This window comes from Oryzifoliimicrobium ureilyticum, assembly GCF_037199735.1.
Lineage (GTDB): Bacteria > Pseudomonadota > Alphaproteobacteria > Rhizobiales > Rhizobiaceae > Rhizobium > Rhizobium ureilyticus.
Map to the genome: position 1 here is coordinate 57672 of NZ_JBBBVQ010000015.1, position 57671 is coordinate 115342.

The 57671-nt window shown below is 55.7% G+C and carries 47 protein-coding genes and 1 pseudogene (2 of these 48 cut by a window edge); 17 read left to right on the forward strand and 31 right to left on the reverse strand.

Translation table 11 applies throughout. The features are described 5' to 3' along the window. The 11 genes from lpxD to VQ830_RS19305 form a co-directional block, all read right to left on the reverse strand. Positions 1–953, reverse strand: the 5' portion of a protein-coding gene (lpxD, locus tag VQ830_RS19255) for a UDP-3-O-(3-hydroxymyristoyl)glucosamine N-acyltransferase (RefSeq protein ID WP_337269769.1). It extends 100 nt beyond the left edge of the window; only the first 953 of its 1053 coding nucleotides appear in the window; the start codon lies at positions 951–953; its stop codon lies beyond the left edge, outside the window. Between the two features lie 46 nt (positions 954–999). After that, positions 1000–3342 carry an outer membrane protein assembly factor BamA gene (gene bamA / locus VQ830_RS19260; RefSeq protein ID WP_337269864.1) on the reverse strand — a complete coding sequence of 781 codons (2343 nt, stop codon included), beginning with the start codon at positions 3340–3342 and terminating at the stop codon, positions 1000–1002. 174 nt (positions 3343–3516) lie between these two features. Then, positions 3517–4614, reverse strand: a complete 1098-nt coding sequence (gene rseP, locus VQ830_RS19265; RefSeq protein WP_337269770.1) for an RIP metalloprotease RseP — start codon at positions 4612–4614, stop codon at positions 3517–3519. A 20-nt stretch (positions 4615–4634) separates the two neighbouring features. Beyond that, a complete protein-coding gene (locus tag VQ830_RS19270; protein ID WP_337269771.1) occupies positions 4635–5465 on the reverse strand; it encodes a phosphatidate cytidylyltransferase in 831 nt (276 codons plus the stop codon). After that, positions 5465–6217 (reverse strand): isoprenyl transferase, encoded by a 753-nt coding sequence (locus VQ830_RS19275; RefSeq protein WP_337269772.1) that lies wholly within the window; start codon positions 6215–6217, stop codon positions 5465–5467. The genes VQ830_RS19270 and VQ830_RS19275 overlap by 1 nt, the downstream gene beginning before the upstream one ends. A gap of 45 nt (positions 6218–6262) precedes the next feature. Further along, positions 6263–6823, reverse strand: a complete 561-nt coding sequence (gene frr / locus VQ830_RS19280) for a ribosome recycling factor (protein ID WP_337269773.1) — start codon at positions 6821–6823, stop codon at positions 6263–6265. A 45-nt stretch (positions 6824–6868) separates the two neighbouring features. Then, entirely contained in the window at positions 6869–7594 is a 726-nt protein-coding gene (pyrH, locus tag VQ830_RS19285) for a UMP kinase (protein ID WP_337269774.1), read from the reverse strand. A 96-nt stretch (positions 7595–7690) separates the two neighbouring features. Next, positions 7691–8617, reverse strand: a complete 927-nt coding sequence (gene tsf, locus VQ830_RS19290) for a translation elongation factor Ts (RefSeq protein WP_337269775.1) — start codon at positions 8615–8617, stop codon at positions 7691–7693. Between the two features lie 233 nt (positions 8618–8850). Further along, on the reverse strand, positions 8851–9618 hold the full coding sequence (rpsB, locus tag VQ830_RS19295; RefSeq protein WP_337269776.1) for a 30S ribosomal protein S2: 768 nt from the start codon (positions 9616–9618) through the stop codon (positions 8851–8853). Positions 9619–9883: 265 nt separating this feature from the next. Further along, positions 9884–10582, reverse strand: coding sequence for a pentapeptide repeat-containing protein (locus tag VQ830_RS19300; RefSeq protein ID WP_337269777.1), 699 nt, complete (start codon positions 10580–10582; stop codon positions 9884–9886). A 47-nt stretch (positions 10583–10629) separates the two neighbouring features. Further along, positions 10630–11472, reverse strand: coding sequence for a cell envelope integrity EipB family protein (locus VQ830_RS19305; protein ID WP_337269778.1), 843 nt, complete (start codon positions 11470–11472; stop codon positions 10630–10632). Positions 11473–11604: 132 nt separating this feature from the next. On the opposite strand from VQ830_RS19305, the gene VQ830_RS19310 reads away from it, so the two are divergent. From VQ830_RS19310 to VQ830_RS19325, 4 genes are all read left to right on the forward strand, one after another. After that, positions 11605–12075, forward strand: coding sequence for a RidA family protein (locus VQ830_RS19310; protein ID WP_337269779.1), 471 nt, complete (start codon positions 11605–11607; stop codon positions 12073–12075). After that, positions 12072–12785, forward strand: a complete 714-nt coding sequence (locus VQ830_RS19315) for a glycerophosphodiester phosphodiesterase (RefSeq protein ID WP_337269780.1) — start codon at positions 12072–12074, stop codon at positions 12783–12785. Before VQ830_RS19310 ends, VQ830_RS19315 begins: the two co-directional genes overlap by 4 nt. A gap of 92 nt (positions 12786–12877) precedes the next feature. After that, on the forward strand, positions 12878–14068 hold the full coding sequence (locus tag VQ830_RS19320; protein ID WP_337269781.1) for a GNAT family N-acetyltransferase: 1191 nt from the start codon (positions 12878–12880) through the stop codon (positions 14066–14068). Positions 14069–14133: 65 nt separating this feature from the next. Further along, positions 14134–14565, forward strand: coding sequence for an HIT family protein (locus tag VQ830_RS19325; RefSeq protein WP_337269782.1), 432 nt, complete (start codon positions 14134–14136; stop codon positions 14563–14565). A 122-nt stretch (positions 14566–14687) separates the two neighbouring features. On the opposite strand, the gene alaS is transcribed toward VQ830_RS19325, so the two are convergent. Together alaS and recA are read right to left on the reverse strand one after the other, a co-directional pair. After that, the gene (gene alaS / locus VQ830_RS19330; protein WP_337269783.1) at positions 14688–17348 is read right to left on the reverse strand and encodes an alanine--tRNA ligase; all 2661 of its coding nucleotides are present in this window, start codon (positions 17346–17348) and stop codon (positions 14688–14690) included. Between the two features lie 154 nt (positions 17349–17502). Then, positions 17503–18591 (reverse strand): recombinase RecA, encoded by a 1089-nt coding sequence (recA, locus tag VQ830_RS19335; RefSeq protein ID WP_337269784.1) that lies wholly within the window; start codon positions 18589–18591, stop codon positions 17503–17505. Positions 18592–18829: 238 nt separating this feature from the next. On the opposite strand from recA, the gene VQ830_RS19340 reads away from it, so the two are divergent. Both VQ830_RS19340 and VQ830_RS19345 read left to right on the forward strand, forming a co-directional pair. Beyond that, the gene (locus VQ830_RS19340; RefSeq protein WP_337269865.1) at positions 18830–19774 is read left to right on the forward strand and encodes a carbohydrate kinase family protein; all 945 of its coding nucleotides are present in this window, start codon (positions 18830–18832) and stop codon (positions 19772–19774) included. A 27-nt stretch (positions 19775–19801) separates the two neighbouring features. Continuing rightward, positions 19802–20725: a pseudouridine-5'-phosphate glycosidase gene (locus tag VQ830_RS19345; RefSeq protein WP_337269785.1), complete on the forward strand. Its 924-nt coding sequence runs from the start codon at positions 19802–19804 to the stop codon at positions 20723–20725. Between the two features lie 131 nt (positions 20726–20856). Here the strand turns inward: VQ830_RS19345 and cckA are convergent, their stop codons facing one another. Further along, positions 20857–23445: a cell cycle histidine kinase CckA gene (gene cckA / locus VQ830_RS19350; RefSeq protein WP_337269786.1), complete on the reverse strand. Its 2589-nt coding sequence runs from the start codon at positions 23443–23445 to the stop codon at positions 20857–20859. Positions 23446–23953: 508 nt separating this feature from the next. Between cckA and VQ830_RS19355 the strand changes: the two genes are divergently transcribed. After that, positions 23954–24865 (forward strand): flagellar biosynthesis protein FliO, encoded by a 912-nt coding sequence (locus tag VQ830_RS19355; protein WP_337269787.1) that lies wholly within the window; start codon positions 23954–23956, stop codon positions 24863–24865. Positions 24866–25013: 148 nt separating this feature from the next. Here VQ830_RS19355 and dksA read toward each other — a convergent pair whose 3' ends face one another. Continuing rightward, on the reverse strand, positions 25014–25433 hold the full coding sequence (dksA, locus tag VQ830_RS19360) for an RNA polymerase-binding protein DksA (protein WP_337269788.1): 420 nt from the start codon (positions 25431–25433) through the stop codon (positions 25014–25016). Positions 25434–25747: 314 nt separating this feature from the next. Here dksA and VQ830_RS19365 point away from each other — a divergent pair, with 314 nt between their 5' ends. The 4 genes from VQ830_RS19365 to VQ830_RS19380 all read left to right on the forward strand — a co-directional run bounded on the left by VQ830_RS19365 (position 25748) and on the right by VQ830_RS19380 (position 29518). Then, entirely contained in the window at positions 25748–26206 is a 459-nt protein-coding gene (locus VQ830_RS19365; protein WP_337269789.1) for a SixA phosphatase family protein, read from the forward strand. Positions 26207–26277: 71 nt separating this feature from the next. Beyond that, complete coding sequence (locus tag VQ830_RS19370; protein WP_337269790.1) at positions 26278–27753, forward strand: YcjX family GTP-binding protein; 1476 nt, start codon at positions 26278–26280, stop codon at positions 27751–27753. Continuing rightward, complete coding sequence (locus VQ830_RS19375; RefSeq protein WP_337269791.1) at positions 27750–28835, forward strand: YcjF family protein; 1086 nt, start codon at positions 27750–27752, stop codon at positions 28833–28835. Before VQ830_RS19370 ends, VQ830_RS19375 begins: the two co-directional genes overlap by 4 nt. Before the next feature lie 131 nt (positions 28836–28966). After that, positions 28967–29518, forward strand: a complete 552-nt coding sequence (locus tag VQ830_RS19380; protein ID WP_337269792.1) for a hypothetical protein — start codon at positions 28967–28969, stop codon at positions 29516–29518. A 72-nt stretch (positions 29519–29590) separates the two neighbouring features. Here VQ830_RS19380 and folK read toward each other — a convergent pair whose 3' ends face one another. The 3 genes from folK to folP are packed head-to-tail and all read right to left on the reverse strand — an operon-like array spanning position 29591 to position 31342. Further along, positions 29591–30112 carry a 2-amino-4-hydroxy-6-hydroxymethyldihydropteridine diphosphokinase gene (folK, locus tag VQ830_RS19385; protein WP_337269793.1) on the reverse strand — a complete coding sequence of 174 codons (522 nt, stop codon included), beginning with the start codon at positions 30110–30112 and terminating at the stop codon, positions 29591–29593. Between the two features lies 1 nt (position 30113). Continuing rightward, positions 30114–30482: a dihydroneopterin aldolase gene (folB, locus tag VQ830_RS19390; protein WP_337269866.1), complete on the reverse strand. Its 369-nt coding sequence runs from the start codon at positions 30480–30482 to the stop codon at positions 30114–30116. Further along, entirely contained in the window at positions 30482–31342 is an 861-nt protein-coding gene (folP, locus tag VQ830_RS19395) for a dihydropteroate synthase (RefSeq protein ID WP_438618263.1), read from the reverse strand. The genes folB and folP overlap by 1 nt, the downstream gene beginning before the upstream one ends. Before the next feature lie 177 nt (positions 31343–31519). Here folP and VQ830_RS19400 point away from each other — a divergent pair, with 177 nt between their 5' ends. Then, positions 31520–32143 carry a DUF922 domain-containing Zn-dependent protease gene (locus VQ830_RS19400; protein WP_438618265.1) on the forward strand — a complete coding sequence of 208 codons (624 nt, stop codon included), beginning with the start codon at positions 31520–31522 and terminating at the stop codon, positions 32141–32143. A 49-nt stretch (positions 32144–32192) separates the two neighbouring features. Here the strand turns inward: VQ830_RS19400 and VQ830_RS19405 are convergent, their stop codons facing one another. Together VQ830_RS19405 and VQ830_RS19410 are read right to left on the reverse strand one after the other, a co-directional pair. Next, positions 32193–32513, reverse strand: a complete 321-nt coding sequence (locus tag VQ830_RS19405) for a 2Fe-2S iron-sulfur cluster-binding protein (RefSeq protein ID WP_337269794.1) — start codon at positions 32511–32513, stop codon at positions 32193–32195. Between the two features lie 186 nt (positions 32514–32699). After that, a complete protein-coding gene (locus VQ830_RS19410) occupies positions 32700–33068 on the reverse strand; it encodes an Hpt domain-containing protein (RefSeq protein ID WP_337269795.1) in 369 nt (122 codons plus the stop codon). Positions 33069–33530: 462 nt separating this feature from the next. Here VQ830_RS19410 and VQ830_RS19415 point away from each other — a divergent pair, with 462 nt between their 5' ends. Further along, positions 33531–40259 (forward strand): apolipoprotein A-IV repeat region-like domain-containing protein, encoded by a 6729-nt coding sequence (locus tag VQ830_RS19415; RefSeq protein ID WP_337269796.1) that lies wholly within the window; start codon positions 33531–33533, stop codon positions 40257–40259. A gap of 312 nt (positions 40260–40571) precedes the next feature. Further along, positions 40572–41117, forward strand: coding sequence for an AAA family ATPase (locus VQ830_RS19420; RefSeq protein ID WP_337269797.1), 546 nt, complete (start codon positions 40572–40574; stop codon positions 41115–41117). A 158-nt stretch (positions 41118–41275) separates the two neighbouring features. On the opposite strand, the gene VQ830_RS19425 is transcribed toward VQ830_RS19420, so the two are convergent. Genes VQ830_RS19425 through VQ830_RS19440 form a run of 4 tightly spaced genes read right to left on the reverse strand, consistent with a single transcriptional unit; the run spans position 41276 to position 45330 of the window. Next, positions 41276–41887, reverse strand: a complete 612-nt coding sequence (locus VQ830_RS19425) for an ABC-type transport auxiliary lipoprotein family protein (RefSeq protein WP_337269798.1) — start codon at positions 41885–41887, stop codon at positions 41276–41278. Between the two features lie 24 nt (positions 41888–41911). Beyond that, positions 41912–43282 carry an MlaD family protein gene (locus tag VQ830_RS19430; RefSeq protein ID WP_337269799.1) on the reverse strand — a complete coding sequence of 457 codons (1371 nt, stop codon included), beginning with the start codon at positions 43280–43282 and terminating at the stop codon, positions 41912–41914. Positions 43283–43290: 8 nt separating this feature from the next. Continuing rightward, positions 43291–44136, reverse strand: coding sequence for an ABC transporter ATP-binding protein (locus tag VQ830_RS19435; RefSeq protein WP_337269800.1), 846 nt, complete (start codon positions 44134–44136; stop codon positions 43291–43293). Positions 44137–44145: 9 nt separating this feature from the next. Beyond that, entirely contained in the window at positions 44146–45330 is a 1185-nt protein-coding gene (locus tag VQ830_RS19440; RefSeq protein ID WP_337269869.1) for an ABC transporter permease, read from the reverse strand. Between the two features lie 86 nt (positions 45331–45416). On the opposite strand from VQ830_RS19440, the pseudogene dgcA reads away from it, so the two are divergent. Further along, positions 45417–46399 (forward strand): annotated as a pseudogene (gene dgcA / locus VQ830_RS19445) (N-acetyl-D-Glu racemase DgcA). Between the two features lie 53 nt (positions 46400–46452). Here dgcA and VQ830_RS19450 read toward each other — a convergent pair. Beyond that, entirely contained in the window at positions 46453–47274 is an 822-nt protein-coding gene (locus tag VQ830_RS19450) for a UDP-2,3-diacylglucosamine diphosphatase (RefSeq protein ID WP_337269870.1), read from the reverse strand. A gap of 212 nt (positions 47275–47486) precedes the next feature. On the opposite strand from VQ830_RS19450, the gene VQ830_RS19455 reads away from it, so the two are divergent. Beyond that, entirely contained in the window at positions 47487–49802 is a 2316-nt protein-coding gene (locus VQ830_RS19455; protein ID WP_337269801.1) for an NADP-dependent malic enzyme, read from the forward strand. A gap of 90 nt (positions 49803–49892) precedes the next feature. Continuing rightward, on the forward strand, positions 49893–50987 hold the full coding sequence (locus VQ830_RS19460; RefSeq protein WP_337269802.1) for a DUF2865 domain-containing protein: 1095 nt from the start codon (positions 49893–49895) through the stop codon (positions 50985–50987). On the opposite strand, the gene bluB is transcribed toward VQ830_RS19460, so the two are convergent. The 6 genes from bluB to VQ830_RS19490 all read right to left on the reverse strand — a co-directional run. Beyond that, a complete protein-coding gene (bluB, locus tag VQ830_RS19465; RefSeq protein ID WP_337269803.1) occupies positions 50947–51684 on the reverse strand; it encodes a 5,6-dimethylbenzimidazole synthase in 738 nt (245 codons plus the stop codon). The two genes, VQ830_RS19460 and bluB, sit on opposite strands and share 41 nt — an antisense overlap. Beyond that, on the reverse strand, positions 51681–52514 hold the full coding sequence (locus VQ830_RS19470; RefSeq protein ID WP_337269871.1) for a TolB family protein: 834 nt from the start codon (positions 52512–52514) through the stop codon (positions 51681–51683). Before VQ830_RS19470 ends, bluB begins: the two co-directional genes overlap by 4 nt. A gap of 5 nt (positions 52515–52519) precedes the next feature. Next, positions 52520–54205 carry an NAD+ synthase gene (locus VQ830_RS19475; RefSeq protein ID WP_337269804.1) on the reverse strand — a complete coding sequence of 562 codons (1686 nt, stop codon included), beginning with the start codon at positions 54203–54205 and terminating at the stop codon, positions 52520–52522. 238 nt (positions 54206–54443) lie between these two features. Then, a complete protein-coding gene (locus VQ830_RS19480) occupies positions 54444–55820 on the reverse strand; it encodes a class II 3-deoxy-7-phosphoheptulonate synthase (RefSeq protein ID WP_337269805.1) in 1377 nt (458 codons plus the stop codon). Positions 55821–55972: 152 nt separating this feature from the next. Beyond that, positions 55973–57358, reverse strand: coding sequence for a glutathione-disulfide reductase (gene gor / locus VQ830_RS19485; protein ID WP_337269806.1), 1386 nt, complete (start codon positions 57356–57358; stop codon positions 55973–55975). A 101-nt stretch (positions 57359–57459) separates the two neighbouring features. Further along, on the reverse strand, positions 57460–57671 hold the 3' end of the coding sequence (locus VQ830_RS19490) for a DUF2059 domain-containing protein (protein WP_337269807.1). Its footprint extends 358 nt past the window's final position; only the last 212 of its 570 coding nucleotides appear in the window; the start codon falls outside the window, past its right edge — the gene reads right to left on this strand; the stop codon is at positions 57460–57462.

A 57671-nucleotide genomic window follows, 5' to 3' on the forward strand; every position in this document is an offset into this window, starting at 1 on the left:
CGAGCGCCGGCCGGAATATCCGTCAAAACGCCCGATTTTGCGCCCACTTGTGCGCCATGTCCGACGGTGATGTGCCCCTTCAAGCCCGCTTGCCCTCCGATCTGGACGCCGTCGCCAATGATCGTGCTACCTGCAAGGCCTGCCTGCGAGGCAATTGCGCAATGCCGTCCAATACGGCAGTTGTGGCCAATTTGAACAAGATTATCGATCTTCGTTCCCTCGCCAATGACAGTATCATCCATCATACCGCGATCAATGGTCGTGTTCGCTCCGATCTCGACATTGTCTTGAAGAATGACACGGCCGATCTGCACGATCTTGACCATGCCCCGAGGGCCTGGCGCGAACCCAAATCCATCTTTGCCAATCCGTGCACCGTCGTGAACGATGACATTGTCGCCGACTAGCGAGCACAGAATCGTTGCCCCGGATGCAATGGAACAATTCCTGCCGATTTTCACGCCTGGACCAATGACCGTCCCAGCACCAATCACGGTGCCCTCGCCTATCTCGGCGCCGGCGCCAACGACCGCGAAAGGTTCTACAATGACATTTGATTGCAACTTTGCCTCTGGATCAACAGAGGCCTGAGGAGAGACGGCCTTTTCCGCAGAAACCACTGCCGGACGCAGCGCTTCAGGATGCAAAATGCCGGCAATCAGAGCAAATGCGGTATGAGCATTTTCAGAGACAAGAACCGGTATATGCTTCGGAACGAGCGGTTTTACCGAGCTGTCGCAGAGAACGACGGAAGCTTTGCTGTTCTTCAGCTCGCCTGCATTCCTGCGCGAAAGAACATAGCACAGGTCGCCTTCTTCCGCTCTCGCTACCGGAGATACGGAGCGAACAACGACCTCGCCGTCCGCTTCGCTTCCGAGTTCCGCCCCAACCTTTTGCGCCAGATCGGCTAACCTGACGCCCTTATGGGGCGGAAAAAACATATCATGCTGCATCAGCAAAGCTCCAGAACGGATTCTACACTATTCTGGACTGCCGATATCAGAATTGATTGTTGATGCCAAATCTGAAGTTCTGGACCTTGTCGTAGTCTTCCTTGGCGACCGGAACGGCATAGTCCACGCGCAGAGCGCCGAACGGAGAATTCCAGACAAGTCCGAGACCGACAGATGCGCGCAACGCAGCATCGGAACCATCCACCTGCTGCCCGAAGGTGTTCACCTTGTTGCCGAACAACGTACCGGCGTCCGCAAACACTGCACCACGCAGACCGAAGTCACGCGGGAAAAGTGGAAGCGGGAATGACGCTTCAGCCGAGACGGTGAAATAGGTCGTGCCGCCCAGCGGATCATCGGGGCTACCGCCGCCAATACGCGGACCAATACCACGGTTTTCAAAGCCGCGAATATCAGCATTTGTCAGTGTAAATTGGTCGAAGACATTCAGATGGCTTCCGAACCCAGCGACATAACCCGCAGATCCAGCAACCGATCCGATGATGTCAGCATCGTCGGCCAGCAAGTGGAAGTAACGCGCCTTACCGTAGAGTTTGTAGTACTTGGAGTCGCCCCCAAGACCTGCAATTTCCTGCGTCAAGCTCGCATAGATACCCTCACGCGGCAAGGTCATATCGTCAAGCGTGTTATAGGTCAGCGTCTGTGAGATCGACGAACGAATCCATGGGCTGTTGTTCACGAGATTCTGATACGGCGCCGAAAGGTCAGCAAAGCTGCTGCCGCTGGAGTCGTACTTCATCTGCTTGAAGTTGTATCGGAACGTTGCAGCCAAATCTTCGGTGATAGGAGCCGTTGCACGAAGGATGAGGTTATTTTCCTCATAATCGTAGTTATCGTTGCTCGAGGTCTCGCTGTGGTTCGCATCAAAGCCGACTGCCAGGCGATAGCCGAGGAAGTAAGGCTCTGTGAAGCTGAGGCCGTAGGAACGCGAACCGTCCTGACCGCCACCGGCTGTAACCTTGATGTACTGGCCTCTTCCGAGGAAGTTCTTCTCTTCAATCGACGCCTCAAGCAAGAGCCCGTCGCCACCGGCTGCATAACCAGCACCAATGCCGAAGGAGCCCGTCGGTTGATCGGTTACGTCGACAACGACAACAATACGGTCTGGCGCGCTGCCGGGCTGCGTCGTGATATTGACCGAAGAGAAGTAACCGAGAGCTTCCAAGCGACGCTTTGCGCGAGAAATCATCTGCTGATTGAATGCATCGCCTTCGCTGAGATCGAACTCGCGACGTATGACGTAATCACGCGTGCGGCTGTTACCGCGGATTTCGATGCGCTCGATGTAGGCGCGCTCGCCCTGATCGACGAGATATTCGACGCCAATCGTGTTGTTACCAAGGTTTCTATTGCCACGCGGCGTTACGCGCGCGAATGGATAACCGGCAGAAGCGACCTTATCAGAGATCGCCTCCATCGACTTTTGGACCTGCTTGGCGCTGTAGACGTCACCCTGGTGCGTAGCGACTAGACCCTTCAACTCATCAGCGTTGATGCCGGGTACGGTCGACTGAACCGTAACGTCGCCGAAATCGTAGCGAGGACCCTCATCGATATTGAATGTCAGTGTATAGGCGTTCTTCGATTCATCGAAGGAGGCGTCCGATGACACAATCTTGAAATCAGCATAGCCACGGTTGAAATAGAATTGGCGCAGCGCCTCTTCGTCAGCGCGCAGCTTGTCTTCGTTGTAAACGTCTTTGCGCGTCAGGAACGACAAGAAGTTGGAACGCTTGGTGCTGATAACAGCAGACAGACGGCCCGAGCTATAGGCCTTGTTACCGCTGAAAGTAATGGAGGAGATCTTCGTCCGATCCCCTTCATCGACAACAAAAGCAAGGTTTACGCGGCCCTCGCCCAAAGGCACGACCTGCGTCTTAACCGAGACTTCGTTGCGGCCGATTGCAGCATAAGCGTCTTTGATAGATTGAATATCAGCCTGGATCTGGGCATCGCTGTAAGGACCCGCAGCATGCGTTTTGACAACGGCAGCCAGCTTATCGTCCTTGATCTTGCGATTTCCGTTGAAGACGACCTGGTTGATAAGCTTTGCTTCCTGAACCGTCACCACGAGCGCGCGACCGGAAACAGAGATCTTCACATCGGAGAAATAACCGGTGTCATACAGCTGCTTTACCGAGTCATCGATATCCGCGTTTGAAAAATTCTTACCAGGCTGAATGGTCAAGTTCGAGCGAACTGCCTCATCACCAACGCGAGAAGCACCGCGAACGTCAATTTTCTGAATTACAGCAGCCTCAGCCGAGGTAACAGAAACGAGAAATGCAGCGCTCGCGCCAGTAGCCACCAAACCTGCAGACAGCGCAACCGCCGATACTGCGTTCAAAAATCTTGAACCAGCCTTCATGTCACCCATTACCTTTTTTGCTCGTCCCCATCCCCGGCCAATCCCGATTCCGGTGACGTGTGTCGTTTTACCCGCTTTTGGCATACAAGCAAGGGAGCAGGTTAAATTCCGTTTACTTCATTTAAAACAGTGACGGTTTCGCCACGTTCATTTTGAAACAGAGTAAACAAAGAGTTACCCCCGCGTAATATCATTCCAAGTCACGAATACCATTAACGTCAGCACCATCGCCAAACCGATCCGAAAAGCGATGTCCTGAGACCGCGCCCCGACCGGTTTTCCGCGTACTGCCTCGATCGCATAAAACATCAAGTGGCCGCCATCAAGTACAGGAACAGGCATCAGGTTCAGCAAACCAATGGAAACTGACATGACAGCGATGAAGTGAAGCACTGCTGCAACACCTAAGGTCGCAACCTGACCGGACATTTGTGCTATCCGGATCGGCCCGCCCAGTTGATCTGCATTCATCGTGCCAGCGAAAAGGTTGGAAATCGACTTGAATGTGCCGGTCACGATCTGCCAGGACTCGACCGCACCGGCCTTTATGGCACCAATGGGACCGAAAGTTTCCACACGAAAATGCCCAGCCTGTTCGTCAGTCTTGATCCCGATCTGGCCGACCTCCATCTTGTTGCCGAACTGGTCGGTCATCGTCACAAGCTTGGGAACAAGTGAGAGGTCGATCTTCCCGCCGCCACGCTCGACGGTGATGACCATCTTCTGCTCGGGTCGGATGCTGACGTAGCGGCGCACGTCGTCGAAGGTTTTGATTTTCGACCCGTCGATCGTCAGCAGCCGGTCGCCTGGCTGAATACCTGCAGCGGCTGCGGCGCCATCTGGCAAAACTTCTGCAACGACCGGATCAGAAATACCGCGTCCGTAGATCATGAAAAGGACGGCAAAAATCGCGATCGCAAGAATGAAGTTGGCGATAGGTCCTGCAGCAACCGTCGCAGCGCGCTTGTAGAGCTTGGCACCTCCCAGCGTCTGCGCCCTTTCCTCTTCTGTCATTTCGGACAGGCTTTTGTCATCCGGCTTGCTTGCAGCGTCTTCATCGCCAAAAAACCGGACATAGCCACCAAGAGGGATTGCAGAAATTTTCCAGCGCGTACCGTGCTTGTCTGTAAACCCCACAATCTCGGGCCCAAAGCCGAGGGAGAACGCCAACACTCGGATGCCGCTCCATCGCCCGACAAGATAATGGCCCATCTCATGGACAAAAACGACCAGAGACAAAACCACTATGAACGCCAGGATCGTTCCAATCATCGGCAATTCCGTTTCCTGCTTTAAAGACCTAAGAGAACAGCACCAAGGGCTGATGTCGTACCGCCACTTATCAGCGAAATTAAGCCGGCAAGCAAGAAGGCGCCGCAACAAGCAAAAATGAGACCATCGACCCGGTCCATCACGCCCCCGTGCCCTGGGATCAAGTGGCTGGAATCCTTCACACCGTAACGCCGTTTGATAAAGGATTCGAAGAGATCGCCGGCTTGGCTGAAGATAGACAGCACAAGAGCAATCAGAGCCCCCGTTGCGACAGAGCCTGCCGAAAGCCAGACCACGATGCTCGCCACGACAACTGCACTAAATGCGCCACCGATGGCTCCAGACCAGGTTTTCCCGGGGGAGATTTTGGGAGCAAGCTTGGGGCCGCCAATGGCTCTGCCAATGAAGTAAGCCATGATATCCGTCGCCCAGACAACGGCGAACAGAAACAACATGGCGCGCAGACCCTCTGCGTCCGAACCGCGGATAGCGGCCAGTGCGATGACAGTTAGCCCGGCATATACCATTCCGCCCGGCAGCCACCAATTTGTCTCACCGCTGCGGGTGACAAAAATCGCAAACAAGACAAGCAGGATGAGCAATATGAAGGCAACCGTCGGCGAACCGACAATCACCGCCACTGCAACGAGTATCTGACCTGCCCACCCCGCCATCCGCATCATCGGCGAATGATCGTCGGCACCTGTTATTGACGTCCACTCATAATAGATCAGAAGGGCGATTAGCGCGGAGAGCAGCCGAAACGGTATGCCACCAAGCCACGTCGCCGAAAGCACCACCACCGCCAAAACAATGCCGGAAATAATACGAAGCTTTAGCTCTTCTTGCATCAGACGACCACTGCGGCCGGAGCCGCTTTCGCGGCTGACAGGCCGCCAAAACGCCGATCGCGCGCCGCATAAGTTTCGAGCGCCGTGTAGAACGTCTCTCTGCTAAAGTCGGGCCAATACTGAGGAAGGAAAATGAACTCGGAATACGCGGCTTGCCAAAGCAGGAAATTCGAAAGTCGCTCTTCGCCGCTGGTTCGGATAATAAGATCAGGATCTGGAATCCCAGCCGTATCGAGCCGCGCTTCGATCAACGATGGCGTGATATCCTGAGCCCGCAATCGGCCGGCCTCGACATCGCGTGCCAGACTCGCGGCAGCGCGCGCAATCTCGTCGCGGGCACCATAATTGAACGCAATAACGAGCGTGAGGGCTGTGTTCCCGCGTGTTGTGTGTTCGGCCTCCTCAAGGAGCTTGAGAATGTCCGGCCGCAGATTGGCACGGTCACCAATAATGCGCACGCGCACATTGTCTTCGTGAAGCTCAGCAAGATCGCGACGGATGAAGGCCTTCAGGAGACCGAGAAGATCGGAAACCTCCGCCTCCGGACGACGCCAGTTTTCAGATGAGAAGGCGAAAAGAGTGAGATATTTGACCCCAACATCGGCGGCCGTCCTGACAGCCTCGCGAACGGCATCGATCCCCTTGCGATGACCCATGGCGCGCGGCAAGCCGCGCTTCTTGGCCCATCGTCCATTGCCGTCCATAATGATCGCAACATGGTCCGGTATAGTCACAAATCGTGGTGTGGACATTTCCCATCCGGTTTAATTTGGCGCAAGTCGCAGTAACTTGCGCGACTATACCTGCATGATTTCCTTTTCTTTGTCTGCAAGCAAGCGATCAACTTCGGAAATCGTTTCATCGGTCATTTTCTGAACGCGTTCTGATTGAGCGCGGCTTTCATCCTGACCGATAATTCCGTCTTTCTCAGCCTTTTTAAGGCCATCCATACCATCGCGGCGAACGTGGCGGATCGCGACCTTGCTCTTTTCCGCATAGTCGTGAGCAACTTTCACAAGCGAACGACGGCGCTCTTCATTGAGTTCCGGCAAGGGAATACGCAGATTTTGCCCGTCGACAATGGGATTGAGACCGAGGTTCGACTCGCGGATTGCACGCTCTACGGCGGAAACCATGGACTTGTCCCAAACGGAAACAGCCAGCATGCGGGGCTCGGGAACCGTGATGTTCGACACCTGATTGAGCGGCATGCGTGATCCGTAAGCCTCGACTGTTACCGGATCGAGAATGTTGGCCGATGCGCGTCCCGTACGCAAAGAAGCGATATCGCTTTTGAAAGCTGAAATGGCACCGTCCATACGACGCTTCAGTTCCTTAAGGTCAGTTCCTTCACTCATAAGCTATACTCCGTCTCGGTCTGTGACAGTTTGATCCCCATCACGTTATTCGGTGTCGGACACGATGGTCTTGCGACCACCACCCGTCAAGATTTGTGCAAAGCCGCCTTTTTCGTGGATCGAGAAAACGACGATTGGAATAGAATTTTCTCGCGCCAGAGCAACTGCCGCGACATCCATAACAGCAAGGCCCTTGTCAAGGACTTCCTTGTGCGTCAGGCGATCAAAACGCACCGCATCCGGAACCTTCTTGGGATCAGCAGAATAGATACCGTCAACTTGCGTCCCCTTGAAGAGAGCTTCAGCGCCAATTTCCGCGGCGCGCAGGGCAGCTGCCGAGTCGGTCGTGAAGAACGGATTTCCCGTTCCGCCTGCAAAAATGACCACCCGGCCCTGGGAAAGATGATAGAGCGTCGCCCGTTGAGAGAAACTTTCACAAAGCTCCGGCATGGAAATGGCCGAAAGGACCACCGTGTCAACATTGAGCTTCCGCAACGACGTTGCCAGTGCCAGTGCGTTGATCACTGTACCCAACATGCCCATGTGATCGCCCGTTACGCGATCTCCACCCTTTGAGGCAACGGCGACGCCGCGGAAGATATTTCCCCCACCGACGACGACGCCTACTTCAACGCCCATTGCACGCGCATCGGCAATGTCGGATGCAATCCGGTCCGCAACCGTGACGTCGATGCCAAATCCTTGGCTTCCCATTAGCGCTTCGCCCGAAGCCTTCAGCAGAACACGTTTGTAGACTGGCTCGTTTGACATCCCCGGCTCCTGGTTTGTGACGTTGAACTGCGGATACACGAAGGGCATCGCGTTGTCACGCGATGCCCTGAGCGTTTTCACAATTGTAACCGTAGATTAGCCCTTAGCGGCGGCTGCAACTTCTGCCGCAAAATCCGTCTCTTCTTTTTCGACGCCTTCGCCGAGCAGAAGACGAACCATGCCAGTGACTTCGATCGGTGCACCAACCGTCTTTTCAGCTTCCTTCAACGCAGCGCCGACCGTCAGGTCAGGATTGATGACGAAAGCCTGCGACAGGAGCGCGACTTCTTCAAAGAACTTGCGCATGCGGCCATCGACCATCTTCTCGATAATGTTGTCCGGCTTGCCGGAAGCGCGGGACTGCTCGATAAAGACGTTCCGCTCGCGTTCTGCAACGGTCGCATCGACTTCTTCGGCACGGATAGCCAGTGGAGCGGTGGCAGCAACGTGCATGGCAACCTGACGGCCAATGGCGCTCAAAGCCTGCTTGTCGCCGGTTGACTTCAGCGCAACGAGAACGCCGAGCTTACCGAGGCCATCGGAAACTGCATTGTGGATATAGGTCGCAACGACACCGTCTTCGACCGACAAAGCAGCAGCGCGGCGAAGGTTCATGTTCTCGCCGATGGTCGCAATTGCGTCCTTGATCGTGTCGGCAACCGACTTGCCGGATGCAGGATATGTCGCCGCAGCGACCGCATCGACAGAGCCATCAGTCTTCACGGCAACGGCAGCAACGCCGCGAACGAGATCCTGGAACGCATCGTTACGAGCAACGAAGTCTGTCTCGGAGTTGATTTCGACGACGACCGCCTTGGTGCCTTCGCTGGCGACGCCGACGAGGCCTTCTGCGGCGGTGCGGCCAGACTTCTTGTCGGCCTTTGCAATACCCTTGGCGCGAAGCCAGTCGACCGCAGCTTCCATATCGCCGTTGGTTTCAGCCAAAGCCTTTTTGCAATCCATCATGCCTGCGCCCGTCTTTTCGCGCAGTTCCTTCACCATTGCAGCCGTAATCTCGGTCATAGTTTCCTCTTGTCGGTTCATGTGGGCGGGCCGAAATAGGGCGCGGCACCGGTTCGAGGCACAAAGTGCACCTCATATCCATGACAGCGTGATGAAGACGCGCCATGGCGCTATTCTCGGGACGAAAATTCGCTTTCGCCTAAATAGGCAAGGCCGCCGAACTTGTTAAGTCGCGGGCGGCCTTTCCCAATCTTTTGCTAGACGTCACGAAGCTGAAGCTTCGTACGCTTGACTCAGCCTTCGGCCGCTTCTTCCAAAGCCGGCTCGATTGGAGCTTCTGCGGAAGCGCCAAGATCGCGGCCGGAAGCGCTCTGCTGACGCGCGATACCGTCGATAGCAGCACGGGAAATCAGATCGCAATAAAGAGCAATTGCACGCGAAGCGTCGTCATTGCCTGGGATCGCATAATCGATCAGATCCGGATCGGAGTTCGAATCGATAATGGCAACAACCGGAATGCCAAGACGCTTGGCTTCGTCGATTGCGATCTTTTCCTTGTTCGTGTCGATGATGAACATCAGGTCAGGCGTGCCGCCCATATCGCGGATACCGCCGAGAGCCTTTTCAAGCTTCTCACGCTCACGCTCAAGGTTCAGACGCTCTTTCTTGGTAAAGCCCTGGGCTTCGCCGGAAAGAATTTCGTCCAGCTTGCGAAGACGCTGAATCGAGTTGGAGATCGTCTTCCAGTTCGTCATCATGCCGCCGAGCCAGCGCGAGTTGACATAATACTGGGCAGAACGCTTTGCAGCATCTGCAATCTGCTCCGAAGCCTGACGCTTGGTTCCAACGAACAGAACGCGCCCACCACGAGCAACGGTGTCGCTTACAAGCTGCAGGGCGCGCGACAGCATCGGCACGGTCTGAGCAAGGTCAATGATGTGGATGTTGTTACGATCGCCGAAGATGTACGGCTTCATTTTCGGGTTCCAGCGATGCGTCTGGTGGCCGAAGTGTACACCAGCTTCCAGAAGCTGACGCATAGAAAAGTCTGGCAATGCCATGCCTAGTTTACTCCCTTTCCGGTTGAACCTCCGCAAGGCGAACAGCACTTCGTCGAGAAATGCCACCGGCGGAAAAGCTCGGATTTCTCCCGAACAATCCCATGCCTTACGTGTGGAATGCGCGAGCCCATACCGCTAGCTAGAGAAAAACGCAAGGATTAAAACGGAAAACTACTAGAGTTTTGACGCGACAGCGAGCCGCAGGCCACACGTTTTTCCTAAACACGGGTCGAATACGAGCCATCGGAGGAATTCCGCCAACAGGTCAATTCAAGTCACAGGGCCAGTTTTTAGACGCAGACAGACCAGGGGGAAGCTTCGTCGCTTTGTCTCCGCAGGCGAGATCGATCTGGCCCTGTTCGATGCCAATTGCGCTGGAGAGATCCATTCCCTCAATATGGGTCAGATACATGAAGGCTTTTGAAAAAGTGAGCTTACCTGAGACGACCGCAGCAGCGAGGTTGGCACGCGATAAATTCGTGAGCGAGAAGTCGACATCGGTTAAAGTCGCGCCGGTAAAATCCACGCGGCTAAGTTCCGCCTTTGCGAAATTCGCATGCTCAAGATCGGCATTTTTAAAATTCGCGCGCTGGAGTTCTGCCCCAACGAAGGATGCGCCTTTTGCGGAAATATGCTCAAAGCCGGCTCGGTAGGCTTCGATCTTCGAAAAATTGGCGCCGTCAGCAACGGCATTGGTTAGCCACGCTCTGATCAAGGTCGCCTTCTCAAGATTAGCGCCCTTCAAGTCCGTGCGACTCAGGTTGGTGAGGGTAAGATCCGTGCTCTGAAGCTGAGCCTTGCTGAAATCATTATCCTCAAGCATCAAGTTCTTCTTGCTGCAATCGGTCCAATCCACGCCCGCCGTCGGTGTTTCGCTGCAATCAGCCGCAAAGACTTCCGCAGCCGGAACAGCGAGGAGGCATGCGGTGACCGCGAGCCTCACCCAAGCTAAAACCTCTACCAAAACATTCTCCTTCCCACGGTGCCCTCTCCTCTGGCGCTAGCGAAGCGTCAGCGACAGGATGCAGACGAGGCGTTCTTGTCCAAAAGTTCAAGTTTGGCGAGCCGTCCCGTTAAGACGAAATCTCCATAATCCATCGTCAGGTCACGGGTGATACCATTTTCGTAGAGCTTGAAAGACATACGGTAAACAGGAGAGGCATCTGACTTGGTATTTTCGTTGAAGTAAGAGATTGTCACAGGCCAGAAAGCCGTGTTTGCAAACTGACCGACGTTCTTGACATCATCTTCGCCCGTCTTTGGCATTTCCTGACGGCCAACGACAGTGGTTGTCGCCATCGCTTTATCGCCATCGTCGGATCCGTCAAACACCCTGGCTTCGAAGAAGCGTTTGCCCTCTTTGGCGTTTCGAATCACATCGAGCATGTGCTCTGTCGGAAACCGAGTTTGGCCGATTTGAAGCTCTTTGTTCGCCGGTTGCTGCAAATCGACCCTCACCCCATCAGGGCGATCTTCGGCAGCACCTGTCACCTCTTTATCAAGCTGCTCGTCGGTGAAGGACTTTGTGTCGAATGAGAACTTGCCGTCTTTCAAGTTCTCAAATGTAACCGTCTGCTGATCACTGAGACGGGTCGCATCTCCCGTCTCGATCTTGGTAACAAACCGAAAATTTGTACGAAATCCATCGCAGTAGTTCCCGTCGAACTCATAGACCATACGTCCGGACATGCCGGAGATTCCCGAACGCTCCGATGCGTCTTTCAACTCCAGATCATAAACGGCACGATGTGCAATCAGCCCGGTGGCTATTGCCGCGCCGCCGGCTGGCGCCGCAGCCATCGCACTGGCTGACACACCTGCGAAAAGAAGGGCGACAAGACAAGCTCGGAACATTCAATCACTCCTGTTGGACTCGGCTGCAATGCTATAAGAAACGCACTCGGCCGGAATAGGCTTCATTTCGCATGTTGCAAAACAAGCCATCACCTAATTCTAGCGGAAGTAAACTTAAAAGCGGAGAGGAAAATGTCCGATCAGATCGAAGCCAAGCTCAAGGAAATGGGGATAAACCTACCAACTGCCGCGGCGCCGGTCGCCAATTACGTGGCTTATGTTCTCACGGGCAACCAACTGCACATCTCCGGGCAACTGCCGCTTCAAGACGGTAAGGTTGCCGTGACGGGCCATCTTGGGCGGGATGTCGACGTGCCGGCCGGACAGCGTGCCGCAGAGCTTTGTGCCATTAACATTCTAGCCCAGGCTAAGGCTGCTCTTGGTGGAAACCTTGGACGGATACGCCGCGTTATAAAACTGAACGGCTTCATTGCTTCCACGCCTGATTTTGTCGAGCAGCATCTGGTGATGAACGGGGCCTCGAATTTGATCGCGAATATCCTAGGTGAGGCCGGAAAGCACGGACGTGCAGCTGTCGGTATGGCGGCCTTGCCGATGAATGCAGCCGTCGAAATCGACGCTATTTTCGAGGTTGGGGAATGACATCTGCAGATTGGATCAAGGCAACTCCCATTGCTCACCGCGGCTATCATGACCTTAACAAGGAGATATGGGAGAATACGCTGAGCGCATTCTCTCGCGCCGTTGAAGCAGGTTTCGCAATCGAGTGCGACCTCCAATACGCATCTGACGGCGTACCAGTCGTTTTTCATGACGATGATCTGGAGCGTCTGTGCAACTTAAAAGGGGACGTTCGCGGTAAAACATCCAGCGAGCTGTCTCTCCTTTCCATTGGTGGGACAAAGGACAAAGTCCCAACACTCAAGCAGTTGCTTCAACACGTTAACGGGCGTGTGCCGCTCGTGATTGAGCTCAAGGGCAGAGAGGGCGATGACGAAGGCTTTGCCGAAACGGTGTTGGAAATCCTCGCCGATTACCAGGGTAAAGTTGCTCTCATGAGCTTCGACCATTGGCTGCTTGCCGATCTCAAAGCCGCCAATTGCCCCTATCCCGTCGGACTGACGGCTTACGGAAAGGAGCCCGAGGCTCTGGCACTGCATGAAAATGCTATGGCGCTCGGTCTCGACTTCATTTCCTATTTCTTTGCCGATCTGCCGAACCCCTTCATCAGTGCGCAACGACAGCACGGTACACCGGTCATCACCTGGACGGTTCGCAATGAGGAAGCGCGCAAGATCACATTTGAACAGGCCGATCAAATGACATTTGAAGGCTTTGACCCACGGATGTAGAACGAACTCGCGTTTTCGACATTATCCTGAGCAAACTGGCAGGGGCCTTGCCCCTCCAGGGCCTTTCTCCTCAACAGAGACTTACCGGCCGTATGACAGACGAACTGACGATCCGAATCGAACGATCTTTTCCGGCCATTGCCGCTGGAGACTGGGCAAATCTTGCGGGAACGACGCGCGACAGCAACCGCATTCCTTATAATCCCTTCGTATCCCACGCATTTCTTTCATCGCTTGAAGAATCCGGCTCCGCGATCGATAAAATGGGGTGGCTCGGCAATCATATTCTTCTTGAAACCGAAGACGGCAAATTGATCGGTGCGCTCTTTGGTTATCTCAAGAACCATAGCCAGGGCGAGTATGTTTTCGACCACGGCTGGGCAGATGCCTTTGAACGAGCCGGCGGACGCTATTATCCGAAACTGCAATGCTCCGTACCATTCACGCCCGCAACTGGGCCTCGCTTGCTGGTGGCGGATGGTGTCGAGCCTCTTCCAATCCAGGCGGCGCTTTGCGACGGCGTGAAAGAAGTCATCCGTCAACTTGGCATTTCGTCGGCCCATATGACCTTTGTCCCCGACAATGAGATCGGCATTTTGGAGGATCGGCAATATCTGCACCGAACCGATCAGCAATTTCATTTCATCAACGAGGGCTACGCCAACCATGAAGCCTTCTTAGAAACGCTTGCTTCTCGTAAACGTAAGGCTCTGCGAAAAGAACGGCGTGCCGCGCTGGAAAACGGGATCACGGTCGATTGGTTGACCGGCCGTGACCTGACGGAAGACATCTGGGACCAGTTCTTCGCCTTCTACATGGATACAGGAAGCCGCAAATGGGGGAGGCCGTATCTAACGCGCAAGTTCTATTCACTGATCGGGGAGCGCATGTCTGACGACATTCTTCTCGTCATGGCGAAGAGGAATGGACGATATATTGCCGGTGCCATCAATTTCATCGGGGGTGATGCCCTATATGGCCGACACTGGGGCTGCATCGAAGATCATCCCTATTTACATTTCGAAGTCTGCTACCATCAAGCCATAGACTTCGCGCTCGCGAAAGGCTTGAAGCGGGTGGAGGCTGGGGCGCAAGGAGAGCATAAGCTTGCTCGCGGTTACCTGCCTGTCACGACGCATTCGGCTCATTACATTGCACATGCAGGCTTGCGGCGTGCGGTCTCCGACTATCTTGAGCGCGAGCGGCAAGATGTCGAACGGATGAACGACATCTTGAGCGAGCATGGACCTTTTCGTCGCGGCCCGAAACTTGAAGAAGATTGATTCTTATCAAGTCTTGAAGTTCTTGACGTTACCGAACACGAAGATTTTCATCTGAGGAGTGTATCATGGCGGGCGCGCCTTACGACAACAACAATGTCTTCGCAAAAATTCTGCGTGGAGAAATTCCTTCGCACCGCGTCTATGAAGACGATGACGTCGTCGCGCTCATGGATGTCATGCCGCAAGCTCCAGGGCATGTTCTCATTATTCCAAGAGCCCCTTCCCGCAATCTTATGGACGCAGATCCCGATGTTCTTTCCAGGACGATACAAATCGTCCAGAAGGTCGCGTTAGCGGTGCAGGAAGCCTTCGATGCAGATGGCGTGTTTGTTGCTCAGTTCAACGAGCCCGCCGCGGGGCAAACCGTCTTTCATCTTCATTTCCATGTGATACCGAGACATGAAGGCGCGGGCTTAAAGCCGCATTCGGGACAAATGGAAGATGGCGCCGTGCTCGCGGCCAATGCCGAGAAAATCAGGTTGGCTCTCAAGGCTTGAGGCGGTCATCTCGAACTGAAAGAGGCCGTAGCACGAAATGCCGCGGCCTCTTTCAATTGTATGTTGTTACCTGCAGCAAAGACCAGGATCGTTCAACCGAACGCCCCGCTCTCTCCGCTGATTCAGCCGGAAATTGCCGCTGCAACAGCCTCAAGCGCTTCGCTCGCCTTCGACCCATCGGGTCCACCGGCCTGCGCCATATCGGGACGGCCACCGCCGCCCTTGCCGCCTAAAGCCGAAGAGGCAATACGAACAAGATCAACAGCGCTGAAACGGGCTGTCAGATCGTCTGTCACTGCGACGACTGCACTCGCCTTGCCGTCTTCAGCAACACCAATCAACGCGACAACGCCAGATCCAAGGCTGCTTTTGCCCTCATCGGCAAGACCTTTCAGATCTTTTGGATCAACTCCCGTAATGGCACGCCCCATAAACTTAACCCCGGCAATCTCGCGGACGGAGTCTGCAGATCCGCCTGCACCGCCGCCCATCGCCAGCTTACGCTTGGCATCCGACAGTTCGCGCTCGAGCTTGCGACGCTCTTCAACGAGTGCCTCAACGCGCTGGGTCACCTCGCCTGGCTGTACTTTAAGCATCGCCGCAATCGCCTTGACGCGCTCATCCTGCTCCGAGAGATAATCGCGAGCAGCTTCCCCGGTGACGGCTTCGATACGGCGGACACCAGCGCCGACGGCGCTTTCACCCAACACCCGGATGAGCCCGATATCACCGGTGGCATTGACGTGCGTGCCGCCGCACAATTCGATCGAATAGGCTTTTCCGGCCTTGGGACCATGGACGCCCTGCCCCATGGATACGACACGTACCTCGTCACCATACTTTTCGCCGAAAAGCGCCATCGCGCCTTCTGCTATCGCGTCGTCGACACTCATCAGGCGCGTCGTGACAGGCGCGTTTTGCAGGACGATCTCATTCGCCATATCTTCAACCGTTTTCAACTCTTCAGCTGTCATCGGCTTCGGGTGTGATACGTCAAAACGAAGACGTTCCGGAGCGACAAGCGAGCCCTTCTGGGCCACGTGCGTGCCGAGAACCTCTCGCAGCGCCTCATGAAGAAGATGTGTTGCGGAGTGATTGGACCGCAGCCTGGAACGACGGGCATGATCGACGATGAGCGTGACCGGCTCGCCAATTTTAAAGGCACCCTCGACCACCTTGCCAATATGAACGAAAAGCCCCTCGCCCTTTTTCTGAGTGTCGGAAACGACGATCTTTCCGCCTTCAGCAACGATGGTACCAGTGTCGCCCATCTGGCCACCGGATTCGCCATAAAAAGGCGTCTGGTTCACGACAACCTGCACCTCGTCGCCCGACTTCGCTTCGGGGACGGAAGCGCCATCCCTCACGAGAGCCTGGACAACACCTTCTGCGCTTTCGGTATCGTAACCGAGGAATTCTGTGGCGCCATGTTTTTCCTTGAGCTCGAACCATACAGTCTCGGTGGCTTTGTCGCCAGAACCGGTCCAATGGGCACGCGCCTCAGCCTTTTGCCGTTCCATAGCGTCGGTGAAGCCGGCGAGATCAACGCTGATTTCGCGTGCGCGCAACGCGTCCTGCGTCAAGTCGAGCGGGAAACCATAGGTGTCATAGAGTTTAAAGGCCGTTTCGCCATCCAACATATCTCCTTTGTGAAGCGAGGATGTCGCATCCGACAGAAGAGAAAGTCCGCGCTCCAGCGTCTTGCGAAAACGGGTTTCTTCGAGTTTGAGAGTCTCGCTGATCAGAGCCTCAGCACGAACCAGTTCCGGATAAGCCCGGCCCATCTGGTTTACGAGCGAGGGCAACAGCTTATAAATCAGCGGCTCTTTCGCCCCGAGAAGTTCGGCGTGGCGCATAGCGCGGCGCATGATACGACGCAGAACATAGCCGCGGCCTTCGTTCGACGGTAGGACGCCGTCGGCAATCAGAAACGCGGAAGAACGCAGATGGTCTGCAATAACGCGGTGGCTTGCGCGCCGGTCACCTTCAGCCTTGATACCCGTCGCTTCTTCGGAGGCGGCAATCAAAGCCTTGAAGAGGTCGATATCATAGTTGTCGTGCTGACCTTGAAGAAGCGCGGCAATACGCTCCAGGCCCATGCCGGTATCGATCGAGGGACGTGGCAGGTCGATGCGCTCTTCTTTCGTGACCTGTTCGTACTGCATGAAAACGAGATTCCAGATCTCGATGAAGCGGTCTCCGTCTTCTTCAGGTGATCCCGGAGGGCCGCCCCAGATATGGTCGCCATGATCGTAGAAGATTTCAGAGCAAGGGCCGCAAGGACCCGTATCGCCCATCGCCCAGAAGTTATCGCTGGTCGGAATACGAATGATGCGCTGGTCGGGCAGGCCGGCAATCTTCTTCCACAGATTAAAGGCTTCGTCGTCCGTATGATACACCGTCACCAGAAGCCGGCTCGCATCAATGCCGAATTCCTTGGTAATTAGGTTCCAGGCCAGCTCGATGGCGCGATCCTTGAAATAGTCGCCAAACGAGAAATTGCCGAGCATTTCGAAGAAGGTATGGTGACGCGCGGTGTAACCGACATTGTCCAGGTCGTTATGTTTACCGCCGGCCCGGACACATTTCTGTGCGGTGGTCGCGGTTTTGTACGGCCGCTGCTCAAGTCCAGTAAAAACATTCTTGAACTGGACCATACCGGCATTGGTAAACATCAGTGTCGGATCATTTCGTGGCACGAGCGGGCTCGACGGTACAATCTCGTGACCGTTTTTCTTGAAGTAGTCGAGGAATGTCGACCGGATTTCATTTACACCGCTCATGCTATGCCCTTCACTGCAGCCAAGGCCGTCAAAATACAAAATCCCTTGGCTTTTATCTTTCGCTCTTGCCCCTGTCCAGCAGGCAAAAAGAAACCGGCCGCCCTTGCACTTGCAAAGACGGCCGGCTGGTAAAACAGATCATCAATAGTCGAAATCAGGCTTCGTCGTCACCATCGCCATCATTGGCATCTGGACCACCGTTTTGCAGGAAGCGATCAGCAATCAGGCCTGCATTCTGGCGCAAGGCCAACTCGATCTCGCGGCCTAACTCAGGATTGTCCCGTAAAAAGACCTTGGCGTTTTCGCGCCCCTGGCCGAGTCGCTGACTGTTATACGAGAACCAAGCGCCGGACTTTTCAACGATGCCAGCCTTGACGCCAAGATCGATCAACTCGCCAGTCTTGGAGACGCCTTCGCCATACATGATATCGAATTCGACCTGCTTGAAGGGCGGAGCCATCTTGTTTTTGACGACCTTGACGCGCGTCTGATTGCCAACAACTTCTTCGCGTTCCTTGACCGAACCGATACGACGAATATCGAGACGAACAGACGCATAGAACTTCAAGGCATTTCCGCCCGTGGTCGTTTCAGGCGATCCGAACATCACACCAATCTTCATGCGAATCTGGTTGATGAAAATCACCATAGTGTTCGACTTGGAGATCGACGCCGTCAGCTTGCGCAACGCCTGGCTCATCAAACGCGCCTGAAGACCAGGCAGGCTTTCACCCATCTCGCCTTCGATTTCAGCGCGCGGCGTCAAGGCTGCGACCGAATCGACGACCAGAACATCCACAGCCCCGGAGCGCACCAGCGTATCGGTAATCTCCAGCGCCTGCTCGCCTGTATCCGGCTGCGAAATCAGAAGGTTTTGCAAATCGACGCCAAGCTTACGCGCATAGACAGGGTCAAGTGCGTGTTCAGCGTCTACAAAGGCGCAAACCCCGCCCTTCTTTTGTGCTTCGGCAATCGTTTGAAGCGCCAAGGTCGTCTTGCCCGAGCTTTCAGGTCCGTAAATTTCAACGATACGCCCTTTTGGCAAACCGCCAATGCCAAGCGCAATATCCAAGCTGAGGGATCCGGTCGAAACGGTTTCGACTTCGATCGCCTTCTCGCTGGATCCGAGTTTCATAATCGAGCCCTTGCCGAAGGCACGCTCAATCTGAGAGAGTGCCGCCTCGAGCGCCTTGCTTTTATCCACCGCTTTGTCCTCTACGAGCCGCAAACTGTTTTGTGACATTCGATCCACCTTTAGGTTATTGAGGCCGCTCAAGCAATGACGTGCCCGACAACGATTTTGTACCCTTTTTGTTCTCATCATGCAAGCATGCACTAAGCATATAAGGATAAATGGTTTTCATCACTTTGTTCTCTTTATGTTTTTATTGCTTCGTAGGTATGTGAGGACAGAGCTAAGGTTAGTAGGCGAAGACCCGGATGGCATCGAATCGGGCCGTCTCTGAAAGAAAGAAATTATGATGCAGAAGCGAATTTTGGTTCTTGGCGGCGCTCACATCGATAGACGTGGCCGGATCAGCGGCGCTACGGTGCAAGGTGCGAGCAACCCCGGACATTGGATCGAGGAAGCGGGCGGCGGCGGATTTAATGCAGCACGCAATCTTGCCCGTCTCGGCCATCATGTGACGATGATTTCGCCGCGCGGCGGTGATGCAGCGGGCGAAATGGTAAGCGAGGCCGCAGACTTTGCCGGTGTCATCGACAAGCCTTTCGTTTTTCTTGATCGGCGGACGCCGAGTTACACGGCGATCTTGGAGCAGGACGGCAATTTGGTCATCGCCCTTGCCGACATGGACCTCTACCAGCTCTTCAGCCCTCGAAGGCTGTCAATTCGCGCGGTGCGGGACGCCTTTTCAGATCATGATATCGTCCTTATGGATGCCAACCTGCCGCCAGAAACGCTTAACATTATTGCAACACGATGCGCTGCGCTGCAAAAGCCGGTTGCGGCAATCGCAATCTCGCCGGCAAAGGTGGTACGACTGCGACAATCCGCAGACCGCATCGACTATCTCCTTATGAACGAAGCCGAAGCGGCGGCCTTTGTGGGGGAGAGCGCCGTCGATCCGCAGGACTGGCCGGTTCTTCTTCGTAAAACCGGGCTTAAAGGCGGCGTCGTCACCCGCGGTATGAATGATCTCATCGCCTATCTTGGCTCAGAGGTGGTGACGTTGCGTCCACCACGGCTGGATGCGGTTTCCGACGTCACTGGCGCTGGCGACTCTCTAGCAGCAGGCTTTCTGGCAGCGATCTGCCGAGGCGAGTCGCTTGCCCAAGCGGTGCGCGAAGGCGCGGCCGCCGCGGTCATCACAGTTCAGTCGCCGAACGCCGTTTCGGAGGATTTGACACTGGATTTGCTCCAGAAGACAAGTGATCTTGTTTCTGAAGCCAGAATTGTCCATTGAGGCGAAAACAGTACAGGAAATGAAATCATGACAGCACCGCATTCCGCCTCCCTGCCCATCGTCTACTCCAGAGATGTGGCAGCCGCCAAGGAACGTGGCGCGCCCATCGTCGCGCTCGAGTCCACCATCATTACCCATGGCATGCCCTACCCAGGCAACATCCAGATGGCGAACAGTGTCGAGGCGATTATTCGCGAACAGGGTGCCGTTCCGGCCACCATCGCTGTCATGCATGGAACCCTGCATATCGGGCTTGAAGCTGCTGAATTGGAACAGCTTGCGCAGGCTCGTGATGTCATGAAGGTTTCACGGGCGGACTTTGCATTTGCGATTTCCGAAAGGCGTCATGGCGCTACGACTGTCGCTGCGACAATGATCGCAGCAGCCCTCGGCGGTATTCGTGTCTTCGCGACGGGCGGCATCGGCGGTGTTCATCGTGGTGCTGAAACCAGCTTCGATATTTCCGCTGACCTGACCGAACTCGCCAGAACTCCAGTTATTGTGGTTTGCGCGGGCGCAAAAGCTATTCTCGATGTTCCCAAGACGCTGGAAGTCCTCGAAACAAATGGCGTGCCGGTTGTGACGTACGAGAGCGACGAGTTCCCCGCTTTTTGGTCAAGATCGTCAGGGCTACCGAGCCCGCTCACGTTGAACAGCCCCGCTGCGATCGCGGCATTCCAAAAAACCCGCGACCAGTTTGGGATCGACGGAGGTATGCTTATCGCCAATCCTGTGCCGGAGGCTGATGAAATCCCCAGTGACGAGATGGAAGTCTACATTCGTCGTGCGCTGGATAGTGCCGAGCAAGATGGCGTAACGGGCAAGGCCGTCACCCCTTACCTCCTAAGCACGATTTTCGATCTGACGGAAGGTCAGAGCCTGAAAACGAATATCGCCCTCGTCGAGAACAATGCACGCCTTGCGGCTGAGATTGCAGTCGCGCTTGCCTGAAAATCAAAGGCCGGCGGGAACACTTCCTGCCGGCTGCAACCGAAACGTCCGCAAAGACGTAACCTTGCACGTAGTGGATTGATGGTCCCATCGCCCGGCGCAGGTAAAAAGCAGCGCGGGCCTTTGCAAGATCAGCTTTCTAGCGTTTCCTTGACGACCACGGCGAGTTGCTTCAGCGAGAACGGCTTGGGTAGGAAACCAAACTTGGCTTCTGGAGGCAGATTTCGCGCAAAGGCATCTTCTGCGTAACCGGAGACAAAAATGAAGCGAAGATCCGGATATTTCTTCCTAAGCTCTCGAAGCAGCGAAGGACCATCCATCTCCGGCATGACGACATCCGATACCACGATATCCACTTTGCCATCGAGTTCGTCCATGATGTCCAAAGCCTCGATGCCGGAGCCGGCTTCGTGGACCGTATAGCCGCGAGTCTCCAGCATGCGTTTGCCGCCGCGCCGCACGGCCTCCTCATCTTCCACAAGAAGAATAACTGCTGATCCAGTGAGGTCTTGAGGCTCTTTGGTTGGAGCCGGTTCTACGGTCTCGGGTTGCGCCGGCGTCACGTCCTCACCGGTTTGCTCCGAAGCCTTCTCGACGTAACGAGGTAGGAAAATGCGGAATATCGTGCCGCGGCCGACCTCGGAAACGGGTTGAATATACCCGCCAGACTGCTTGACGATGCCGTAGACCATGGCAAGCCCGAGTCCTGTTCCCTTGCCGACTTCCTTTGTGGTGAAGAACGGCTCGAAGATCTTGTCCATGATCTCAGGTGCAATGCCTGTCCCGGTATCCTCGACCTCGACCAAAACCATGTCTTCGGACGGAATATAGGGATAATTAAACGCTGCTATGCGAGACGCGTCGATGTTCGAGGTACGCAAGGTCAGCTTGCCGCCTTCCGGCATGGCATCGCGCGCATTGACGCAAAGGTTGATCAGGACCTGCTCGAACTGCGAAAGGTCGGTTTTGACCGGCCATAGATCCCGCCCATATTCAACGTCGAGCTTCACGTGTGTGCCGGACAGAAGACGATCGACCAGCATACGCAGATCGCCGATGACATCCGTCAGATTGAGGATGCTTGGGCGGAGCGTCTGCTTACGCGAGAAGGCAAGCAACTGACGAACAAGAACGGCAGCGCGATTGGCGTTGCGTTTGATTTCCATCAAATCTGCAAAGCTTGCATCCGAGGGACGAGCCTGCAGAAGCAAATGATCGGACGACAAGAGGATTGCGGTCAGCACATTGTTGAAATCATGCGCGATGCCGCCGGCCAATGTTCCCACCGCGTTCATCTTTTGTGTCTGCGCCATTTGAGCTTCGAGCGCTTTCTGCTCGGTGACTTCCACGGCGTAGATGATCGCAGTTTCCTCGGGTGCCTCATCGCTCTGTTCAACGACGGCGTTCACGTAAAACCGAAAATGCCGGCTGTCGTCAGTCGGCGCACGCGAATCGATAGGAGCAATATCTCCCTGCATGTCCTGCGCGGCTTCAAGGGCACGACGGAGTTCCGCCCTGTTGGGCTCATTGACCACGCTTTCGAACAACGCGCCCTTTTCGATATCATCGCGCGAAAGTATTCCTGCAAAAAGTCGCAAGAAGGACGCGTTGGTTTTCAGAATTCGCCCGTCACGACCAACAGACGCGATCGCCATTGGCGTATTGTTGAAAAAGCGTGTGAAGCGCATGGCCGCAGATGTGGAATGCTCATTCGATATCCCAGACTGGCGGGTCATAACGATTGTGCGGCTCTCGCCGGGCGCACCATCTCTCATCGAGGTCACGCTATGGACGATCTCCGCCGGGAGACTTTGGCCGTTTGACTTCTTGAGATCGAGGTCGAGGCGCACCGTTTTTTTCAACCCGGGCTCCGCCTGAACCGACTGAATGAGAGCAAGGCCCTCACCGGCCACAAGATCACCGATGGTAAGCGATCCCGGAATGAATTTCGTGAGATCGATTCCCAACCATTCGGCGAGGGTTGCATTCAAGTAGAAGATTTCGCCTTTACGTCCCGCCGAGAAGAAGCCTGCCGGCGCGTGATCAAGATAATCAATCGCGTTCTGCAACTCTTTGAAGAAGCGTTCCTGGTCGTCGCGTTCCAACGTAATGTCGCTGATCTGCCATATATTGAGCGGCTTCGCGAGCCGCTCTTCGGTCGGCAGGGCTCGCGCCTTCAAGCGGTACCAATGCGGTCCGGAACCGCTGCCGGATGGGCCCAATGCACGCATCAATCGGAATTCTTCACTGCCCTCGCGGCCTTCGCGCAAGGCGTTCGTCAGCCGGTAGAGGGCTTCGTTGGATTCGCGGTAGCGCGAAAGCAGGGAATCCAGTGTTTGAACGTCGGTCGCTTTTCTGGCGCCCGTTAGTTTTCCGTAGGCCGCATTTGCGTAAATGATGCGTCCTTTGTCGTCAGTAATTAGCGATCCATCCGGATGACTATCCAGAAATGCACGGGCCAGGTGATCTGATGGCCGCTGCGGCATAACTTCGACAAAGCCGATCATCGACGAGACGAGAAAGAATATCCCCACCATCGCGAGGACACCCAGCACACCGAGGACAAACTCGTTTTCAAGCGATACCTTGAAGAAGACCAGAGCAGCCGCCATTGCCGCTAGAACCATCGCAATCAGAATAATGCGGATAACGGTTCCGGATCGCCCGTTGCGATCGACAAGAGGCGCATTGTAATCACCTGTCTGACGCGTCCCTGTCATCGAGTTCCCCAAATATGTCCGTCTACCGACGGTGCATGAACCTGCAATCGCCCAGCTTTACCGATCTGCCACTCGCGTCGCAAACAAAACACGTCAGATGTTTTCCGTGTCTATGGTTTCGCAGTAGTTACCGAAAAGAGCTTCGCTGATTTTTCTTAACCTTCTATGGTTAGCAAATCGTATGTGGACGCGCGCAACGCTTGTATTGTCCTACTACAGATACAAAGTCACCGTTTTGCACGAGCACAACGAGCAGGTTCGGCATGTAGCCAAAGCACATTGTGAATCGCATTCCATTCTTTCTATCAAGTTGACGTGTCTGCAAAAACAAGGATTGCGGCGTCGGACGCTTGAATTCACAAGCAACAGCGCCAGCTTGTTGAAAAAGGCCAGGGTTGTCGCCTCCAATCGGATGTTTCTTGGCGGAAGCGGCTGGACAGTCACCTGAGGCTTTGCCTATGGCTCGAAGTTCAAGAAAATTGTTACAGTCGTAAAGGGAGCGCGGAGAATGTTCAGTGACGTTATGGGAGCATACGGCGGCCGCTTCTTCGTTGCTGCCGGCGGTGTGGGGATAGCGCTCCTCGTTCTGATCGCAGTCTTATGGGTCATCCGAAGCAGAGCGCCCTCTCCGTTTGTCCGCGGTGGAAAAAACCGGCAACCTCGGCTTCAGGTTCTCGATGCTGCTGCGGTCGACGCGCGTCGGCGGCTCGTCCTCGTGAGAAGAGACAACATCGAACATCTGATCATGATTGGTGGACCGACCGACATCGTGATCGAGAGCGGCATCGGCGCGAACGCTGGTCAGCTGCCTAGAGGCGAAGACCTTACCGCTCCTGTGACGGACAGGGCTTTACCAGGCTCGCGCCAGGCGATTTCGGCGCCCTCACGTGCTGAGCCAGTAGCGGAGCAGCGAGAGCCGATATCTGACCAGCGCCCCCAGACACGCAGACCCCTCGTTGGCGTTTCGGAAACTGAGAGCGCATTAGCAACCGCGCCCCAGCGTCCCGCCGCACCACCTGTTGTAGAGACGGCACGTGATCAGGAACAGCAGGTAAGACAATCTGCACCACAAAGACCTGCAATCAACCCCAGGACAGACGAGGCGTCTGATGCACTTGAGGCTGCCCGCCAGCGCGTCCTTCCACAGCAGCAGAGGATTGAGCCTCAAGTTACGGTACCTGTTGCAGCAAACCGTCAGCCCGAAATACAACGATCTCCGGCGACTGAATTCAAACGCGTCCTTGAGGAGGAACTGAACTCCGATGCAGATCGCGCGCTCCCACTAGCAAAACCAGTTACGCCGAACCCAGTGGCTCGCCGCGAGCCCGATAGAGCGCCAACAGCAAATTCTGATGCCGATCTGCAAAACGAAGTGGCACGCATATTCGGGGAAATCAGCGTCAACCGAGACAACAAATAAGGCGCAACCTCACGGCCGCACCCTATTTTTTTATCTCAAAAGAAAAGGCGCGAAGGCTTTGGCCGGTCGCGCCCTGACTGAATATGGTGCAAAACAAAAGCTATTAATGCTTTGTATCAGCCGCCTCAACGAGAGGAAGCGGATCAACTCATTCGTCGCGATAAACCTTTTCACGACGCTCGTGGCGTTCCTGGGCTTCGATCGAGAGTGTCGCGATAGGCCGTGCATCAAGACGCTTGAGACCGATAGGCTCGCCCGTCTCTTCGCAATAGCCATAGGTGCCGTCTTCAATTCGTTGAAGTGCAGCATCGATTTTCGAGATCAGTTTCCTCTGACGATCCCGCGCACGAAGTTCAATCGCACGATCGGTTTCCGAGGACGCACGGTCAGCCAAATCAGGATGATTTGCACTTTCCTCTGCAAGATGGTCCAACGTTTCACGCGCCTCGCGGAGAATGTCGTTTTTCCATGCAACCAGCTTAGCTCTAAAGTAAGCCCGCTGGTTCGTATTCATGAACTCCTCCTCTTCGGAGGGTACATAACTGCTAAGATCGATCTTCTCACTCAACGCGATTCTCCCGAAGAACATCTCATATCGGCGGCTGTATATCCCAATGCAGAGATGTGATTCAAGCCAAATGCGACAGGTCAAGCGTTTTTTAAATTTGTCATAATTTTGAGCTAAGAGACTATTTTATAAGCATTATTGAGCTTTCGCCATTTTTGGCGCGAGAACGACGGTTGTCGTTACTGCCGCAATTCTTGCACAGAATTCCAATCTCGTTGACGCTGGGTTGGAACACGCGCTACTCAAAGATCAATATTTCGTTGCGGAAGAAATCGATGATAACCCTCCCCCGCGCTGCCAAAAGAATCTGCCTCATGAGGCATGCGGAAGCAGCGCCTGCAAATCCGCGCGACCGAGATTTCGATCGCACTTTGACACCAAGAGGCTACGCCGCTGCGGAGTTCATCGCCGAACGCGCTGCCGATCGGACCTATGTCCCCCAACTCATTCTCAGTTCGACCGCACGGCGATGTCGGGATACCGCAGAGGCATTTCAACGGATCGTGAGCGCGCTTCTCGATATTCGCTATCTTGATACGCTTTATGCTGCAGACAGCGATGTGTTTATGACCTTGATCAACTCGGAAGAAGATGTGGACACACTGATGATCGTTGGCCACAACCCGACCATCGAGCAGACACTTGACAGAATGATCGGACACGACAGCCTTCAATTGGCGCTGCCAAATGGTTTCCCGCCGGGTACGATGGCCGTTATCGATCGCCTCGACACGTCAAGCGCTTGGCAGCTCGTGGATGTGCTTGTGCCATAATAGAGCCCGACCTTTTGAAACGGCGCTTGGGTTCCTATATCGCCTGAAGCCTTTCGATGCGGGAACCTAGCTTGTCACCCAGATTGACATCCATAACAGATGACGCAAAGCTTGCCTTCGAGACCCTGACGGATCGCGCCTTGGGCCTTGTGAATCCAACTTTGCGCCTTGGCGTCACCGGCCTTTCCCGCTCGGGTAAGACGGTGTTCATTTCCTCGCTGGTGCACAATCTTTTGCATGGCGGACGCCTGCCGCTGTTCGAACCTGTTCAATCGGGCCGGGTATCGTCTGTGAGGCTGGAAGAGCAGCCGGACGATGCCGTACCGCGCTTTCAGTACGAAGATCATGTGAAGGCGCTTGTGCGCGAACGGATCTGGCCGGACTCAACACGCGCAATCTCAGAACTGAGGCTTACGATCGACTACAAAAGCGCAAGTGGCTGGAACCGGCTGTTTTCGCCGGGCCGTCTTTCGATCGATATTGTCGACTATCCCGGCGAATGGCTTCTGGACTTACCGCTGCTCACCAAAGACTACCGGAGTTTTTGCGAAGATACCTTCGCGCTCGCCATCGGTGGGGTGCGTGCCGAGCTTTCCCGCAAGTGGCGCGATATGACAACTCTTGTCGACATTAACGGCCCTGCCGATGAAATGACGGCAAGAGAGCTTGCTTCAGCCTTCGCCGATTATCTTAAGGCCTGCAAATCCGACGAGCGCTCTTTGTCGACCCTTCCACCCGGTCGCTTTCTGCTGCCTGGCGATCTCGACGGTTCCCCGGCGCTAACCTTTGCGCCGCTCGTCCTGCCCTTCGAAGGGCGTGCCGAAAAGGGTTCGCTCTGGGCCATGATGGAGCGCCGCTATGAGGCTTATAAGTCCGTGGTGGTAAAGCCATTTTTCAGAGAACATTTCGCCCGTCTCGACCGCCAGATCGTTCTTGTCGATGCGCTTCAGGCAGTCAACAGGGGTACGGAGGCTGTGCAGGACCTGGAGCGGGCACTGGCCGAAGTCTTGGCATGCTTCCGGCCCGGGACCAATTCGTGGCTGTCGTCGCTGCTCGGCCGACGGATCGACCGCGTACTGGTCGCCGCGACTAAGGCCGATCATCTCCATCATGAAAGTCATGATCGATTGGAAGAGCTGACACGGCGACTGGTCGATCGCGCAGTGCGAAGGATCGGCATGGCTGGCGCAGGAATAGACATTATCGCCCTCGCCTCTGTTCGTGCGACTCGGGAAGCAACCGTTCGTCGCGATGGCCAGGATCTTCCCGTGATTGTCGGCACGCCAATGTCAGGCGAACGTATCGGACAAGAGATATTTGACGGAGAGCGCAAGACAGCGATTTTCCCAGGAGATCTGCCTACCGATCCAGAAGCTTTTTTTGCGCATTTAGATGGCAGCCGTGCAGCGCCAGTGCTGCCCGATGTCAACGTTGTTCGATTTAGACCGCCGCACATAGAAGAGACGGGAGGTGGCATCAAGTTATCGGTGCCGCATATTCGTCTCGACCGCGCGATGCAGTTTCTGTTCGGAGACCGGCTGGCATGACGCAATCCCAGGACAAGGACGACAAGATTGAAAATCGTAAGCCTGCAGCTTTTGCGGTCGAGCCTGAAGCGGTCCATCTCAACGGCCCGGCGCAAATGTCGCGAAAGCCAGCCAGCTTTTCCGAACACATCGTCTTGACTGCAGATGAGGACGATCCTTTCCTCAATCCCGAAAAGGATACGGCTGTCGCCCCTGTGACCGTCCCGCGCAAGCGGCGATTTTTCTTTGGAAAGATCGCGCTCGCCGCCTTCGGCTTCCTCTTCTCCCTCGCCTTTGGCCTATGGACCGACAGCCTTATTAGAAATCTTTTCGCACGAGCTGATTGGCTGGGATACACCGCGCTTGCAGCCTTGGCGGTCGGCATACTCGCCGTGCTCGCTTTGGTTCTGCGGGAATTGGCTAGCATGTCTCGACTGACAGCCGTTCACGCCATAAGGGCGGAAGCAGACCTTGCCCTTGCGGAAACGAAACCGGCTAAAGCACGTGCGCTTGTTCAGCGCGTCAGCCAACTTCTGTCGCAGAAGCCTGAAACTGCACGTGGACAGGCCACACTGACGGCGGCGAAAGACGACGTCATTGATCCGCCACAGTTAATCGAACTTGCCGAACGGGAATTACTAGGCCCACTGGACCGAAGAGCACGCGGGCTCATTCTTCAGGCTTCCAAGCGCGTTTCGGTCGTGACGGCTATCAGTCCACGCGCCTTGGTGGATCTCCTCTACGTTCTCTACGAGTCGGCAAAGCTGGTCAGAGCCATTGCGGACCTTTACGGCGGGCGCCCCGGGACCCTCGGGATGATCCGCCTCTTCAAAGACGTCGTTGCGCATCTTGCGGTTACCGGATCGATTGCCGTGGGCGACGGGATTGTCCAGCAGGTGGTCGGTCATGGACTGGCATCGCGCTTGTCTGCTCGGCTTGGGGAAGGTGTCGTCAACGGTCTGATGACGGCTCGTATCGGTATTGCTGCGATGGATCTTTGCCGGCCTCTGCCGTTTCGAGCGCTGCGGCGGCCTGGCATCTCAGACTATATCGCAGATCTGAGCCCGACCTCGCAAAGCAGCAAGGACGAAGGTCGACGATAATTGCTCAGCTCGACTGCTCCTGCGCGGAATGAACAGTCCGGGCAGTATTTCCAAGACGACGAAACGAAGCGTTAACCATTCCACGGCAAAATTCGCGGCTAGATAAGCGTGCCCTCGGCAAGGAAACAATCATGGCTTCGCGCAAGTTCCGTCTTCTTTTTACTCTGGCCGCCGTGGCACTTTCCCCGGTCCTGGCGACGTCGCCATCCGCAACTGCAGCCACCCGTGACAAAGCATTCTTCGAATCCGTCGCTGGAACTTGGAGAGGTCCAGGAGAGATTGTTGCCGGTAAATATCGCGGCACAAAATTCACTTGCAGTCTCGTCGGCGAACCTTCGGCTGACGGAAATGCGGGCTTGAAACTCGACGGAACCTGCCGCGTTGGCGTTTTCAAACAACCTATGACAGCCGTTATCACGCAGTCCGGCAGCAGCTACAAAGGTCAGTTCCTAGACGGCGCAGCGGGCAAAGGACTTGACGTCATTTCCGGCGCCGTCTCTCAGGATACCGTCGTCATCGGCCTTAACCGTGCCAAGCTGAACGGAGCCATGATAGCGCGTATTCGCGACGATAAGGTTATGAATGTCACGGTTTCGGTCAAGGTGGAGGACAAGATGGTGCCCGTTATAGGGTTGACCTTGACGCGCCAGATGGACGAAATGACTGTAGGTTCGGTGCAGTAGGATTGTACGGAACGAGCGGCAAAGCTCGTTTTGAGAAAGCTCGAAAGAGCCAGTTACATTTTTTGAGCATACTTAGCCATCGGCGTTTCCCGCTCTTTCCCCACGCCACCAATCTTCGTTATCGACAACCTCGATACCGGCTTTGTCGGCTTGTGAGAGCCACGCGTTGACGGAGCGGCCACCGATCTCCAGGTCGGCAGCAAAATCCGCAAGCGGCAGTAAAACGAAAGCGCGATCTGTCATCCGCGGATGTGGCAAGGTCAGCCGCGTGGTTTCGAGGACATCCTCGCCATAAGTCAGGATATCGATATCCAAGGTGCGCGGTCCCCATCTCTCGGTCCGCTCACGCTTCATTGCGCGCTCAATATGAAGACAGAAGTCAAGCAGGGCTTCCGGTTCAAGACTGGTGAGAACCGCTACGCATGCATTGAAGAAATACGATTGATCCGTCTTCCCCCAAGGTGGCGTTCGATAGAGTCTCGAGACCGCGCTGATAGCACAGGCAGGGTGATCCGCGATTATGCGCAGGGCATTCGACATTGCCCGAATAGGGTCGCCGATATTCCCGCCTAAACCAAGACAAGCGGTTTTCATGTTAAGCGATGTGCTCAACGCTCACCTGAACAAAGTCGAGCACGCCCGCGACCGGAGCATTTGGCTTACGAATACTGATTTTGGCGCGTCGTATCACCGGAAAACGCGTGCAAAGCTCCTTGGCTATATCAAGAGCCAGTGCTTCGATCAGGTAACGCCGGCGGCCTGTGACGATCTCCTCGATGACTTTAAAAGCCACTCCGTAGTTGACCGTATCATCAATGGAGTCTTGTTCGAGAGCCTGGCCAGCCGCCACATCGAGCTCGGCGTCGACAAAGAACCGCTGCCCCAAAAATTCTTCCTCGTCATGGACGCCGTGACGAGCGAAGAAAGCGCAGTTTGAAAGCGTAATGGTGTAGGTGTTGTTCATCAATTCATCTCCGGCGTCTGCGCTGCCAGCATAGCATCGGCGACTGCCAGGGCATCTTTGTTCATGGCAACATTATGGACGCGAAAAACGGCTGCCCCCTGCATCCGCAGGAGCGCACTCGTCGCAGCAGTCGCAGCATCCCGGGCAGAGGGCTCCTGGCGTCCGGAAGCGACACCAAGAAACCGCTTGCGAGAAGTACCGACGAGAAGCGGAAAACCAAACTGATGCAATTTCGCGAAGCGCGCCATGAGGGCAAAGTTCTCTTCGCTGGTCTCTTTGTTGAAGCCGAAGCCTGGATCAAGCACGATACTCTCATCGCGAACACTCACAAGGCGAGCAATTTGCAGCGACCTTTCGAGAAAGGTACGCTGATCTGCAATTACATCTTCAAGCTTCTGCCTGCCGCGTCCGGTATGCATCACACAAATGCCCGCGCCCGTCTTCGCAACCACGTCAGCTATTTCAGGTTCGCGCTGCAGTCCAAAAACATCATTCACAATGTGCGCGCCAGCCTCGATAGCCAGCTGCGCCGTCTTCGCACGATATGTATCGATTGAAATCAAAGCATCGGTCTTGCCGCTCAGAGCCTCTATGACCGGCAGCACCCTATCCTGTTCCTCACTGGCACCGACCGGCTGTGCATTTGGGCGCGTCGATTCTCCGCCGATATCGATGATTGCGGCCCCCTCCTCCACGGCCTTAAGCGAGTGGTCGATTGCAGATTGGACGGTGTTGTAGGATCCGCCATCGGAAAAAGAGTCGGGTGTGACATTTACGATGGCCATGATCGCGGCTCGCTCGGCGAGCTCGATCTGACGTCCATGTGCCAGTTTCCAGATCCTTTTCCGGATATCGGTCAATTTTTACCCTTCTCGTCCGCAAGGTCGTGCGGAAAGTGGCCACATACTCAATGCAGCTGACCATCCTGACTGCGGCCAGTCTTTGGAGCTTGGCTCACGAAAAGCCGGATCTCGATATTGCGCTCCGCAAGCCTATGACGCAAGCTTCCCAAAAGTTCAACACGAGTCACCATCTTAATGCATCGCTCCGCCTGTCTATTCCTCATCTTGTCAGTCTTCGGATCGATGCCCTATGCGAGCCATGCAAACGCAACTGTCGTTGCGACAAAGAGCTACAGCTATTTCGACATCAGGGGCAAAACCGCGGAGGATCTCGATGCTGAATTAAGCCGGCGCGGTCCTACTGCTGATGGCTCTTCTTCCAGGCATCCGGGCGCGACCCGCATTCAATTCGGAGGCGATGCCACCTACATCCAAGAAGGCGGTCGCTGCCGCGTTTTGAACGCTCGTGTGACGGTCCACACCCGCATTATCCTGCCTCGCTGGCGAAACCGTCAGGGTGCGAGCAAAGAGCTTTCGCTGATCTGGGACACCTTGTCGGGAGACATCCGCCGACACGAGGACCGCCACGCCGAGATTGCGCGCGTTCAAGCACGCAAGATGGAGCAGCAGATCCTGCAGCTTGCGCCTCAAAAGGATTGCAATTTGATGCAGGAAGTTGTCGCTCGCGTCTCAACGGAGGGCATAGAAAAGCATGACGCTTTACAGGCCCAGTTCGATCGGGTCGAGGCGATCAACTTTCAAAACAGACTAATGCGACTTCTCAAGAACAAGATAGATGCGCAATCTGTTAAACGATGAAGCGTCCGGCGCGGCCAGTCGCCGAAACGCCTTCGGCCTCGGCTGGCTATTAGGCCTGTTTCTCAGGCACATGGACAACAAGCCCATCAAGTGCCGCCTTCATCCGGATCTGACAGGAGAGACGCGAATTGGGCCGCACGTCATAGGCAAAATCCAGCATGTCCTCTTCCATAGCCTCTGGCGGACCGACGCGCTCAATCCAAGCCTCGTCGACATAGACATGACAGGTCGCACAGGCGCAGGCGCCGCCGCACTCGGCATCGATTCCCGGTACAGAATTGCGAACAGCATTTTCCATGACGGTCGAGCCTTGATCTACATCCAGATCAAAGCGCGCGCCGTCGAAAGCCACAATAGTCAGTTTCGGCATAATATGTCCCGGTCATCATTGCTTAGGATTATCGGTGTCTTCCAATAAAATCGGAAGGCAGTCAACAATGGTTAGCATGATTGCAGAACGCTGAAAGAAGACTTTCCTAAATGCGGCAATAGCACTTGCAGAAAGAGACCTGCTTTCAGCGCGAAACCAGCGGATCGCTCTGCACGCCGCGATCGATCAGCGGCTTAGCTTCAAAATGAAATTTTCCGCCTCGATGACGGCTGCGCCAACTGCCGCGATCGCCGCAGCGTCTGAACAACGGCTTTCGAGATCGGCAGCAGCTTGGCTCACCTTAAAAGCACCTACCGCGCTCGCGGCACCCTTTAGCCGATGGGCTGCTTCGACTGTGCGCTTATTGTCCTCGCAAGATATTTCGTGGAGGCAGCTCCTGGCTTGACGCGCGAACATGTTCAGCACCTCAGCCTCGAGCGCTTTATCGCCCATGGTCTGGCGTGCCAAATGCACCAGATCGATGGGACGATCCCGCGATGGCGTGTTGCCTGTCCCGTTATCTGGCGTGTTGAACGCGATATTCACTGCTGCCATGTGCCACAAACTCCCGTACTTTATTATTTCGCTCTCTGAATGGTGCGAAACCATCGTCGCAATCCCGTTAAATTCCGGCACATTGAAGGCAAGCATTTTAGCGTTATGGTTAATATCCGTTAAATACCCTTAAGCAATTGGCTTTTCGGCTCAAACAGCCGACAATCATGGTTAACCGAACGTTAACAAACGTTGGAATCTCCCGGCCTGTTAATTGTGTCAGGACAATAGTTGTGTCACTACGGTACTGATACGGCAGGTTTGGGACGCGTGCCTTTGCGATACCGTTGGATAGTGATAAGTTTTAAAACTTCCGTCGTTAAGACGACTATCTATGATGAATGACAAGCATATCCATTCGCAGGTGCCGGATGGGAGGGGTCGCGAAGGAAACAAGCATCGGGCACGCGGACAGCCCGATGAAGCGGCTAAACCGGCTGGAGTGTAACGAGGCGTAACCGAATGGCAAACAACAACTACAACGAGTCGATTGAAGATAAAGCGTTCAAAGCATTGGACGAAGCGCTTCAGATCGACTTCGGCGAAGAAGACGCGGATCATTCGAACGCGCGCAAGCCGAACGCCTCGGAGGGAAAGGTGTCCGACAAGCCTTTATCACGCGCATCGCAACAACCCGCAGACGACAAGCAGCGTCGTCGCGGGCGCCCCGCAGGTCAGCGCACCGCAGATAGCTCGCCGCGTTCCCCAGCATTGGCACCTGCAAATGACGCTACGCGCAACTCGTCCTCCCTTCTTCGTTCGTTCGAAGGTGCGAGCGGCAAATCCGCTATTCGCAATGCGACAATTCTGTCGGTTCTGTGGTGTGTCGCCGGGCTTGGGATCATGGCGGGACTTTACTCTCCGCAGATCTGGCAAATCCGCTCCGTCGCAGATCTACTTGCTCTGCCAGGCGCCATCGTTGGCTTGATTGGCATCGTCGTACCGATCATCCTATTCTATGGCTTCGGCGTCATGATGATGCGCGCGCAGGAAATGCGCAACGCTGCACGTTCGATGGCCGAAGTCGCACTGCGGCTTTCCGAGCCTGAGACCATCGCCTCCGAGCGGATTATGACAGTCGGGCAAGCTGTCCGTCGTGAAGTGTCGGCCATGAACGAAGGCATCGAGCGGACGATTGCCCGCGCTGCCGAACTCGAAAGCCTTGTCCACTCCGAGGTCAATGCCCTTGAAAGAAGCTATGCGGACAACGAATTGCGCGTGCGCAGCCTTGTTCAGGAGCTGGGTTCTGAACGCGATGCAATCGTCAACCATGCAGAACGCATCAGGACCTCGATCTCTGGCGTTCACGATCAGCTCAAGGAAGATCTTTCTCTAGCCACTGAGGAAATTGCCGTTCGCTTGGCAACATCAGGTGAGGCATTTGCCTCGCTGATTGATACCCGCGCAGCAACGCTGACGGAAAAATCCGAGACCGCTATTCAGTCGCTTGGAAGCCTTTTGTCCGCAAAGACGGATACGCTGCTGCAGACGCTGACAAGTTCCGGAATTGCGCTTGCGAGCGAATTCGACGTACGGCTTGAAACGCTGACGACGAGCCTTGCCGAAAGCGGCGATGCCATTCTGACGCAGTTCGAAACACGCGCGTCAACGATGGACGGCAATGCGGAAAAGCTAAATGCCGCCTTGAACGAGCGCGCGCGCCAGCTCAACGACATCCTGATTAGCCGTACCCGCGAAATCAACGAAAGCCTCACTGGCGGCGAAAAGACGATCCGATCAACGCTCGATGGCGTTCTGTCGCAATTGAACCGCACTCTCGACGAGCGCAGCTCTAGCTTCCGTCAAAGCCTGCAATCGACGGTCGATGAGACCATCATGGATCTCGATATTCGTTCTGGTTTCTTCGATGAGCGTCTTCAGACGACGATTGCCCAGGTTTCGACCTCGTTCGACGATCGGGTAGCAGAATTTGCAAACGCGTTCGAAAAGCGGGCAGGCTCTCTCGACACCAAATTGATGGAGAGCTTGGCACGTATCAACGAGACACTGTCCGGCGGCTCGGATACGCTTGAAGGCATGCTGTCCACCGGGATAGAGCGCCTTGGCAACACGATGACCGAACAGTCGCTTGCTCTGACGACGGCCCTCGACATGGGTCATGAGGTTATCGACAGCACCCTTGGCAACAAGGTTGAAGAAGTGTCGGTCGCCATCAATGCGCGGACGAGCGACATGACGTCTGCTCTCAAGAATGCGCAAGCGGAAATCGTGACGGCCCTATCAAGCGGTACAGAGCAACTCCAGAGCAACCTGACAGAGCGCTCGGCCGAGTTCCGCTCGGCACTTCTCACAGCTAGCAGCGATTTGACGTCCGCCGTGAGCGAGGGAACTTCCCAGATCACCAGCGCCTTCGGTCGTGCCGATGAGCTCAATACCACGATCTCACGCCGCGCTGCTGATATCACCGATGCACTCGAGAACGCGCATAGCCGTATCGACACGGTCATGTCGGAGCGAAGCAGCGTTCTGTTCGGTGCGCTTAACGAAAATCATGATCGCCTCGAAAGCACGCTTTCCAGCCGGTCTGCCTCGATCATTGGTGCCGTGAACACTGCGCATGACCAGCTTGCAGAAACGCTGGATGAAAAGTCGATGGCACTCGCGATCTCGCTGAGCGAAGGGCAAAGCCGCATCGACAGCGTTATGGCGGAAAGAAGCGACACGCTCCTCACTGCCCTAACCCAGAACCAGGATCGCCTTGAAAACACGTTATCTCAACGTACTGAGGCAATCGTGACAGCCGTCTCGGCAAGCCACGATCAACTTGCAGAGACCCTGGATGACAAGGCCATGGCGCTCGCCATTTCGCTGAGCGAAGGCCAAAGCCGTATCGATGGTGTGATGTCGCAAAGGAGCGATGCGCTCTTTACAGCCCTCAGCCAGAACCAGGATCGCCTTGAAAACACGTTGTCTCAACGTGCTGAGGCAATAGTTACAGCCGTCACGGCAAGCCACGATCAACTTGCCGAGACTCTGGACGACAAGGCCATGGCGCTCGCCATTTCGCTGAGCGAGGGCCAGAGCCGTATCGACAACGTCCTGTCGGAAAGAAGCGATACGCTTTTCACCGCGCTGAACGAAAACCAGACGCGGCTTGAAGGCACTCTTGAGCAACACGGCAACGCGATCGTTGCAGCCGTCACCACCAACCGCGAGCAATTGGCTGACGCGCTCGACGATAAGGCAATGGCGCTTGCGATCTCAGTCGGAGAGAGCCAAAACCGCTTCGAAGAATCAATCGCACATCACGCTCAGGCACTGGCAGGAACAATCGAAAGCGGGCATCGGTTGATTTCCAGCGCCATCCAGGAACGGGCGCAATTGCTGGACCGCTCGTTGAGCGACGGACACGCTCGGATCGACGAAACGCTGGCGCACCGCGGCGAGGCCCTGGCCGCGACAATGAGCGCAGGACATGAGCGCTTGGCAGGCACCATGGGCGAGCAGCTAAACGCGCTCGATCAGACACTCAGCAGTAGTCACGATCGTCTGTCCGAAATGTTGACCGACAAGGCCGTGTCTATGGCCATTTCAGTCGATGAAAATCAAAGCCGCATTGAAAGCGTCCTTGAAGCCCGGACAAACGCGCTCATTGAAAGCGTTTCACATGCTGAAAACCGAGTAGCCGCGGCTCTAACGGACAAGGCTGATGCCATTCGGGCGGCCTACGTCGATAACCAGCAGCGCCTGGAAAATACGCTCACCAGTCACGGCTCAACCCTTTCGATCGCTATTTCCTCAGGTACGGATCGTCTGGAGACTATCGCGAACGAGGCAACGCAGCGACTGGAAGGCGGCTTGGCCGCGGCGCAAGAACGCTTTGCGAACTCCGCAAATGATGCGGCAAACCGTATCGAAGACGGCCTGTCGTCGGTGCACGAGCGCATCCGCGCAACGCTTGATGACCGAACCAGCGCAATAGAACTCACGATGCGCCAGGCACATTCGCGCATTGATGAGACGCTGGCGGATCAAGCAACGACGATTGGGACGTCGATCGCTGCAAGCGTCGGCATGATGGAAATGTCGCTGGAGGATCACGAAACCAGCCTGCGCAATACCATTGATGCCAGCGCTCGCGCGCTTGACGAGCGTCTCCGGGACAGCGCCGGCAACATCTCCAGCCGGTTCCAGGATACGGCAAACGAGATCTCGCGCACGGCGGAACAGTTCTCGTCCCGCCTGGAAAACTCCGTTGAAGGCATGACCGAGCGGTTCTCCGAGACTGGCCTGCGTGTCGAGGCCGGGCTTTCCGCTCTGGAAACCAGGATTCGGGACGGCGTCGGCGGGGTTGCGCAACAGGTTGACGCTGCCGGAGAGCGAATTGCATCAACCTTCGAACAGGGTGCTGCCCGGCTCGATCAGCTTGGCAATGAGGCAAGCTTCCGCATTGCGGATGCTCTGGCAACGAGCAGCGAGCGCCTGACATCATCGATTGATGAGCGTGCAACGAACCTGAGCACGATCATCGAGAGCCGTGCCACCGACCTCACCCAGTCACTCGAGGGTCGGACTGCGGAAATTGCTGAAGTCATGGATCGAGGCAATGCGAGGATCGAAGAGCGCTTGTCCACGATGGATCGCGCCCTGACGATCGGTTTGGATGCCGTCAACAAAACGATCGAAGGAAAGGCGGCGGGACTTGCCACTAACCTCAGGACTGCAGTTGCTGAAGCTGCTGACACCATGGATGGGGAAGCGGTACGCGCGGCAGAGCGCCTGACTCAGACAGGCCAGCAATTTGCTGACGAAATCAGTGCCAAGAGTGACGAATTTGCTCGCTCGCTGGATGAGCGCTCGCAGCAGATCGTCAGCCGTGTTGGCGATGCTCAGAACCGCCTTGCGGGTCAGGCTGCCGCCGTTGCACAGACTTTCTCCGAAGCCGGAAACTCAATCGTCAAGAAGGTATCGGAAGCAGAAACGCTGGTCAGCGGCCAGGTGGATGCAATATCGCAGGCGCTCTCTACTGCCAGCAACACTCTCGAGACCCGTGGCGAGGCAATTCGCTCTGCGATGCAGGATGTTGGCGACCGTCTGGTCAACGGCATGTCTGACATCGACCGGGCTCTCGAAGCGCGTGGCACCTCCATCCGGAACGCCCTGGACGAGAGGACACGCGAACTCAACTCGATGCTGTCCGGGCGCTCCACAGAGCTCAGCCGTATTCTTGAGGAAACTGCCAAGCCCTTGGTCGAACGCTATGCGGAAACGGGGCGCGATGCAGCGAGCCGTATTTCTGCAGCCGGCAGCGAAGCCGCAAACCGGCTTCGGGTTGAAAATGATGCCCTGGTTGACGCGATCACCTCGCGCACCGAGCAGGCTGCAGCAACCTTGGCTGGTGTGGAAAACAGCCTGGTCGGCAACGTAAAGCAAGTAATCGAGCGCTTCTCGGAAAGCAGCGCAGCGATGGGTATGCTGCTGAACCGCGCCGCTAAGGATCTCATGGATGTCGATGAGAAACTGACCAACACCAGCGAGAAATTCAGCGAATCGACCGCCAAAGCGTCGGAAATGGTGTCTGCGTCTTCACGCCTCTTGGAAGGCAACGTCGATCGGCTGGCACATATTTCCGGGCAGACCTTGGCAAATGTTTCTGGGATCGTGGGACGGTTCGACGAACACTCGAAAACCTTGGCCCAAGCGTCCAACCTTCTCAGCGCGGCACAATCAAATCTTGTTTCGACACTGGAAGAACGCGAAAGCGCCCTGCAGCAACTGGCTGTCGGTCTTGTTCAGCGCTCAGCCGATATCGAACAGACAATGCGCGGCGTAGCTGGAATGTTGGAAACAGCCTTCGAGCGTGCGGAACAGCGCTCCGGTCAGGTTAGCGGCACTCTCAAGGACAGCATTCGCTCGTCCATGGCCGATGTCGGCCAAACGCTGGACGATACTGAAAAGCGCGCACAGCAAGCTGCGGATGCAGTCCGCACGGCCATCGCCAAGGCTGGTGAGGATGCCAATCAGGCGATCAACAGCGCCTTTGAAAATGCCGAGCGGCGCTCCGGAGAACTCACGAACCGAGTACGCGGCGGCCTGAATATGTCGCTCTCCGACATCGAGCGGATGCTGACAGAAGCAGGCAAAGTATCCGACGCTGCAGCGACCAATATGCGTGATGCGTTGCGCGAGGCGGTTGAAGATGCAGTTTCGCGCTTCTCTGGTGCCACGGACGAGATTCGCCGCGCTGCCGGCACGATCCGTAATGAACTCGACGTAACGCGGAACGAGTTGAAGCGTGGCGCTTTCGACTTGCCGGAAGAGGCGAAAGAAAGCGCAGCAGCCATGCGTCGTGCTGTTGCTGAACAGATTAAGGCGCTCCAAGATATTTCGCAAATCGTTGGGCGCTCTACCCAGCCATTCGAGGTGTCACAACCCGCACCGCGTAGTTCGGCGCCAGCGGCCCGGCCGGCACATCCGACCCCTACTCCAGCTCCGGCTCCGGCGCCTCCGGCAGCACCTGTGCCTGCTCCAACCCCTGCAATTACGCAGACCTCGGCGCAGCAGACCCAGCCGCCCCAATCGACCGCCTCCCTGCTTCAGAGCGAGTCCTTCGGGCTACGTGGCACCCTGACGCCACAAAACCCTGCTCCACAGCCACGGACGCAAGCTGCCCCGCCAGCCCCTCGTCCGACGCCAGCTGCGCCGACGCCTGCCCCTTCCCAGGCTGCCCCCGCAAGCACGGAGTCAGGTGGCTGGATCAGCGATCTGCTGCGCGCCGCATCGCGCGAAGAGACTCAAGACACGCCCACGACGCGGTCGGCCTCTGCCCGCAACGAAACACCGGCTCCTGCGGCGGCGCGTCCGAACGACAATCGCAACCCTCATCATGTCGTTGAGTCGCTCAACTCGCTGTCAGTCGACATCGCACGGGCAATCGATCATGACGCTTCAGTCGATCTGTGGCGTCGTTATCAGCGAGGCGAGCGCGACGTCTTCACGCGTCGGCTTTACACACTGAAGGGACAGCAGACCTTCGATGAGATCAAGCGCAAATATGAGCGTGAGCCAGAGTTCAAAATGGCGGTTGATCGCTATATTGGCGACTTTGAAAAGCTTCTTTCGGATGTTGCGCGAACGGATCGGGATCGTTCAATCACCCAATCCTACCTGACTTCGGACACTGGTAAAGTTTACACCATGCTTGCGCACGCAGCTGGTCGCTTAAGATAGTCAGTCCGACCGCAGTCTTCAGGGCGCCGACCTCTACCGAGGTCGGCGCCCTTTTTGTTTTGCCCCCAACTGATGGCGACCTTGTCGTTTAAGCTTGGCACTTTGTCGGTGTTAGAATTGAAAGCTGAGCCTGTGGCAGGCTCTAAACTCAATCTGCGAGAGTCGTGTTTCGGATTTTGCAAGTCGCAAGCCCTATGGCGGGGCGCGCGTCTTCAACATGAGACATCCCGCAACGACCTCGCTCTGACGCCTTACGGGGAATTCTCGGTCACGTTCTGCGCGTGAAGGCGGAATTTTGAAAGACACAACATCATGCAGAATAGACGGATATTGATTACCGGTTGCTCGGGAGGTGGAAAGTCTTCTCTTCTTGCAGTCTTGGCAGAGCGCGGCTATCGGACCGTGCAGGAACCAGGACGACGGATCGTGAAGCAAGAATTGGCTGATCAAGGCCAAAACCTGCCGTGGATCAACATGAAGGGCTTCGCACATTCCGCACTCGCTCTTGCAAAAGCCGATCTACGGAGCTGGTCCGGGTATGACGAACTTGTCTTTTTTGATCGTGGCGCAATCGACGCGGCCGCGGCGTTAGCCGTCGTAACCGGAAGAGATGTGGAAGAATTTCTGACTGACGAAGACCGGTATGATCATCTCGTCTTCCTGGCTCCTCCCTGGGCGGAAATTTACAAGGCAGATGATGAGAGGCGTCACAATTTCCAAGAGGCAATGGCTGAATATCGACAACTGGAGCGGGTTGTGCCAAAGCTTGGTTATAAGGTCGCTTTGCTTCCCAAGCTATCCGTACGAGAGCGGGTGGATTTTGTCATGCGACAGCTAACTGCTACCAATCTTTCTTAATCAGGCCCGCTGCAAAAACATCTTTGTCACGGGCAGTGATGCCCTATTGTCAGGCCACAATATTGCAGCGGTTATGAAAAAGCCGCCCTAAGGCGGCCTCACAAATTTGATGCGCTCGCCTCGTTCACCGCGTCAACGTGAAGGCGCTTTTCGGTAGGCTACAGCGTTTTCAACGTCCAGTCGACCATTTGGCTTGCCACTGAGGAGAAAGCGCGATCAAGCGCCTTCACGTAGCCAAGGTTGGAGCCGCTTGGGGCGGGAACGACCTGACGAAATACCTTCTGTGCCCTAACGGTACCATTGCGATCATTGAGGATCTTGGCAGAGATCTCCACAACGGCTTTGCTACCCCCGGTCGCCTCAATTTCGAATGCGCGGATGTCGGTCACGAGTTGATAGTCAATGGCGAGGCCCTGCCCTGGTACGCCGACGCCGCCGAGCTTGCCGGAGTTCTCGTAAGCTTCGACAAGCTTCGATTGAACCATCTGCGGCAGCTTATCGCTCCACTGTGATTGACCGAGATATTGTATCTCCGCTGGCGATACCCTGACGACGATCTGCTCGCTGTTCAATGCCTGAAGAGCTGTCGGCGTTGCAATCAGGAGCTGACGGTTCTTGATAGCTGGGCCGGAAGTCGTTGCAGCGATCGATAGATCATAGGTGCTGTTCTTGGCACTTGTGCCGCAGCTAGCAAGAGCAAAGGCCACCGGTATTGCAAGCAAGGCATTTCGCAATAAACGACTATGCGACACCGAATTCGATACAGCCATGGGCTGCTTCCCCTCTTTACTGTATTAACGCCGCGTCCGGCCGTCGAATTGTTTCACTGTATCACCGCCGAAAATCAGGCGCTGCGGATTGCGATCGAAGTTAGTGATGGCATCATTCAGGTTCTGAACTGTCGAGCGTGTTTCCCCGACCAGCGTCTGAATATCGCGAAGACCATTTCCGGAGAACTTCTGCAGGTTATCGGCGATAGGACCGATTTTCGCATTCAAATTGTCTGCCACAGCCTTAAACGAAGCCAATGTCTCACGCGCCTGTACCGACAGTGACTTGGTGTTCTCGTCGCCGAGAAGCGCGTCCACCTTCTGCAGTATGCCATCAACGCGAGACGAGGCTGCGTTCAGCTTGTTGGACATCTCAGACGCATTGCGGAGTGTGTTGTCGATGTCGGGCTGCCGTGCTTTGACATTGTTGGCAAGATCACGAATAGATGCGACCGCAATTCGCGCATCGTTCGTGGCCTGCGAAATGTCATCCACCGAACCCTTGATCTTGGCCGGATCGATCTGCGCCATCAGGACATTCACTCGATCCAGCGTTTCCTGCGCTTTGACGCCAAGATCTTTGTAGGTGGTCGCCGCATCCTGGATCTTCTGGACCGTATTCTTCAGATCGCCTGACGCGTCCGCGACATTGTTGCTGACCGTCTCGGCATTGGCGAGAATATGATCGACCTTTTGCTTATCGACCGCGCGGACAAGGCCTTCCACTGCTTCAAGCGTGGAATTGACCCGGCCCGAGACGTTTCGCACTGTATCGGAAAGCTGGCCCACGCTTGCCAGAAAGGCGTCGATGTTTCCAGAGTTTTTGGCAAGTGCATCCGAGAAGGTTGCGGCATTCTGCAGCGTTTTCGTCAAGGGCGGGCGTGCATCCTGCACGAAGCCCTGAATTTGGCCGACAGCATCATTCGCGCGATCCAGGATCTTATCGGCAGTCGCCAACAGATTGGTGACGCTGGACTGATCGGCGACGATTACGGCGCGCTTGCCCGTATCCAACGCTTCCTGAAGAATGCTCTTTTCTCCGATTTTGCCACCGGAGAGTTCTATATACGCGGCGCCCGTCAATCCCTGGATTTCCAGCACGGCTTTGGTCGACGGATAGATCGGTGAGTCGGCGCGGACTTCAGTGAAGGCAAGCGAGTATTTTGGATCGTCAGCGTCAATGGACAGCGATTTTACGGAGCCCACCTGAATGCCGTTGAATCGAACTGGTGAGCCGACGCTGAGGCCGTTTGCAGAGCCTGGAATTCTGACGACCAGCTCTGTCGTAGGGCCGCCGCGACCATACTCCGCCATCCAATATACAAATCCGAAAGCTGCCGCGATCACCAGCAAAGTGAAGAAGCCGACAATCGTATAATTGGCTTTGGTTTCCATCTTCTAGGTCACTTCCCGCCGATGTTTCCGGCTTGGCTGCCGTGATAGGCTTGCCCTTCTTGCGGCACGATCGACCGTGCGCGCTTTCCTTTGAAATAAGATTGGACCCACGGATCATCGTAGGCCAACATGTCGTCGATCGTACCTTCAACCATCACACGTTTTTTTCCAAGAACGGCGATGCGGTCACAAACAGAAAACAGACTATCAAGATCGTGTGTGACCATGTAGACGGTCAATCCGAGCGTATCTCGCAGTCTAGCGATCAGTTCATCAAATTCCGCCGCACCAATTGGATCGAGGCCTGAGGTGGGCTCGTCGAGAAAAACGAGGTCTGGATCGAGCGCCAAGGCACGTGCCAAAGCAGCGCGCTTGATCATCCCTCCTGACAGTTCGGAGGGATATTTATCAGCCGCGTCCGCCGCCAAGCCGACGAGTCGGATCTTCAGATGCGCGAGCTCGTCCATCAGAGGCTTTGGCAGGTCGAGATATTCGCGCATAGGAACCTGGATGTTTTCCTTCACCGTCAGCGACGAAAACAACGCGCCCTGCTGGAAAAGAACGCCAAGACGCATATCGAGCTTGTTACGCGACGATTCATCGAGTTGATCGTAATCCTGACCGAGGATCTTGATCGTGCCAGACTGGCGCGGAAGCAGCCGCAGGATCGTACGCATCAGAACTGATTTGCCGGTTCCGGAAGCGCCGACAAAGCCAAGAATCTCGCCCCGATAAACATCAAGATCGAGATGATCGAGCACGATCTTCTGGTCAAACGCGACAGTGACTTCCCGCGCGGATAAAATCACGTCGCGATCGCCTGCCCTGTCCTGTGTCGCCGTCTGTTCGTCCACTTGCGAGTCCTAAAAATCGATTGCTGCGTAAAAGATTGCAAATAAGCCGTCCATCAAGATGACCACGAAGATGGCTTTGACCACGGCGGCAGTGACATGCTGGCCGAGAGATTCGGCACTCCCGCCGACTTTCAAGCCTTCAACCGCCGAGGTAATTCCGATCACGAGCGCCATGAATGGAGCTTTGATCATGCCCGAAAGGACGGTGGACAAAGTCACGGCCTCATGAAGCCGTGCCAGAAAGTTCGCAAAGGTGATACCGGAATATGCCCAGGCCACCACGGCCGCGCCCGCAAGCGATGCGAAATTTGCAAGAACTGTAAGAAGCGGTAATGCGATGGTAAGAGCAACCAGACGCGGGAAAACGAGGACGCCGATAGGGTTCAGCCCCATGACCTTGAGCGCGTCGACTTCTTCGCGCATTTTCATCGAGCCGATTTCAGCTGTGATGGCGCTTCCCGAGCGACCGGCAATCATGATCGCGGTCAGGAGAACGCCGATTTCGCGAAGCTGCAGGATCCCAACCAGATCGACAACGAAAACTTCAGCGCCAAAATAGCGAAGCTGGAACGCGCCCTGCTGCGCAATAATCGCCCCGATGAGAAACGACATCAGCAGAATGATGGGAACGGCTCTGACGCCCATATGGTCGATTTGATTGACGATCGAGGCTGGGGACACGCCGCTGCCTCTGCCAAGCTTCATCTGGGCGCCGCGGACAGCGGACCCGAGAATATAAAGCGCGGCAACCATGTTGTCCTTGACGTCATAGACAGCCTTGCCGACAGGCGCGAACACATGCTCAGCAATGCCCACCTTCCGTCGGTTCGATTTTGCATCGCCGTCGGAGCCCTCTTCCGAAAAGGCACGGATCATATCTTCGATATGGGGATCAGCGTTCTCAAGGCGAATTTGGCGACCAGCGCCGTCTGCATCCTTTATCAAACGTGTCAGCAACCAAACGCCGGCAGTATCGATATCCGATACCTCGGAAAGATCGACAATCAGATCATCCTGATTTTGTGTGACGCTCTCAAATTCCCGAAGGACAAAATGGATATTAGCGCTGCGCCAATTTCCAATCATGCGCAGTCGGCGATGACCGCTTTCGGCATCGTCGTCGACGGTCAAAGAAGCGGCAGGGCGGACGTCGGGTTTCAAATTCGTTATGAGTTCCAAGGCGGGCGGCGACATTGCCGATTCGCGCGCAAACCATTTGCTGCGGTCGGCGATAATATAGCCAAGCAGAAGAAGAATTCTACGCTGGAAGGATTGCAAATATGCCACGCTCCATGGAAATCGCCTTAGAAGCATTTCCCATTGCCGGAAGCTTTACGATTTCGCGCGGCAGCAAGACCTCGGCTCACGTGATTGTGTGCTCGATTTTCGAAAATGGTGCGACAGGCCGGGGCGAGTGTGTTCCCTATGGACGTTACGGCGAGAGCCTCGACGGCGTTGTCGATGCGATAGAAGATGTTCGCGCGGCGGTGATCTCCGGGATTACGCGCGAGGAACTCCAAAAGACAATGCCTGCAGGAGCGGCACGCAATGCCGTCGATTGCGCCTTATGGGACCTTCAAGCAAAACAAGGAGGCACCAGTGTCTCCGATCTTCTTGGCTTGCGACCGCCGGAGCCGGTTGTGACAGCCTACACGATTTCACTCGGCACAGCGGAAGAAATGGCAATCGTCACCGCACAAAACGCGCATCGGCCCATTCTCAAAGTCAAGGTCGGGACCAATGACGACGCAGCCCGCATTCGCGCTGTGCGAAGAGCAGCGCCGCGTTCCAAAATCATACTGGATGCAAATGAAGGTTGGACCGAGGAAACAATCCGGCACCATCTTGCCATCGCCGCTGAAGAAGGCGTTGCGCTGATCGAGCAGCCATTGCCGGCCGGAAAGGATGAAGCGCTTTCAACGATTGACAGACCCGTTGCCGTTTGCGCTGACGAAAGCGTTCACTCCCAGCACGACCTTCTTGTCCTCAAAGGCCGCTACGACGCGGTGAACATAAAGCTCGACAAGACCGGCGGCCTAACAGAAGCGCTTGCGCTGAAAAAACAGGCTCAAGCAGCTGGTTTTCAGATCATGGTTGGATGCATGGTTGCAACATCTTTAGCAATGGCCCCGGCCGTTTTGCTTGCTCAAGATGCCGCCTTTGTTGATTTGGACGGGCCGCTCTTGCTGGCACGGGATAGACAGCCGGCCTTGAATATGAAGGCGAGACAGTCTTTCCGCCTGAATCTGCCCTGTGGGGATAGGCCCGGAAAATAAAACCGGGTTTTCATCCGGTCCTGAACCCAATGCTGCGTTTTCAGGCAGCCTGTGGCTCCAGCTTTTTCTCTATTTTCTTCGGTGGAGCAAGCGCCAACTGTTCCGCGTTTGCGTCCGCATCGAAGACACCTTGCCAGGTCAGAAGCTCAAACGAACCATCTTCAAGCTCGGCTACCGCAGTACAGCTCTCGACCCAATCACCCGTATTTATGTAGTGAATACCTTTTATGTCGGCGATTACCGCGTGGTGAATGTGGCCGCAAATGACTCCATCGGCACCGCTTCGCCGTGCTTCTTCAGCCACCACATCCTGAAAATCGCCAATGAAATTGACGGCGTGCTTGACCTGAAGTTTAGCCCATGCGGAGAAAGACCAGTAGGGCATCCCAAGCCGGCGGCGAATGGCGGCCAGCGCAATGTTCACAAGGATCGCCATATCGTAAGCCCAATCGCCAAGATAGGCGAGAAGGCGTGCATTGCGCACGACGACATCGAACTGGTCTCCGTGCAGGACAAGATATTTCTTGCCGTTCGCCGCTTCATGGACGATGCGATCCGCCACTTCAATGCCACCGAAATGCGTGCCTGGAAAATCGCGCAAAAACTCGTCGTGATTGCCGGGAATATAGACGATTCGGGTTCCCTTGCGGGCCTTGCGCAGAAACTTCTGCACCACATCATTGCAGACCTGAGGCCAATACCAACTGCGCTTCAGGCGCCATCCGTCCACGATATCGCCGACGAGGTAGATCGTATCCGCCTCGTGATAGCGTAGAAAGTCGATGAGGAAGTCGGCTTTGGCCGCCTTAGAGCCCAAATGAACGTCGGAAATGAAGAGGGTGCGAAAGCGCCTTGTTTCCATTTTGCCGTTCACGAGCGCCTGCTCGTGCTCCCGTCTTGAAGATAGGTTTCAAAAATCAGACTCGTGTTTCAGGAAGATGACAGGGAGCATCCAAACGATCCTCCTCTTCGCATCACGTGTTTTTTCCCCAAGACAAAGCAAATTTTTCTATGCGCGTCGGGGGATTGTTGTATGGAAAGCCGAATTGCAATCGACGCCGCGAGGAGATCTCCATGGATCATCACGAAAAACCGAAAACCGAAAAGCCCGGGACGGGCGGTGGGCTCGACGAACAGGCGCTTTTCTTTCATCGCTATCCTCGCCCCGGCAAGCTGGAGATCCAGGCAACCAAGCCGCTCGGAAACCAGCGCGATCTCGCCCTCGCCTATTCGCCAGGCGTCGCTGCACCCTGCATCGCAATTCGAGACAATCCGGATCTGGCAGCCGAGTATACCTCCCGTGCAAACCTCGTCGCGGTTGTGTCAAACGGAACGGCAGTTCTCGGTCTTGGAAATATCGGTCCGCTCGCCTCCAAACCGGTCATGGAAGGCAAAGCAGTCCTTTTCAAAAAATTCGCCGGCATCGATGTTTTCGATATCGAAATAGATGCGCCGCATGTCGATCAAATGGTGAGCACGGTTGCGGCCCTCGAACCCACCTTCGGCGGCATCAATCTGGAGGACATCAAGGCACCTGAATGTTTTGAGGTGGAGCGTCAGCTTCGCGAGAAGATGAACATTCCGGTGTTCCACGACGACCAGCATGGCACCGCAATCATCGTCGCTGCAGCTATTCTCAACGGACTTGAACTCGCCGGAAAGAAGATCGAAGACATCAAGATCGTCGCATCGGGCGCCGGCGCTGCCGCGCTAGCCTGTCTGAACCTTCTGGTGACGCTTGGCGCGAAACGCGACAATATCTGGGTCCACGATATCGAAGGCCTCGTTTATGAAGGCCGGACCGAATTGATGGACGAATGGAAGGCAGTATACGCCAAGAAAAGCGATACACGCACTTTAGCGGAGAACATCGGTGGCGCCGACGTCTTCCTCGGCCTTTCCGCTGCGGGCGTTCTCAAGCCTGAGCTTCTGGAGCAAATGGCCGAGCGTCCTCTCATCATGGCGCTTGCCAATCCAACGCCTGAAATCATGCCGGATCTGGCGCGCGCAGCACGTCCCGACGCGATGATCTGCACCGGCAGGTCCGATTTCCCGAATCAGGTCAACAATGTCCTTTGTTTTCCCTACATCTTCCGCGGCGCGCTCGATTGCGGCGCGACTGTCATCAACGAAGAGATGAAGATGGCAGCGGTGCGAGCGATTGCTGCGCTTGCCCGCGAAGAAGTTTCCGACGTCGCGGCGAAAGCCTATTCCGGAGAAACGCCGCTTTTCGGCCCCGACTATCTCATTCCCTCGCCGTTCGATCCGCGGCTTATCCTGCGCATCGCACCAGCCGTTGCCAAAGCGGCCGCGGACAGCGGGGTCGCGCTCCGGCCGATCGAGGACTTCGACGCCTATCTCGATCAGCTCAACCGCTTTGTTTGGCGCTCCGGCCTCGTCATGAAGCCGATCTTCACGGCGGCAAAGGCTGCGGCCAAAAAGCGCGTCGTCTTTTCCGAAGGCGAGGATGAGCGCGTGCTGCGTGCTGCTCAGGTCCTTCTGGAAGAAGGCCTTGCCGAGCCCATCCTCATAGGCCGCCCACAGGTCATTGAGACACGCCTGAAACGCTACGGATTGCGCATCCGGCCATTGACGGACTTCGATGTGATCAATCCTGAAGACGATCCGCGTTTTCGCGATTACGTCGACCTCTATCTGTCGGTGGTTGGCCGACGCGGCGTCATTCCTGAGGCAGGCCGTACCATCGTCAGAACGAATACGACCGTCATCGGTGCACTCGCTCTTAAACGCGGCGAAGCTGATGCATTAATCTGCGGGCTTGAAGGCCGCTACGAAAAGCATCTGCGCGACATCAGGCAGTTGATTGGAAAACGCGACAACGTGCGCGATTTTTCGGCGCTCAGCCTGCTGATCTCGCAACGCGGCGCTACTTTCTTTACCGACACCTATGTCACCTTCAATCCAAACGCCGAAGAAATTGCAGAAGCGGCGATTCTCGCTGCCGAGGAAATTCGGCGCTTTGGGATCACGCCCCGTGTCGCCCTTGTCTCGCATTCCAATTTTGGGTCGCGCGAATCCGAAAGCGCCACGAAGATGCGCAACGCGGTCCAGCTTGTGCGCACTTTAGCCCCCGATCTTGAAATGGACGGGGAAATGCATGGCGAAAGCGCGATCTCTGAAGTCCTTCGTAAAAGAGTTCTTCCGCAGACGACGTTGCACGACGAAGCAAATCTTTTGGTTTTCCCCAACCTTGATGCGGCTAACATTACCTTTGGTGTCGTCAAATCCATGGTGGATGGATTGCACGTGGGGCCGATATTGCTGGGCACGGCGATGCCTGCCCATATTCTTGCGCCCTCGTCCACGTCCCGCGGCGTCGTCAACATGGCAGCGCTCGCCGTTGTCGAGGCCAATCAGCCCGTTGCGTAATGGCGGTAAGCTCAGGAATGAGATAGACTGCGCAGGACAATCTTAAGAGCTTGTCGATAGGTTTGGTTGCTGAAAGACGAAACCGCGCCCATGCAACATCGCAGTCTGCTCACCTTGCTCTTCCTGGCGCTCGCAGAACCTGCTGCGGCGCAAGTCTCCAATATTTGTGAAGATTTGCGAGGGCAGATCGCTTCGCTGCCCGAAGTTATCGGCAACGGACCCGAAGTGCGGCAATATGCGAAGGCCATCACAGAGCAGAACTTCGAGCTCCGACGTCTGAGGGTGGAGATGCGGCAGAACGGCTGCAGCACCGGCAGCGTCATTGTCATTGGCCGCGGCAATGCAGACTACTGTGCTGGGCTTCAGGCAGATGAAGCGCGGATGTCTGACAATATTCGCTACCTTGAAGATCGCCGTCAGGATATCCGCAGTGAAGGCGGCGATGATTACCGTATTCGGCGGCAATTGCAGGCCGCGCTTCGACAGAACGGATGCGTAGATCAAGACGCAGTCCAGAACAGCGATAACGAAAACGATCAGTCCTCGATTTCGACGCCCGAGCAACAGGCAATGCGGACCGACACATTCATTCCGCCCAGTACAGCAGAGGGTCGTCAAACCGAAGTGCCTGCACCAAGTTTGATGGCCCACATCAATACCATCTGCGTGCGGACCTGCGATGGAGGTTTTTTTCCCGTTACATCGAATACAACTTCGATTGATTTTGGCAGAGATGCCGATACTTGCTCGAAGATGTGCCCCGGCATCCCGACCGAGCTGTTCTATCAGGATGTGGGCAATGGAGATGCAGCAGCTATGATCTCCACCAAGACAGGCGCGCCCTACAGCGCTCTGCCGAATGCTTTTGGCTATAAGAACCGAAAGCCCGGAGAAAAATCGGCATGCTCCTGCGATCTCGCAGCCTACTATGACAGAATGCGGCGAAACCAGTCACTCGCAACGGAAGCGCCGAACAGTTCCGGCACCAAGATCCAGGCTGCGCCATCAAAGGGTGCGCCGCCGACCGCTCCCGCTACGCCCATTCAGCTACCCCCCGTTCCGGACCGGCCTTACGATCCGGCACAGAACACGGTCCGTCAGGTCGGCCCCCAATTCTTCGCAGGCGATCAGGGCAGCATTGATCTCAAGAAGCCGGCGAAACCCGGTCCTCAGCCTCAGCAATAAGCGACGCCGGACGCCCCCATCGTTCGATAAAGACAAGGTCTTCCAGGGATAAGCGCTGACGCCATCCTTTGACGGCTAGCTCGGGCTCCCTATAAAGCTGGTCCACGTAACCGAGGCAGAGCCATGCAACAATCTGAACGCGCTCAGGGATCCCAAGCAGCGCCTTGATGTCCGCTTCGTGGAAGATGCTGACCCAGCCAACGCCTACTCCCTCGACACGGGCAGCTAGCCACAAATTCTGAACCGCGCAGACAGTCGAGTAGAGATCCATCTTGGGATTATGCGTGCGACCAAGTACGACTGGTCCTGCGCGATCCGGATCGCAGGTAACGCAGATTGACAACGGCGCTTTGCGGATACCTTCCAGTTTCAAATTTCGATAAAGCGTCTGCTGATCACCCGCAAACATCTCCGCTGCTTCGTCATTAGCCCGCCTGAACGCTTCCCATGCAGCATCGCGTACGGCCTGATCGCGGATAAGGAGAAAATTCCACGGCTGCATGAAGCCCACCGATGGCGCCGCGTGTGCCGCCGCCAGTAGCCTGGCGACCAATTCGTCAGGCAAAGCATGTGGCAGAAATTGGTCGCGCACATCGCGTCTCGTTTCGATGGCCCGATAGACGGCGTCACGGTCCGCCTCAGAAAAAGCTGAGGCCGGTTTGAGCGCCTGTTCCTCGCATCCGCTTTCAGAGGTCATGGCAAAGTCGGGAAGTAGCGCACGAAAGCGAACCGGTCACCGCCCGGTGACCAGCTTGGCGAGTTCAAGGTGCCCTGTCCGCCGAACAGTTCGAACAGGACCTCTGCATGGGTGCCATCAAGGTCCATCAAGCGAATTCTCACATCGAGGTCGCGCGGATGATCAAAGACATCGCCATCATAGGAGAGAACGAGAAGCTTGTCGCCGCGCGGTGACGGATGAGGAAACCAATCCCCATAGGGGCTATCCGTGATGCGCTCTGCGTGACCGCCATTTGCCGGAACGCGCCAAATCTGCATCCGCCCGCTTCGACTCGAATTGAAATAGATCCACTTGCCGTCGGCGGAGTAATCTGGCCCGTCGTTGCGGCCCTCACCAGACGTCAGCCGCTTTTCATCGGTACCCTGCAGATTATTCGTATAGATGTCGAACTGATCGTTGCGAATCCCGCAATAGGTGATCCTTTCGCCATCCGGCGCCCATCCATGAAAATAAGACGGCAAATCCCTCGTGATCAGGCGCGGCGTTCCGCCCTCAGCATCAAGGATATAGATCGCTGTCTTTGAAAACTCGCACTTATCAGAGACAGCAAGGAGCTTTCCATCAGGCGAAAATCCATGGTCATTGTTGCAGGTGACCGCAAAGCCGGTATCCAAAAGTTCTGGCTCGCGAGGCCCTGAAAGCGGCAATCGATAAAGTCGCCCCTCGCTGTTCAACAGCAAGCAGGATCCGTCGGGCGACCAGTTCGGCGCTTCGAAAAGCGCCTCTGTCTGCCAGACGACTTCAGTTTTCCGGCTGGAAATATCAAAGATTTCGACGGAACTGCGGATCATCGTCAAGCCGAACGGTCACGGAATCGGTTGGTGATCGGATAGCGCCGATCTCTTCCGAAGTTCTTCTTGGTGATCTTGACGCCCGGTGCCGACTGACGGCGCTTATACTCGGCGAGATAGAGCAGATGCTCGATGCGGTGCACCGTTTCGGCATCATGGCCCCGAGCGACGATCTGATCGACCCCCATTTCCCCTTCGACCAAGCATTCAAGAATATCGTCGAGAACGGGATAAGGCGGCAAAGAATCTTCATCACGCTGATCGGGACGCAGCTCTGCGGACGGCGCTTTGTCGATGATGTTGTGGGGGATGACCTCGCCAGCAGGTCCAAGAGCGCCTTCAGGCACATGCTCATTGCGCCAACGAGAAAGCGCATAGACCTGCATTTTATAGAGATCCTTGATCGGGTTGAAGCCGCCGTTCATATCGCCGTACAAGGTCGCGTATCCGACCGACATTTCAGACTTGTTGCCGGTGGTGACGACCATCGCTCCAAACTTGTTGGAGACTGCCATAAGAATTGTCCCGCGCGTACGGCTCTGCAGGTTCTCCTCGGTGACTCCGCTTTCCGTTCCTTGAAACAGACCGGAAAGCGCCTCGGTAAAGCCAGCAACCGGCTGCTCGATCGGCACGATATCATAGCGGCAACCAAGAGCTTCTGCGCAGTCGGCGGCATCCTTGAGGGATTCTTGAGCAGTATATCTATAAGGCAGCATAATGGTACGGACACGATCCGCGCCGAGGGCATCAACCGCCAGCGCCGTGCAGATAGCCGAATCGATACCACCGGAGAGACCAAGCACAACCGATTTGAAACCGTTCTTGTTGACGTAATCGCGCAGCCCCAACATGCAGGCTTTGTAGTCAGCCTCTTCCGCCTCCGGAATAGGATCAAACGGCCCTTCCACGCAATGCCAGCCGTTCTCGCCCTTATGCCACACCGTCACATCCAGGGCCGTCTCGAATTCCTTCATTTGGAATGCAAGAGTTTTATCGGCGTTGAAGCCAAAGCTCGCACCGTCGAAGATAAGCTCATCCTGTCCGCCGAGTTGGTTTACGAAAACCAAGGGCAAGCCAGATTCAATGACCTGGCGAAGAACGACCTGGTGTCGCACGTCGACTTTACCGCGGTAATACGGTGAGCCATTCGGGACGAGAAGGATTTCCGCGCCGCTTTCGGCCAAGGTCTCGCAAACACCTGCGTCATTCCAGATATCCTCACAGATCGGCAGGCCGATCCGCACCCCACGAAAATCGACAGGACCCGACAACGGACCGGCAACGAAGACGCGCTTTTCGTCGAACTCGCCATAATTCGGAAGATCGACCTTGTCACGCACCCCGATAACGCGTCCTCCATCGATAACTGCGACGGAGTTATGTCGGCCGACCTCGCCCTGCCTTGGAAAGCCGACGACGAGCCCCGGGCCGCCATCGGTGGTATCGGCAGCGAGTTCTTCAACGGCATTTTGGCAAGCCTTCAGGAAGGCGGGCTTTAACACCAGATCTTCAGGCGGGTAGCCGCAGAGAAAAAGCTCGCTGAACAGAATGAGGTCGGCGCCTAATGCGGCCGCGTTCTTTCTGGCCTCGCGCGCTTTTGCAAGGTTACCGGAAATGTCGCCAAGGGTCGGGTTCAATTGAGCTATAGCGATACGCAAAGTCTGCATCAGGTTCTTTCCCTTCGTCATGGCTTCCCATGTATAGCCTGCCCTATCCATCGGCAATGATCGGGGCGACTAAAAATTGAGCGCAACGCGCCATTCTCCGGCGGCCTACAGAAGGCACCCGTTATTTGAGAAGCAACAGCTCCAAAATGAAAAAGTCCGGCAATCAACCGGACTTCTTCAAGATTTGGCGCTGTGGAAAACTGTCTGCTTCCCGCCGCGCCTTAGAATATTCTTTAAGCGCGGCACGTTCGTTCAACATTTAGCCGTTAGCCACTGCCAGACGCTTTTCATCGCGACCAGTCTTCATGCGCTCGGCCAGCAAGAAGGCAAGTTCGAGGGCCTGATCGGCGTTTAGACGTGGATCGCAATGCGTATGATAACGATCCTGCAGATCGCTAGCGCTGACAGCACGTGCACCGCCTGTGCATTCCGTGACGTCCTTGCCCGTCATCTCAATATGAATTCCGCCCGGATGCGTTCCTTCGGCACGATGGATCTGGAAGAAGCTTTCCACTTCCGAAAGAATACGCTCGAATGGCCGCGTTTTGTAAGAATTGAGCGTGATCGTGTTGCCGTGCATGGGATCGCACGACCAAACGACCTTGCGGCCTTCTTTTTCAACAGCACGAATCAAGCGCGGCAGGTGCTCGGCAACCTTGTCATGACCGAAGCGGCAGATGAGCGTCAAACGCCCAGCCTCATTGGCAGGGTTAAGGATGTCGATCAACTTGATCAAATCGTCGGCCTGCAAGGAAGGACCGCATTTCAATCCGATCGGGTTCTTGATGCCGCGGCAATATTCAACATGTGCGTGATCGGCCTGACGGGTTCTGTCGCCAATCCAGATCATGTGACCGGAGGTCGCGTACCAGTCCCCGGACGTAGAATCCACCCGCGTCAGAGATTCTTCATAGCCGAGAAGAAGCGCCTCATGGCTGGTGAAGAAATCCGTCTCGCGCAGGCTCGGATTGTTGTCCGAAGTGATCCCGATCGCCTTCATGAAATCCATGGTTTCGCTGATGCGGTTCGCAAGCTTGCGATAGCGCTCACCCTGCGGGCTGTCCTTCACGAAGCCAAGCATCCACTGATGAACGTTTTCCAGATTGGCGTAACCGCCCATGGCGAAGGCGCGCAACAAGTTCAGCGTTGCAGCCGACTGGCGGTAAGCCATCAGCTGACGCTGCGGATCGGGAATGCGCGCTTCCGGCGTGAACTCGATACCATTGATGATATCGCCTCTGTAGGACGGAAGTGTCACGCCATCTTGCGTTTCCGATCCGGAGGAACGCGGCTTTGCAAACTGACCAGCAATACGCCCAACCTTGACGACGGGAAGCTGCGCGCCGAATGTCAGGACGACGGCCATCTGCAGAAAAGCGCGGAAGAAGTCACGGATCGTATCGGCACCATGCTCGGCGAAGCTTTCGGCGCAATCGCCGCCCTGCAGCAGAAAGCCTTCACCTTCGGCAACATTGGCAAGATGCTTCTTCAAACGCCGCGCCTCGCCTGCAAAAACGAGTGGCGGATAGGAGGCGAGCTGGGCTTCGGTCGCGACGAGAGCCGCTTCGTCCGGATAGTCCGGCACCTGCTGGATCGGCATATTGCGCCAGCTTTTCGGAGTCCAATTCTGTGCCATGTCACTCACCTGCTCTTCGATCCGGTTACTCTGCCGGTTCTCCTGTGGTTGGAAATGCGGCGGCTTATAAACCTTTAACAACCGCTTGCATAGCCGCATTCCCCTGCGGAAACAGGGTTGCAGCAGTGCGCATTTATCGGAGCATCGGGCTCTTACAGCCGCTCACCATTACGCAGTCGATAGGACGGCGCGTACATGGTAACCAGTTCTTCCGCAGCCGTCGGATGCAGCGCCATGGTGCGATCGAAATCGTCCTTCGTGCATCCTGCCTTCAGCGTAATTCCGAGGATCTGAGCCATCTCGCCGGCGTCATGGCCAAGAATATGCGCACCGACGACTTTGCGGCTCTGCGCGTCGACGAGAAGCTTCATCATCATCTTCTCACTTCGCCCGGAAAGCGTGGCTTTCAGCGGCCGAAACTCAGCCCGATAGACCTCGAGCTCAGCGAAACGTTTTCCGGCTTCCTGCTCGGTCAAACCAACAGTGCCTATTTCCGGCTGGGAGAAAACCGCAGTCGGTATCGTATCGTAGTCAGGGGACGTCGGTCGTCCCTTGTACTCCGTTTCGATAAAGCACATGGCTTCATGTATAGCGACTGGTGTGAGCTGAACGCGATTGGTTACATCACCGATAGCATAGATATTCTCAACATTGGTCCTCGAATATCGGTCGACGATGATGGCGCCCTGATCGTCGGCTGCAATGCCTGCGGCATCAAGCCCGAGCCCTTGCGTATTTGGGCTTCGACCAATCGCCAGCATGACAACGTCTGCAGACAGGGACCCATTATTCTTGGTGGCGATCTCGCGGCGATCTGTCTCGGTACGCGAGACACTAACGGCAACACCGTTGCAGAGAATTCGAATGCCTTTGGCACGCATCGCATCTGCCAGCCCATCTCGAAGATCATGGTCGAAGCGAGATAAAATCTGCTCCCCACGGTAGAGGAGCGTCGTTTCGACGCCCAACCCATGAAAAACATTGGCGAATTCCACGGCAATATACCCACCGCCAATGATCACGATGGATTTGGGCAGCTCGTTGAGATGAAACGCCTCGTTCGAAGAAATGCAAAGCTCATGTCCTGGCATATTGCCATAGGTCGGCCGGCCACCAGTCGCCACCATGATCGTTTTTGCGGTGACCGTCTTGCCGCTCTCCATCAGCTTGATCGTGTGAGCATCGACAAGTTCGGCGCGCGTTTCAAATATTTCGGCGCCGGCTCCCGTCAGACCTTTACGATAGAGCCCTTCAAGGCGTGCAATTTCCTGATCCTTGGCCGCAACCAGTTTCTTCCAATCGAAGGAGGTTTCGCCAACACTCCACCCGAAACCAACTGCATCCTCAAAATGCTCGTGATATTGGGAGGCGTAGACGAAGAGCTTTTTCGGCACGCAGCCGCGAATAACGCAGGTTCCGCCGTAGCGATACTCTTCGGCAATCGCAACTTTCTTGCCAAGCGATGCCGCGACGCGCGCACTCCGCACGCCGCCCGAACCGCCACCGATGACAAAAAGATCATAGTCGAAGGATGTCATAGCGGGCTCCGTGAAGAATCGTCAGAGAGAAAAAGAAACCCGCATATAGGAAATCTCGCTGCAAAAGCGAAGGCCCGGACTGTGCCGGGCCTTCAGAAAGATCAGGGCTTTGCTGCCGGCTTTGCCGGCGCACTTGGCGTAACCGGGCTTTGCGTTGCCGGCGGTGGCGCCTTGATCACCTTGGCCAGTTCCGCATTGCTGTTCTTTTCCAGGTCGCGGGAAATGCCCTGCGCCCAAATATCTGCAGCCTTCAGGGTCTCGCGCGACGCGATAGGACCATCGCGCAACAACTTCTTACCGATCGGGGAATTGT

Coding starts and splice junctions, on each gene's coding strand:
- VQ830_RS19320 (WP_337269781.1), top strand. CDS start 12,878: ATGACAGACGAACTGACGATCCGAATCGAACGATCTTTTCCGGCCATT.
- VQ830_RS19410 (WP_337269795.1), bottom strand. CDS start 33,068: ATGGCAGCAGTGAATATCGCGTTCAACACGCCAGATAACGGGACAGGC.
- VQ830_RS19440 (WP_337269869.1), bottom strand. CDS start 45,330: ATGTCGCCGCCCGCCTTGGAACTCATAACGAATTTGAAACCCGACGTC.
- VQ830_RS19355 (WP_337269787.1), top strand. CDS start 23,954: ATGTTCAGTGACGTTATGGGAGCATACGGCGGCCGCTTCTTCGTTGCT.
- VQ830_RS19325 (WP_337269782.1), top strand. CDS start 14,134: ATGGCGGGCGCGCCTTACGACAACAACAATGTCTTCGCAAAAATTCTG.
- frr (WP_337269773.1), bottom strand. CDS start 6,823: ATGAGTGAAGGAACTGACCTTAAGGAACTGAAGCGTCGTATGGACGGT.
- recA (WP_337269784.1), bottom strand. CDS start 18,591: ATGTCACAAAACAGTTTGCGGCTCGTAGAGGACAAAGCGGTGGATAAA.
- folB (WP_337269866.1), bottom strand. CDS start 30,482: ATGAACAACACCTACACCATTACGCTTTCAAACTGCGCTTTCTTCGCT.
- VQ830_RS19345 (WP_337269785.1), top strand. CDS start 19,802: ATGACAGCACCGCATTCCGCCTCCCTGCCCATCGTCTACTCCAGAGAT.
- tsf (WP_337269775.1), bottom strand. CDS start 8,617: ATGACCGAGATTACGGCTGCAATGGTGAAGGAACTGCGCGAAAAGACG.
- VQ830_RS19430 (WP_337269799.1), bottom strand. CDS start 43,282: ATGGAAACCAAAGCCAATTATACGATTGTCGGCTTCTTCACTTTGCTG.
- VQ830_RS19415 (WP_337269796.1), top strand. CDS start 33,531: ATGGCAAACAACAACTACAACGAGTCGATTGAAGATAAAGCGTTCAAA.
- cckA (WP_337269786.1), bottom strand. CDS start 23,445: ATGACAGGGACGCGTCAGACAGGTGATTACAATGCGCCTCTTGTCGAT.
- VQ830_RS19275 (WP_337269772.1), bottom strand. CDS start 6,217: ATGTCCACACCACGATTTGTGACTATACCGGACCATGTTGCGATCATT.
- VQ830_RS19270 (WP_337269771.1), bottom strand. CDS start 5,465: ATGCAAGAAGAGCTAAAGCTTCGTATTATTTCCGGCATTGTTTTGGCG.
- VQ830_RS19310 (WP_337269779.1), top strand. CDS start 11,605: ATGTCCGATCAGATCGAAGCCAAGCTCAAGGAAATGGGGATAAACCTA.
- VQ830_RS19450 (WP_337269870.1), bottom strand. CDS start 47,274: ATGGAAACAAGGCGCTTTCGCACCCTCTTCATTTCCGACGTTCATTTG.
- VQ830_RS19375 (WP_337269791.1), top strand. CDS start 27,750: ATGACGCAATCCCAGGACAAGGACGACAAGATTGAAAATCGTAAGCCT.
- VQ830_RS19425 (WP_337269798.1), bottom strand. CDS start 41,887: ATGGCTGTATCGAATTCGGTGTCGCATAGTCGTTTATTGCGAAATGCC.
- VQ830_RS19365 (WP_337269789.1), top strand. CDS start 25,748: ATGAGGCATGCGGAAGCAGCGCCTGCAAATCCGCGCGACCGAGATTTC.
- VQ830_RS19420 (WP_337269797.1), top strand. CDS start 40,572: ATGCAGAATAGACGGATATTGATTACCGGTTGCTCGGGAGGTGGAAAG.
- VQ830_RS19405 (WP_337269794.1), bottom strand. CDS start 32,513: ATGCCGAAACTGACTATTGTGGCTTTCGACGGCGCGCGCTTTGATCTG.
- VQ830_RS19455 (WP_337269801.1), top strand. CDS start 47,487: ATGGATCATCACGAAAAACCGAAAACCGAAAAGCCCGGGACGGGCGGT.
- alaS (WP_337269783.1), bottom strand. CDS start 17,348: ATGAGCGGTGTAAATGAAATCCGGTCGACATTCCTCGACTACTTCAAG.
- VQ830_RS19315 (WP_337269780.1), top strand. CDS start 12,072: ATGACATCTGCAGATTGGATCAAGGCAACTCCCATTGCTCACCGCGGC.
- VQ830_RS19480 (WP_337269805.1), bottom strand. CDS start 55,820: ATGGCACAGAATTGGACTCCGAAAAGCTGGCGCAATATGCCGATCCAG.
- VQ830_RS19460 (WP_337269802.1), top strand. CDS start 49,893: ATGCAACATCGCAGTCTGCTCACCTTGCTCTTCCTGGCGCTCGCAGAA.
- rseP (WP_337269770.1), bottom strand. CDS start 4,614: ATGATTGGAACGATCCTGGCGTTCATAGTGGTTTTGTCTCTGGTCGTT.
- rpsB (WP_337269776.1), bottom strand. CDS start 9,618: ATGGCATTGCCAGACTTTTCTATGCGTCAGCTTCTGGAAGCTGGTGTA.
- VQ830_RS19475 (WP_337269804.1), bottom strand. CDS start 54,205: ATGACGAAGGGAAAGAACCTGATGCAGACTTTGCGTATCGCTATAGCT.
- gor (WP_337269806.1), bottom strand. CDS start 57,358: ATGACATCCTTCGACTATGATCTTTTTGTCATCGGTGGCGGTTCGGGC.
- VQ830_RS19340 (WP_337269865.1), top strand. CDS start 18,830: ATGCAGAAGCGAATTTTGGTTCTTGGCGGCGCTCACATCGATAGACGT.
- VQ830_RS19380 (WP_337269792.1), top strand. CDS start 28,967: ATGGCTTCGCGCAAGTTCCGTCTTCTTTTTACTCTGGCCGCCGTGGCA.
- bamA (WP_337269864.1), bottom strand. CDS start 3,342: ATGAAGGCTGGTTCAAGATTTTTGAACGCAGTATCGGCGGTTGCGCTG.
- folK (WP_337269793.1), bottom strand. CDS start 30,112: ATGAAAACCGCTTGTCTTGGTTTAGGCGGGAATATCGGCGACCCTATT.
- VQ830_RS19400 (WP_438618265.1), top strand. CDS start 31,520: ATGCATCGCTCCGCCTGTCTATTCCTCATCTTGTCAGTCTTCGGATCG.
- bluB (WP_337269803.1), bottom strand. CDS start 51,684: ATGACCTCTGAAAGCGGATGCGAGGAACAGGCGCTCAAACCGGCCTCA.
- VQ830_RS19305 (WP_337269778.1), bottom strand. CDS start 11,472: ATGTTCCGAGCTTGTCTTGTCGCCCTTCTTTTCGCAGGTGTGTCAGCC.
- pyrH (WP_337269774.1), bottom strand. CDS start 7,594: ATGTCAAACGAGCCAGTCTACAAACGTGTTCTGCTGAAGGCTTCGGGC.